This window comes from Celeribacter sp., assembly GCF_048266405.1.
Taxonomy (GTDB): domain Bacteria; phylum Pseudomonadota; class Alphaproteobacteria; order Rhodobacterales; family Rhodobacteraceae; genus Celeribacter.
Genome location: NZ_JBLWZO010000009.1, coordinates 1 through 57,040, shown reverse-complemented (window position 1 = coordinate 57,040; position 57,040 = coordinate 1). Strand labels below are relative to the sequence as shown.

Sequence of the window (57,040 nt, the reverse complement as noted above, 5' to 3'; positions counted from 1 at the left end):
TTGATGGGTCTGGTGATAGTGTGGTTTACACTTAGTTGTAATCGATCACTGCGGAGTCGACCACTGCGCCGCCAACGGACAGTTCGGCTTTTACTTCTTGCAGAACAACGGAGTTGGTTGGGACGCGAACGTCGGAGTTGTAACCTGCGTCGATGTTCACAGTGGAGATGAGTTTACCTTTTACGCCGCCAGTGTAATCGTAGAGGGCGAGAGTTGCAGGAGCGTCGGCAACGATTGTGCCGAATTCGACCTGTGCGCCCGAAGTGTCGATGTCAGAGGTGTAGATGGTGCTGGCGTTTGCTGCGCCCATTGCGCCTGCGACGAGAGCTGCGGATACTGCGAGTGTTTTAAGAGCGTTCATGTTTTTAGTCCTTGCTGGTAATGGCCACGACCACCGTGGCGTTCTGGGTAATAAACGTCGCAACTCGGGAATTCGTTCGGTCCAGATCGGTAAAGAGTTTGTGATTGGAATCTGGTATTTAGCCCCCTTGAAATGTCCGCGCTTTGACAGGAAACGCGTTCTCTCGCGCCGTGAGAGAGACATGGTGCAGGGATGCGCAGAAACGGCCGAATTTGGACGCAAAATCGCGCGTGACGGCACAAAATGAGCCGAAATCTTTTTTTGATTTTTTTGGGAACGGATTTGGGAACCGCGAAAAAATCTGCGACGGAACGCGCAAAATGTCGCAGATGACGCGTCAGGTGATCTCTTCGAGACGATCTTTCGAAATTTCACCGGGAACAAGTGTCATAGGAATGGGCAAAAAGCCGGCCTGTTTTGTCATCGCGGCGATGAGCGGACCGGGCCCGTGCTTTTCCGTGCCCGCGCCGAGGACCAAAACACCGATCCCTGGGTCTTCTTTTATCTGAGACAGGATTTCGTTAACTGCTTCGCCTTCGCGAATGACCAATTCAGGGTCGATGCCCTGACGGTCGCGCATCCATTTGGCAAAAACTTCAAAGTGAGCCACGATGCGATCTCGGGCTTCTTCACGCATTATATCGGCCACGCCAATCCAGTGATTGAACTCTTCGGGGGGGATGATCGACAAGATTGTCACGCCTGCACCCGTGTTGGCGGCGCGCATAGCGGCGAACCGCATGGCGTTCAGGCATTCGCGGCTGTCGTCTAGGATCACAAGAAATTTGCGCATCGGGCCCCTCCGTCAAGGCGCATCAGGGAATGTGCTGATGATGACCGAGACTGCGCGCGGGGGCAAGCGACGTCGAAAAAGAAATGCCCCCAACCCTTGGGGAGGGAGGGGGCAAGCGCTTATCGGGCGGGACACGCGATAAGATGTGGCGGCCGGTGCGTGCGGGACGCAGAGTTGACGAGCGGGGACATGCAACAAAACCCGATGCCACATAAGAGACACTAAAAGAGGTTTGAATCGGGAATGTGACAGGGGCGCGAAATATCAGGTGTCGAGTTCGGCCATGATGGCATCCAAATCTAAAGGCGCGTTGTTCATTGTGAGCGAGCCGTCCGGCTCAAGCGGCCAGTTTTCACGGGGCCGATCCCTGTATAGTTCGACGCCATTGCCATCGGGGTCACGTAGGTAGACGGCCTCGGAGACACCGTGATCGGCCGCTCCGTCCAAGGACAAGCCCGCGTTGTTCACGCGCTTGATTGCTTCGGCCAAGGCTTTGCGCGTGGGGTAGAGAATAGCGGTGTGGTAAAGGCCCGTGTGCTCACGGGGCGCGGGGGTGCCGCCTGCACTTTCCCATGTGTTGAGGCCGATATGATGGTGATAGCCGCCAGCACCAAGAAAGGCGGCTTGAGTTCCGTAGCGCAGGGTCAGTTCAAAGCCGATCACATCGCGATAAAACGCAATCGCGCGTTCGAGATCGCTTACGCGTAAATGGACGTGGCCGATCTGCATGGTGGGGACTGTGGGCTGATGTGTCATGTGTCTCTCCTTTGTCCCTAATCTAGCGGCAATGCAAAAAATAACAATTATGAACTATAATCCTGCATTGGTGCGATTATGAACATCATTCAAATATCTGCCGATCCCTATTTGCGTGGAGAATGGCGGAGTAATCTGACTGAAACGTGAATTGCGAATGCATTCCAAAAATGAAATATTTTGGCGGAACCAAGGCCATTTGGCCGTGATGACACCGTTACAAAGGATTTTCTCCCATGACCCGACTGACTCGACGCTCTGTCTTGGGCTTTTGCGCTGCATCGCCATTCATAGTCCGGAGTGCCGTGGCCCAAGAGGCTGATGCCCAAACCGCAGAGGCGGTACGCCGTAATATGTCCAGCTTTCGCACAGTGGACTGGCGCGACCATTTCGACTCTTTGGGAAAGGGCGCAATTGTGGCCGATACGGTCAGCCGTGCGCTGCACTTCTGGTCAAAGGATGGCGAGACTTACAAACTGTATCCCACTTCGGTGCCTATCTCCGAGGAACTGACCAAGCGCGGCTATACAGAAGTAATCAAAAAGGTCGAAGGCCCAACATGGACGCCAACGCCCTCGATGCGTGAACGTGACCCGTCTTTGCCAAAGGTCGTACCTGCTGGTCCTGACAACCCGCTCGGCACCCATGCGCTTTATCTGTCGTGGCAGTATTACCGCATCCACGGCACGCACGACACGCGCAAGATCGGGCGACGGTCCTCGGACGGTTGCATCGGTCTATATAATGAGATGATCGCGGATCTCTATCCACGTGTGGCCGTCGGCACCCGTGTGCGCCTGATCTAAGCGGCGCCGTTGCCAGTCTCAGGATATGAAAAGGGCGCCCCAATGGAGCGCCCTTTATAATGTAGTGTGAGTTGGTGTGAACTTAGCGAAGGGGCTTAGCGCACAAATCCCATAATCTCGAAGGTCTTGTTCAAAATCGGGTCCGCGATGGCGCGGGCTTTTTCGGCCCCGTGTGCCATGATGCGGTCAATCTCGGCAGGGTCGTCCATAAAGCGCTTCATTTCCGAGGAGATCGGCGCGAGTTTGTCCACGGCGAGATCGGCAAGAGCGGGCTTGAACTTACCCCAACCCTGACCGCCGAATTCCGCGAGAACAGCGTCGCCCGTTGTATCGGCGAGGGCGGCGTAGATGTTCACGAGGTTGCGGGCCTCGGGGCGATCCGCCAGACCCTCCATCTGTTCAGGCAACATATCTTGGTCACTGCGGGATTTTTTGAACTTCTTGGCGATGGCGTCGGCGTCATCAAGCATGTTGACCCGTTCCATATCGCTTTCACCCGACTTGGACATTTTCTTTGTGCCGTCCCGCAGGTTCATCACGCGCATGGCGGGGCCTTCGATCACGGGGACCGTTTCGGGGAAGAAGTCGACCTTGTAGTCATGGTTGAACTTCTTGGCGATGTCGCGGGTCAGCTCGACGTGTTGTTTCTGATCTTCGCCCACGGGCACATGTGTGGCGTGGTAGGTCAGGATGTCGGCCGCCATCAAGGAGGGGTAGGCGTAAAGCCCGAGCGAGACGTTTTCGGCATTCTTGCCCGCTTTGTCCTTGAACTGCGTCATACGGTTCATCCATCCGACGCGGGCGACACAGTTGAACAGCCAGCCAAGTTCGGCATGGGCGGAAACGCGCGATTGGTTGAACAAAATGGATTTGCTCGGATCAATGCCTGAGGCCAGATAGCCCGCAGCCACTTCGCGTGTGGCGGTGCGCAAATCTTCAGGATCCTGCCAGACGGTGATGGCGTGCATATCAACGACGCAATAGATGGTCTCGAAATCTCCGCCCTGCATGCCCACAAACCGCTTGATCGCGCCGAGGTAGTTGCCGAGCGTGAGGCCACCCGAAGGCTTGATCCCCGAAAATACGCGAGGGGTAAAATCAGCATCCGCCATGTGTTCTCTCCGTTCAACTGGATGTATGGTCTTGTCTGGCTTACTAAAGCGTTTTCCGACATTATTGAAGTCACAATAGCCGTGACAAAGCGCGCTCAACGTATTGATGTTGCGCCTGTTTCGAAATCAGGTAGGGGTCAATGTGATCTCCAAACGCTTTTGCGCACAAATAGGGTCAAGGAAACGCACCACATGTCCGATCAATCAGATGACTACGACTACACACCAGAGTCCCCGTTTAATGCCCTGCCGCCCGCTGTCATTCTCTTGGCGGTGGTGATTGGCGGCATCGAGTTGTTGTTCCAAGTTGGCTCCTACGGCATCGTTGGCGGGCCTGACGCGATCGGATGGCGGATCACCGCAATGGAGCAATTTGCTTTCTTTGACACGGTGTTTGACTCCATGCGCGACCAAGGTATCTGGCCGTTCGAGCATGTGCAGCGCTTTGTCACCTATGCCTTTGTCCACCATTCCTTCACCCATGCGGCGATGGTCGTGGTGTTCATTCTGGCCTTGGGCAAAATGGTTGGCGAAACCTTTGGCAATCTCGCGGTGCTGATTGTGTTCTTCACCTCTGTCATTGCGGGCGCGCTCGCCTATGGGTTTTTCCTTGATACATCGACGCCGCTCGTGGGAGCCTATTCGGGGGCGTATGGTCTGATCGGCTCTTACACCCTGATGCTGTGGATCGGGCTTGGTGCGATGAAACAAAACCAGATGCGGGCCTTTTCCCTGATCGGGTTTTTGCTTGCCATTCAGTTGATCTTCGGACTGCTTTTTGGGGCAACGCCTGACTGGCTCGCGGATATCGCAGGCTTCATCATGGGCTTTGCTGTTTCGATCCTGCTCGTTCCTGGAGCGCCACGGCGCATCATGGCGCGTATCCGCAAACGCTAACGGATCAGCCGCGTTTGACGGCGGCTTTGAGGTCCGAGAGCTTCATTGCCCCGATGGCGTAGGCGGCGGCGAAATAGACTGCGATGCCGCTTGCGACCATGATGAACACAGCCAAGCCGCGCGACAGATCGTAGACGGGCGCGAGCAAGATGTTCACGCCGTAGACGTAACCGCCCATGAGCGCGGAGGCGATCAGGATGCGCGGTGTGCGTGCGCGCAGGCGGGCATCGGCACTGACAGCCTCTCCCATACCCTTGGTCCCGCGCCACAACAGCCAGACCATTGTCCACGCCGCTAAGGTCGTGGCCACAGCGGCGGCCAGATAGCCGATGGCAAAGGACAGGCCAACGGCGACGACAGCGTTGATGACCATCGCCCAAAGGGCAAAGCGGAACGGCGTCTTGGTGTCTTCGCGGGCGAAATACAGCGGTTGCAGGACTTTCTGCATCACAAACGCGGGCAGGCCCATGCCGTAGATTGATACGGCGAGGGCGGTTTTATGCGCGTCCTCGATGGAGAACCGTCCGCGTTGAAACAGGAACGAGATGAGCGGCTCGGGCACAACCATCAGAGCCACGGCGGAGGGCACGGTGAGTAAAAGCGCAAATTCCATCGCGCGGTTGGACGCATCGCGTGCGCCCACTGCGTCATTGGCCTGAAGTCTGCGCGACAGGTCGGGGAGCAACACCACGCCAATGGCAATGGCGACCACACCAAGCGGCAGTTGATACAGGCGGTCGGCCAAGTTGAGGTATTGCAACGCGCCTGCCTCGCCAAAAGAGGCCACTTGGCGTCCGATCAGCAGGTTGATTTGCACCACACCTCCTGCGAGGGCGGCGGGGCCAGCTAGAATTAACAGGCTTTTGAGTTCGGGCGTCATGCGCGGCATGCGGGGCCGTAGATTAAACCCGATTTTGGCGGCGGCATGCCATACGACATAAAGCTGTGCAGCGCCCGCGACGGGCACGGACCAGATCAGCGCCTTTGATACGTCCCATCCCATCCATGCCGCTCCGAGCATTGCGCCCGACAGGATGATGTTGAGCATGACGGGAGCCGCAGCGGCGGCGGCGAATTTGCCCGACGCGTTCAGAATGCCTGCAAATAGGGCCGAGAGGGCGATGAAGAAAATATAAGGAAAGGCGATGCGCCCGAAGCCGACCGCGAGATCAAACCGTTCGTCACCGATAAACCCCGCCGCCATTGCCGAGACCAAAAACGGCATGGCCAAGGTCGCCACCAAAGTGAGCGCAATGAGGATGGAGGCGAGCATCGACAGGGTGTCTTCAGCGAATTCCTTGGCGTTCTCTTCCGCAGCGAGCTTTTTGGAAAACATCGGCACGAAAGCAACGTTGAGCGTGCCTTCGGCAAAGAAGCGGCGAAACATATTGGGCAATGAGAACGCCACGACGAAGGCTTCGGCGGCAGGGCCCGCGCCCAAGAAGGCAGCGATGAGTGCATCGCGTACAAAGCCCAAGATGCGACTCATCAAGGTCCAACCGCCAACGGTTACAAACCCTTTGATCAAGCGGATCGGTTTCATGAGTCTTTAGCCCGTTGTGCGCCTTGCGTGATGGCGTCACGTAATTTTCGCTCCAACGAGGCTTGTTTGCTCTCTGAATGGAGTTTCATCCCGAACATATCTTTGACGTAGAAACTATCGACGACTTGTTCGCCGTAGGTGGCGATTTGGGCCGTCGCAATAGAGATATGGTTGTCGGCCAGAGCGCGTGTCAGATCGTAAAGCAGCCCCGCACGGTCGCGGGTGTCCACCTCGATGATGGTGAAAATTTCCGAGCCGTCGTTATCAAAACTGATGGAGGTCGGAACGCGGAATTGGCTTTCGCGCTTTTTGATTTTGTCGCGCGAAACCAGAGCGTCACGGGCGACGACTTCACCCTTGAGGGTCTTTTCAATCATCTGGCGCAGACGTGGCAGGCGGCTTTGTTCAAATGGGTGGCCATCGTTGTCCTGAATCCAGAACACTGCCGTCGCGTAGCCGTCTTTGGTTGTGTAGGTGCGGGCATCTACAACATTCGCCCCGACAAGCGCCAAGGCCCCTGCAAGACGCGAAAAGATACCAGGGTGGTCGGCCAGAGCAAAGCAGGTGCGCGTGGCGTCGCGGTCCTCGTCGGGTGTGATGACGATGCTGATCTGATCGTTTTTGATCTCTTTGAGAAGAGAGGCAAAGATGACATGGGCCGAGGTGGGCAGGCCTTGCCAGTAGGGACCGTAATGGCGTTGAAGCTCGGCGCGAATGGCGGATTGTGTCCAATCGGTCAGCGCGGTGCGCAGCGCCTTTTTCGCCTCACCCTCGCGGGCTTCGCGGTTGACGGCTTCGAGCCCGTGTTCCAAGGCATGTGCCGTTTGGGCGTGCAGGTTACGCAGCAAGACGGCTTTCCAGTTGTTCCATACATTCGGGCCAACGCCGCGGATGTCGCACACCGTCAGGACCGTCAACAGGTCCAGACGTTCGCGGGTTTTGACGGCCTTGGCAAAGTCGCGCACCGTGCGTGGATCGGACAGGTCACGTTTTTGCGCCACGTCCGACATCAACAGGTGATAGCGGATCAGCCACTCGACCGTCTCGCATTCCGCAGGTTTCAGACCCAAGCGCGGGGCGACTTTGCGCGAGATTTGCGCGCCCAGGATCGAGTGATCTTCTTTGCGTCCCTTGCCAATGTCGTGCAGCAGCAAGGCGACATAAAGGACACGGCGGTTGACCCCGTTCTCAAGGATGTTCGAGGCAACGGGCAGTTCCTCTTCCAGCTCTCCGCGCTCGATCTGCGCGAGGTTGGAGATGACTTGGATGGTGTGCTCGTCCACGGTGTAGCTGTGATACATGTTGAACTGCATCATCGCGACGATCACTTGGAATTCGGGGATGAAGGCGCCAAGCACACCCAACTCGTTCATACGACGCAGAGCGCGTTCGGGATTGCCGTTCTTGAGCAAAAGGTCGAGGAAGATGCGCTGCGCCTCGGGGCTTTCGCGCATGGTGTTGTCGATCTTGTCGAGATTGGCCGAGATGCAGCGCATGGCATCGGGATGGATCAGATATCCCGTGCGCAAAGCTTGTTCGAATAGCCGCAGAATGTTGAGCGTGTCGCTGAGAAACTCTTCTTCACTCAAAAAGTTGAGCCGCCCGCGTTCCACATAAAACCCGTGTGCTACTTTGCGCTTCCGCTTGAAAAAGCGTTGCAGGGCAGGTTCTTGTTTGACGTGCATATCCTCAAGCGTGGTGATGAAAATACGGGTCAATTCGCCAACGCGGGTGGCGTGGCGGAAATAGGCCTGCATGAAATGCTCAACGGCGCGTCGGCCCGTATGGTCAATGAAGCCCAAAAACTCGGCGACTTCAACTTGAAGGTCAAAGGTGAGTTGATCCATTGCACGATCCGCGATGAGGTGCATCGCATTGCGGGTGGCGTGGAGAAAGGTTTCGGCCTCTTCGAACTGACGATATTCGTCGGCGGTAAAAACGCCTGCCTTCACCAGATCCGCTGTGCGTCTTACGCCATGCACATATTTCGCAATCCAGAACATCGATTGTAGATCGCGCAGCCCGCCTTTGCCCTCTTTGACGTTGGGCTCCACCATATAGCGTTGCCCGCCTTGCTTGCGGTGGCGCTCGGAACGTTCTTCGAGTTTGGCTTCGATAAATTCGCGCGCAGTGCCTTTGAACAACTCGTCACGCAGCTTGGCGTCCAACTCGTTCGCCAGATCTTCGTTGCCTGCAAGATAGCGGATTTCGAGCATGGAGGTGCGGATGGTGAAATCTTCGCGCCCTAAGCGGATACAATCCTTGATCGTGCGGGTGGCGTGACCGACTTTGAGGTGCATATCCCAAAAGATATACAACATGCTCTCGACAACGCTTTCGATCCAACCGTTGATTTTGAACGGGGCGAGGAACAGCAGATCGACGTCAGAGTAGGGTGACATTTCTCCGCGCCCGTATCCACCAACGGCAAGCACCGCGATCCGTTCGCCTTCGGAGGGGTGCGGGTTGGGGTGCAGTTTGGTCATGGCGGTGAACAACACCGATGTAACGAGGCAATCGGTGAGCCATGCGTATGACGCCACCGCAGGGCGGGCGTTGCTCGGTGCTTGTTTGATTGATGCCTCAATGACCGCGCGACCGTTGATGTTGGCCTCGTTCAATACGGCGACGGTTGCCGTGCGAATGGCCGCCGCATCCGACGCGTCGCTCCACGCATCGGATAGGGCCTGACTTACTGCTTCGACATCAAAGATCGCATGCGGGGCGCATATTGTGCTTCTTGGAGGGGCCGGAACGAATGAGGTGAGGGTCGGCTCAGAGGCCGAACCCTCCGAAGGCTCTTGGTGCAGGGTCAATCTCAACTACCTGATTGTTTTGAATGGTGGCGATGGACAGCCCACGCTCGTTGGTGCCGTTTGGCAAGAGGCGGAAGACGCCGTTGACGCCCGCAAATCCGGAGGAGCGTGTGAGGGCCTGTGCGGTCAAGGCATTTGCATCGCCCGATTTTACGAGAGCACCGACAGCCGCGATACCGTCATAAGCCAAGCCGGCAAGCGTGTGGGGCTGTTGGCCGTAAGTGGCGGCGTAGCGGCTTGAAAACGCCTGTGTGAGGGCGACATCGGGAATGGCGAACCAGCTGTTTTGCAAGCCGGGAAGGGACATGGCCGTTGGCGGGATGTTCCAACGTTGCAGGCCAATGAACTGCGGGTTCGGGCTCGAGATGCCGTTTTCGGGCAGCATCTGCGCCAAAAGTGGCATCGCACCATCGTTGCCAGACGTGAAGAAGATCGCATCCGCGCCGGTCGAGCGGGACGAGTTGGCGATTTTGGGGATGGCTTGGGTTACGCCGGCTTGGCTCAGTTCAAAGGAAGTCTGGCCCATCATCGACGCACCGTTGCGACCGATGGCAGACGCAATCGCATTGGCACCTGCATTTTCAGCGGGGCTATCGCCGTTCACGATAAGAATTTTGCGCTTGCCGTTTTTCACTGCATAGCGAACCAAGCGGTTTGCTGTGTTCTCAAATGTTGGCCCGAGGATAAAGACGTTTCCGCCTGCGACGTCGGGGTTGTTGGAGAACGACAGGACGTTAACGCCTGCATTCGCGGCAGGGATGCCTGCGAGTTTGGCCGATCCGCCGTAGACAGGGCCTAGGATGATTTTTGCCCCGTTGGCGACAGCTTGGCTCGCGGCGGCAGAGGCTCGTTCGGCTTGGCCGCCTGTTGGGTAGACTTTGAGGTCGATTGTCACCCCTTGCAGATCGGCCATCGCCATGCGTGTGGCGTTCTCGATCGATTGCGCCAAAGCAATGTCGGAGGCCTGCGCCGAATCATAGGGCACCAAAAGTGCTACAGGAACGGGTTTGGAGGTGTCGATCTTTGGGCCACCGCCGGGAAGCGGCACAGACGCCACGTCACAGGAGGCAAGTGCAACAAAAGAAAGCCCTGCAACAAGTTTAATAAGGGAGGTGCGAGCGGCGGAAAGACGAGCAAACATGGGAAAAATCACTCCTGACAAAGGGGGCATCTACGAGGGGTGTGTAAACGTGTGTTTTGACTTAGGGTCGCCTAGCAGACTAAGGCACTCAAGCCAATGAGTAAACGCCACATAACGGGACCCCTCCGCGTGACATATCAAATCAAGCCACTTACCGCCGGCCTCTACTTCGTCGCCACCCCTATCGGCAATGCCCGTGACATCACGTTGCGTGCGCTTGACGTGTTGGCCTCGGCGGACGTTCTTGCCGCCGAAGATACGCGAACCTTGCGCAAGCTGATGGAAATCCACGGCATCCCCCTCGAAGGGCGCCACATCATCGCCTACCACGATCAAAACGGGGCGAAGGCGCGCCCACGTCTTTTGGGGCTGTTGGCGGCGGGCAAGTCTGTGGCCTATGCCTCCGAAGCGGGCACGCCTCTTGTCGCTGATCCGGGGTTTGTGTTGTCGCGCGAGGCTTTGGCCGCCGGCTATGCGGTGACGTCCGCACCGGGTCCATCGGCGATGATTGCGGCGCTCACGATTGCGGGCCTGCCCTCTGACCGTTTTTTGTTTGCTGGGTTCCCGCCCGCTTCCAAAGGCGCACGGCGCACGTTTTTCACCGAATGGGGCGGCATCCACGCCACCCTCGGGTTTTATGAAAGCCCCAAGCGTATTTACCGAACATTAAGCGAACTTTGTGACATCTATGGCCCTAACCGTGTTGTGGCGGTCTGTCGCGAACTGACCAAACGATTCGAGGAAGTGATTTCCGGACCGCTTAGCGAGGTAATGGAAGCTCTTGAAGGGAGGACAATCAAAGGCGAAATCGTGCTGTTGGTGGATCGCCCGTCAAAGCTTTCGTCCGAGGACATCGACCTTGACGCAGAACTGGACAAGGCGCTCGCAACACTCTCGGTCAAAGATGCCGCTGCACAAATCGCCTCCGAGTTTGGCCTCAAAAAGCGAGAGGTGTATCAGCGGGCATTGGAACGCGGTCAGAAGGACGCACGCGACGAGGACGAGTAAGAGGATGCTAACTGCGCCATGACAGATCACGCCACGGAGCCAAGTACCCCTGATGCGGCACGTGTCCTGCGTGGGCAGCGTGCGTATCTATCGGGATTGAACGCCGAAGGGCGCGTGACGGATCACTACCTTGCCCTTGGCTATGAACGGCTTGAGGAACGGTGGCGCGGGGCGGCGGGGGAGATTGATCTGATTTTTTGGAAAGATGAAGTGTTTGTTTTTGTTGAGGTGAAAGCCTCCAAGCGGTTTGCGGGTGCGGCTGAGCATTTGCGGCCTGCACAAATGAAACGGATCATGCGGTCGGCAGAGGATTACATCGGGCGACAACCCAAGGGTCTGTTGTCGGATATGCGCATCGATGTGGCGCTCGTGGATGAGACAGGCGCGATTGAGGTCATCGAAAACGCGCTGATGTGATCTGAAACACGTAGATGTTCATTTGCGCAACGGACCTTTCTCATTGAAAGCACTCGGGTGGTGGTCCATCTATTGGGAAAGCCAATCGGAGTATTCTCATCGTGACCCACGCTTCTCTCAAAGTCGCCATCCAGATGGACCCCATCGGTCCTATTGATATCAACGCAGACAGTACCTTTCGCATTATGCTGGAGGCACAGGAGCGGGGGCATTCCCTGTTTTATTACACGCCTGACAAATTGGCCTTCCAAGAGGGGCGGCTGACCGCACGCGGTTGGCCCGTTGAGGTGCGCCGCGAAGTTGGCAATCACTATACGCTCGGCGAGGAACAAGAAGTCGATCTGTCCACATTTGATGTGGTGTGGCTGCGCCAAGACCCGCCGTTTGACATGGGCTATATCACGTCCACCCATTTGCTCGATATGATCCGTGACACCACGTTGGTGGTGAACGATCCGTTCTGGGTGCGCAACTACCCAGAGAAATTGCTCGTGCTGCAATTCCCTGACCTGACGCCGCCCACCACCATCGCCCGTGATCTCGAGACCATTCGGGCGTTCAAGGACAAGCACGGCGATATCATTCTCAAACCGCTTTACGGCAATGGCGGCGCGGGTGTGTTCCGCCTTGGCCCTGACGACAAAAACCTCTCTTCCCTGCACGAACTGTTCTCGGGCATCAACAACGAGCCGCTGATCGCGCAAAAGTTCCTCGCGGATGTGTCCAATGGCGACAAGCGGGTGATTTTGGTCGACGGCGAGCCTGTCGGTGCTATCAACCGCGTGCCGCAAAAGGGCGAAACACGTTCCAACATGCACGTCGGTGGTCGGCCCGAGAAAATCGGGCTGAGTGCGCGGGACCGCGAAATCTGTGATCGCATCGGGCCGCTATTGAAAGAAAAAGGTCAGGTCTTTGTCGGCATCGACGTGATCGGTGACTATCTGACCGAGATCAACGTGACCTCTCCCACGGGCATTCAAGAATTGGAACGGTTTGACGGCACCAACACGGCGGCGCTGTTGTGGGAGGCAATCGAGGCCAAGCGCGCATGAGTCTACGGATGCGGATCATCGGTGGCGCATTGCGGCCTGTGATCCGCGCCGCCTTGGCGCGGAAGGGCGACCCGATACAGCTGCGCCGTAAGCTCGAGCGCAGAATGAGGCACTATTTTCACGCGCCTCCATTCGCACGGTTTGATGAGGTCCATGTGGGCGGGCGTCGTGCCCTTTGGGTGTTGTGCGGACCTGCCCTGCGCCAACCCGCGACTGACAGCCGTGTGATCCTCTATCTGCATGGCGGTGGTTATATTGCGGGCAGTCCTGAGACCCATAAAAAGATGGTCGCACGGCTTTCCAAAATGACGGGGTTGCGGGTGTTCTTGCCAAGCTACCGGCTTGCACCTGAGTATCCATTGCCTGCTGCCTTGGACGATGTTCGCGCCGCATGGGATCACTTGATTGCGTTGGGCTATGCGCCCGCTGACATCATCCTTGGGGGAGATAGTGCGGGGGGCGGGTTGGCGTTCTCGTTACTGTCGCAGTTGTGCCAAGCTGGTACGCCGCCGCGTGCCGCCTTTGGCTGGTCGCCCTTTCTGGACCAGACGTTTTCGGGAGAGTCGGTGCAAGAGAACGCACAGCGCGATCATTTTTTCCCTGCATCCCGTCTGCATGATCTGACAGTGACGGTCCTTGGGGATATGGCCGCGTCCGACCCGTACGTCTCGCCTCTGTTCGCCGAGTTTCCTGATTGTCCGCCCGTGTTGCTTCAGGTCTCGGATTGCGAAATCCTGCGCGATGATTCCATGCGTATGGAGGCTAAACTACGGGCGCGCGGCGCAGAGGTGTTGCTTCAGACTTATGTTGGCGCACCGCATGCGTGGCAGCTTTTTGACGGATGGTTCCCTGAGGCGCGTGAGGCGATCGGGCTCACCGCTGACTTCATACAGGTTCACGCGACGCCACAACGCGGTAGCTGAGCGCCTCGGCCACATGCAAGCGATTGATCTCGTCGGCTCCTGCGAGATCAGCGATGGTGCGTGCTACGCGTAATACGCGATGATACCCACGCGCAGACAGTCCCAATTTGTCCGCTGCCATAGAGAGCAAGGCGCGTCCTTCGGCATCTGGTGTTGCGACTTGTTCAAGGGCGCGGCCTTCGACGTGTGCATTGGTGCGCGTGTTTGTGCCTTCATAACGGGCGGTTTGAATGGCGCGGGCGCGGGCAACCCGTTCGGCGATCATTGCCGATGACTCGCCCGTGGGCGCACGTTCCAGATCGGCCATGTCTACAGGCGGCACTTCGAGGCGCAAATCGAAGCGGTCCATGAGCGGGCCAGATATGCGGCCCAAATAATCCTCGCCACAGATGGGCACTTTGGAACAGGCCCGTGCGGGATCGGGCAGATAACCGCATTTGCACGGGTTGGCGGCGGCAACCAACATGAACCGCGTCGGGTAACGAGTGTGGGCATTGGCGCGCGCGATCATCACCTCGCCTGCTTCAATTGGTTGGCGCAGGCTATCAAGCACCGCGCGTGGAAATTCGGGCAACTCATCGAGAAGCAGGACGCCGTTGTGCGCGAGCGATATTTCTCCGGGTTGTGCCGCGCGTCCGCCGCCGACAATCGCCGCCCGCGAGGCCGTGTGGTGCGGTTCGCGAAACGGGCGGGCACGGCTAATACCGCCCGCATCCAACAGGCCCGCAAGTGAATGCACTACAGACGTTTCAAGCGCTTCTTGGGCCGACAACTCTGGCAAAATAGTTGGCAATCGCGCTGCGAGCATTGATTTTCCCGATCCGGGGGTACCGACCAGAAACATGTGGTGATGACCCGCCGCGGCGATTTCCAAGGCGCGTTTGGCTTTCTCCTGTCCCTTCACGTCGCTCATGTCGCGGGCGTGGTCGGGGCGGCGCACTTCACCCGGTTCCGAGGGGGTGAGGGGAGCGTCGCCTGTGGCGTGGCGGATGAGCTTGGCGAGGGTTTGGGGCGCGAACACGGGCGTGGCCCCGACCCAAGCCGCCTCTGGACCACAGGCTTCAGGGCAGATCAGATCGCAACCAAGTGCGCCCGCCGCAAGCGCCGAAGGCAAGGCCCCCGCAACACTAACCAGAGTGCCATCGAGCGATAGCTCCCCGATGGCGAGCATCTTTTCGGCTGCCTCCTCAGGGATCAACCCTGTCGCAGTCAGGAGAGCAATAGCGATGGGCAGATCAAAGTGTGAGCCTACTTTGGGCAGGTCGGCAGGGGACAGGTTGATGGTGATTTTCTTGGACGGCAATGCGATCTGCATCGCAGATAGTGCGGCACGAACCCGTTCGCGGGCCTCCGAGACGGCTTTGTCCGGCAGGCCCACAATGGTGAAGCTCGGCAGTCCGGGGGAGACGGCGCATTGGACATCAACGGGACGGGCTTCCACGCCCTCAAATGCGACCGTCCATGTGCGTGCAATCATGGGAACCTCCCGTTAAAGCGCCTTAACCTTTCTTACCCGCCTAAAGAGACTTGGTTAGAAAGTGGTTAACGGGAGGGCGCTGTCAGTCGGCCACGGGCCAGTTTTCTTTGGGGCCGTCAAAGCTGTAGGGAAGAGGGTCGTAGGTCACCTCCAACCCTGCGCGGCGCCATTTGCGGAACGCGGGATCATTGAGGTGGGCCATTGCATAGGTCCGCAAGCGGTCGGACACGGGTAGGTTATATCCGATAATCCGCGCGGCCACGGGGGCGTAGAACGCATCGGCTGCGCTGTAATCGCCAAATAGCCACGGTCCCTCACCGCCAAAGCGGTCCATCGCGCGACCTAGTAGGTCGTCGAGACGTTCAAGGTCGGCATTTACGGCGTCGCTTGGGGTGAACCCTGTCAGCACAAAGAGAAGCTGCATACTGCATTCATTGCGCAGTGCGCCAAAGCCTGCGTGCATTTCACCCACGAGCCACCGCGCGTAGCTGCGGGCTTCTGTGTCTTTAGGCCAAATGCCCGCTTCGGGATGGCGGTCGGCGAGGGTTTCGGCGATGGCTGTGGTTTCTCCTACGACCCAGCCTTCGGGCGTGCGCAGCGTTGGCACCAAACGGGCAGGGGCAAGAGCCGCCAACTCGGAGGCCATCGTGCCAGAATAGAGCCCGAGCATATGCTCGGTGTAGGGAAGGCCAAAGTTTTCCAACAACAGCCATCCGCGTAGGCTCCAACTCGAAAAAGATTTGTCGCCAATAAATAGATCGTAAGTCATGGGGCTCTCCTGCACGTTTAGGAACTACGTTAAGGAGCTTTCATAGGTCACGATACCGAATAATAGGAATGGGGGTCATTCGGGAAAGTGATTGATCGACAGGGCGTTCCATCCGCCCGATTTCCAGTCGGCGTTGCGTCGGATAACGGTCAGCGACAGCGGGGCGATCTCGTGGCCGAGCGCCTCGAACGGCGGGCAGTTCAAGGCCTTTTGCAATAGCGACATGATGACGCCCATATGCGCGACCACGATGACGTCACCCGTCAGCGCATCCACAGCACTTGCGACCCGCGCCGATAGGGTGTTCCAGCTTTCGCCTTCTGGCGGTGCAGTGTCCCCCGGGGTCTCGAACACCTTGCGAGCAAGCGCTCCGTCCTGTGCCTCGATCTGTGCCCATGTCAGCCCCTCCCATGCGCCAAAATACGTCTCGCGCAAACGCGGATCGTGCGGCAGGCGGGGTTTCGCCCCTTGGATCGCATCCGCTGTTTTGACGGCACGTGACAGGTCGGAGGAGATGATGGGCGCGTGGGGCAGTGCCGCTTCGAGCCGTGCGATTTTATCCGTCTCGGACAAATCGGCGGGAACATCCGTCCAACCGACGAAACTTTTGGCATGGGTTGGCCCGTGCCGGACGAGGTAGAGGTGATTCATGAGAGGGCCTCGGGTAGCGCCCCCTTCAGGGTAAAGGGCAGGCCCGCCATGACCCCCACAACCGTTTCGGCCTCTTGGGCCAACTGACGGTTGAGCGTGCCTTGGGCGATGCGAAACTGCCGTGACAGGGCGTTGTCGGGCACGATCCCTTGGCCGACCTCATTGGAGACAATGACGATCTGGGCGGGGGTTTCACGTAGCGCAGCGATGAGGTCTTTGGTCTGTGCGGTCACATCGTGTTCGGACAAAAGATGGTTGGTCAGCCAGAGCGTTGCGCAATCAAATAGTACGATCTGATCCGCCTGTGCGGCGCGGATCACCCGTGCTGCCTCGAACGGTTCTTCGATGGTCGTCCACTGCGTGCCGCGCTCTGTGCGGTGGCGATCAATCTTTGCGCGCATCTCGTCGTCGAATGCCTGTGCTGAGGCGAGATAGACGCGATCTAACGTGCTGTGAAAGCACAGTTTTTCCGCAATGCTTGATTTCCCCGATGAGGCTCCGCCGAGCACAAGTGTGAGGGTCGCGCACATGTTTGTGAAACTTTCTGTCATCCGGATGCGTTATCATTACGTAACAGGAGTATCCAATGCCCGCAATGAGACCTCCAAGAGTCGCGGCATAACCAATCTGGGAGTTTGTATTATGGCCCGCTATCTCACTGCGCCCGAACAAAATTTTTCTCGCCGCGCGATGAAGGCGGAGATGCTCGACGCGGACACGGAGCGCGACCTCGCGGTTGCATGGCGTGACCATCGTGACGAGGAGGCACTGCACCGCCTGATTAGCGCCTACATGCGGTTAGCTATTTCGCAGGCCGCAAAGTTCAAGCGCTACGGCGCGCCGATGAATGATCTCATCCAAGAAGCGGGTTTGGGTCTGATGAAGGCCGCCGAAAAATTTGATCCCGACCGAGGTGTGCGGTTCTCGACCTATGCGGTGTGGTGGATCAAGGCTTCGGTGCAGGAGTATGTAATGCGCAATTGGAGCCTTGTTCGCACGGGCTCCACCTCGTCGCAGAAATCGCTGTTCTTCAACATGCGCCGCGTTCAGGCTCGGTTCGAGCGCGAGGCGGCCGCACGAGGTGAGCGGCTTGACCGTGACCAGTTGCACCACAAAATTGCGACGGAATTGCGTGTTCCGCTGCGTGATGTCGATATGATGAATGGCCGGCTGTCCGGGTCTGATTTTTCGCTCAATGCGCAGCAATCAGGTGAGGATGAGGGGCGTGAGTGGATCGACACTCTCGCAGATGAGGGTGAGACCACGGCGGAGATGGTCGGTGAGGCGCATGACCAGATGCAGCTCAAGAAATGGATCGCTGACGCGATGAGTGGTTTGAGCGCACGTGAGAGGTTGATCCTGCGCGAGCGCAAATTGACCGATGATCCGCGCACCTTGGAAAGCCTTGGTGATGAGTTGTCGCTGTCCAAAGAACGGGTGCGCCAACTGGAAGTGGCAGCCTTTGGAAAGATGCGCAAGACCCTTGAACAGCACGGCGAGGCGCTGTCGTCCTTGCTCCACTAGATGATGCGAAGGGCGCGTGAGGCGATCTGCCAAGTCCTTGTTTTTCGGTGTTGGCCCGCTTAAACCTTTGTCTATTGGCCAAGGGGTTTCACCATGTTGCACGGCAAGACCATTCTGCTCATCATTGGCGGCGGGATCGCTGCGTTTAAGTCACTCGAACTGATCCGTCGGATGCGGGATGAAGGCGCGAGGGTCGTTCCTGTGTTGACCAAAGCCGCCGAAGAGTTTGTGACGCCCTTGTCAGTGTCAGCATTGTCGGCGGAAAAGACTTACCGTGATTTGTTCGATCTCACCGATGAGGCAGAGATGGGGCATATCGAATTGTCGCGTGCGGCTGACCTCATTGTTGTTGCACCTGCCACGGCCGATCTGATTGGAAAAATGGCTAATGGTTTGGCCAATGATCTGGCTTCCACTCTTTTGATGGCGACAGATAAACGTGTGTTGATCGCGCCGTCGATGAATGTGCGGATGTGGCATCACCCTGCCTGTCAGCGCAACGTCGCCACGCTCAAATCCGATGGGGTTTTGTGTGTCGGGCCTGACGAGGGCAATATGGCCTGTGGCGAGTTTGGCCTTGGCCGTATGGCCGAGGTACCTGATATCATCGCTGCGACCTCTGCCGCGCTTTCTGATGGGCCGCTCAAGGGCAAGCATGTGCTTGTGACCTCTGGACCAACGCACGAACCGATTGATCCTGTGCGCTACATCGCTAATCGGTCTTCAGGGGCGCAAGGCACGGCGATTGCCAGCGCTCTGCGCGCCCTTGGGGCTGATGTGACTTTTGTCACGGGCCCCGCCGATGTGCCTCCGCCTGCGGGCGTCACGGTCGTTGCCGTTGAGACAGCCCGTGAGATGAAAGAGGCCGTTGAGGCGGCTTTGCCCGCGGATGCGGCGGTGTTTGCGGCTGCGGTTGCCGATTGGCGTGTGGCCTCGCAAAGCGGGTCGAAAATCAAGAAGAAGGATGGCGCTCTGCCTGTGTTGGAGTTCGCGGAAAACCCTGACATCCTCGCGAGCGTGAGCCAGATGAAAGCGGGTCGGCCTCCGCTCGTCGTGGGTTTTGCCGCCGAGACGGATCAGGTGTTGGAACACGCCACAGCCAAGCGTCTGCGCAAGGGCTGCGACTGGATCGTGGCCAATGATGTGAGCCCCGAAACAGGCATCATGGGGGGCGCGGAGAATGCAGTCACTTTGATTTCTGAGGATGGCGCAGAGGTCTGGAAACGGATGGGCAAAACCGATGTTGCCCAAAAACTGGCTCTGCGGATCGCGGATGAAATCGCCTGAGAGCATTCTGTCAGGCACAAAGAAAGAGGGCGGTGGCATGAGCGTTCCGATCAAAATCCAATGGATAGATGAGGCAGACCGTGCGGTGGCCCTTCCGGCCTATGAGACGGCGCAGGCGGCGGGAGCGGACCTGCGTGCGAACCTGCCCGAGGCGGTGCGTGACGCGGGGATTGTGATCGCGGCAGGGGCACGAGCCCTGATCCCGACGGGGGTGAAAATGGAAATCCCCGCAGGGTTCGAGGTCCAGATCCGTCCCCGTTCAGGGTTGGCGCTTAAACACGGCATCACGCTTGCCAATGCGCCCGGCACGATTGACGCGGACTACCGTGGCCCCGTGGGTGTTATTATGATCAATCTCGGAGCCGAGCCTTTCACCGTGGCGCATGGCGACCGCATCGCCCAAATGGTCGTCGCTCCCGTGGTGCAGGCGACGTTTGATGTGGTGGATGATCTGAGTGCGACAGAGCGCGGCGACGGGGGTTTTGGCTCCACGGGCCGCAGGTAACGTCCGGCATGGTGGTTTTCCTCCTACTCGTCGCCTGTCTTTGGGGCATCGGGGCACTCACGGGAGCGCCGTCCCGTGCCCGTTGGGCGATGATTGGCGTGCTTTATGTTGCAGTGCTCCTCGCGGTGATGATTTCCCCTGAGAACAACCCGTTCGGAGGAACGGTTGGCGAATGGGCCTTGCTTGGTGGGGGAGCCACACTTGTCGTTGCCTATCGGTTTGGCCTGTCCCGATTGCGGGCGCGGGTGGCGGTGAATGCACCTGAAACACCTGAGGCGGGGCCGTTTCGCGATGCCGAATTAGAGCGCTATATGCGGCATATCATTTTGCGTGACATTGGCGGGGTGGGTCAGAGAAAACTCAAAGAAGCCAAGGTTTTGGTCGTTGGTGCAGGGGGGCTTGGTTCCCCTGTGTTGCAATACCTCGCGGCCAGCGGTGTCGGTACGATTGGGGTGGTGGACGACGATGTGGTTGAGGCCTCCAACCTGCAACGCCAAGTAATCCACACCGATGAACGCCTCGGTATGCCGAAGGTATTTTCCGCCGAAATGGCAATGACCGCACAAAACCCGTTTGTCGAGGTGCGTCCCTATAACAGGCGTCTGGATGAGAGCTGCGGAGAATTGATCGCCGAATATGATCTTGTCCTCGACGGGACGGACAATTTTGCCACGCGCTATCTTGTGAACCGTCTGTGTGTTGAAAACCAGACGCCGTTGATCGCTGCGGCGATTACCCAATGGGAAGGCCAGATCAGCACCTATAACAGCGACGCCACAGCGCCCTGTTTTCAGTGCGTATTCCCCCAAGCGCCCGCTGCCGATATGGTGCCGAGTTGTTCCGAGGCGGGGGTGGCTGCGCCCTTGCCGGGGGTGCTTGGCACCATGATGGCAATGGAAGCGATTAAGCATATCACAGGAGCGGGGCAGGGCTTGTCGGGGCGCTTGGTGATCCATGACGCGCTTTACGCCGAGACACGGACAATTTCGGTGAAAAAGCGGGCCGATTGTCCGATTTGTGGCGGCTAACACTTTTCCTTTGCCTGCTCGGGACATAGCTTGTCTCTCAAAGGAGATACCTATGACCAACCCGCTTCTCGCCCATTGGGACACGCCGTTTGAACTGCCCCCGTTCGCGCAGATTGACGATGCCCATTTCCAACCTGCATTCGAGACTGCTCTTGCCGAGGGCCGTGCAGCGATTGCTGCGATTGCCGATAATCCTGAACCGCCCACCTTCGCCAACACGATTGAGGCGATGGAGCAGGCAGAGGATGCTTTGGGCCGTGTGCTTGGTGTCTTCTACAATCTTGCGGGTGCAGACAGCAATGACGCCCGCCAAGAGTTGCAGCGCGTTTTTTCCCCCGCTTTGGCCGAATACTCCACACAGATCACACAGAATGCCGCGCTGTTCGCACGTATCGAAAGTCTCTGGGAAGCGCGTGAGACGCTTGATCTCAACGACGAACAGGCCCGTGTTTTGATGCTCACACGCCGTTCGTTCGTGCGGTCAGGCGCCAAACTCGAAGGCGCGGACAAGACCCGTATGGCGGAGATATCTTCGCGTCTTGCCACTCTGGGGACCGAGTTCACTCAACGCCTTTTGGCGGATGAGGCCGATTGGTTTCTGGAACTATCAGAGGAGGATCTGGAGGGGTTGCCCGCCTTTGTTGTCGATGCAGCGCGGTCTGCGGGTGAGGAAAAGGGTCTGTCAGGGCCATGTCTGACCACGTCGCGCTCATTGATCTCGCCGTTTTTGCAATTCTCGCCGCGCCGTGATTTGCGGGAAAAGGCGTTTCATGCGTGGTCCTCACGCGGAGCGCGCGGGGGAAAGAATGACACCCGTGCGATTGCCGCTGAGACGTTGAAGCTGCGCGAGGAACGCGCCAAGCTTTTGGGCTATGACAGCTTTGCCGCGTTCAAGCTCGAAACCGAAATGGCCAAAACACCCGATGCGGTGCGCGGGTTGTTGATGCAGGTTTGGGAGCCTGCGAAACGGGCCGCTGAGCGCGATGCCAAAATTCTTGAGACGATGTTGCATGACGACGGGTTCGAGGGGCCATTGGAGCCTTGGGACTGGCGCTATTACTCCGCCAAACGGCGCAAGATCGAGCATGATCTCGACGAAGCGGAATTGAAGCCTTATCTGCAACTTGATCGGATGATTGAGGCGGCGTTTACCTGTGCGACCCGTCTGTTCGGGTTGGAGTTCGAGGCGCTTGATGTGCCGCTTTATCACGCCGATGCGCGGGCGTGGAATGTGACGCGTAACGGTGAACATATCGCAGTGTTCATTGGTGACTATTTCGCTCGTGGGTCAAAGCGCTCGGGGGCATGGTGTTCGGCCATGCGTAGCCAGAAAAAGCTCGGGAAACCTGTCGCGCCGATTGTTGTAAATGTGTGCAATTTTGCCAAAGCGCCCAAAGGACAGCCGAATTTACTGTCCTATGATGATGCGCGGACATTGTTCCACGAGTTCGGTCATGCTCTGCACCAAATGCTGTCCGATGTGACCTATGAGTCGATTTCGGGCACCTCGGTGGCGCGTGATTTCGTCGAACTGCCCTCGCAGCTTTACGAGCATTGGTTGGAAGTGCCCGCCGTCCTCGAAGAGTTCGCAACTCATGCCGAAACCGGCGAGCCGATGCCCGCCGATATGTTGGAGCGTCTCTTGGCGGCTCAGACCTACGATCAGGGCTTTGCGACGGTCGAATATGTCTCGTCAGCGCTTGTCGATCTTGATTTCCATGACGGGGATGCACCTGCCGATCCGATGCAGGCGCAGGCCGAAACATTGGAACGGATCGGGATGCCGCACGCGATCACCATGCGCCATGCCACGCCGCATTTTGCTCATGTGTTTTCGGGGGATGGTTATGCCTCTGGCTACTATAGTTACATGTGGTCAGAGGTCATGGATGCCGATGCCTTTGAGGCCTTTGATGAGAACGGCGCATTTGATCCTGCGACGGCCAAAAGCCTTGAGGACAACATCCTGTCGCGTGGCGGGTCAAGCGATCCTGTCGAGCTTTACACCGCATTTCGCGGGCGGATGCCGGGTGTCGGCGCGCTGCTCAAAGGGCGCGGTCTGGTCGAGGACTAAGTCGTAAACACAGGGCGAGGCGGATCAATCGGCCTCGCCTGTCACATCCTTATGGATGATGACATCGGCGCGCGGGTAGGCGTCGAGAATGGCACGTTTGAGACCTGCGGAGATAGCATGGGCTTCGCGCAGGGTTTGATCTCCGTTTACTTCGATATGGACGTGGACAAAGGGTTTTGACCCCGCCATGCGAGTCTTGAGGTCATGGAAGTCGTCAACACCTTCAAAGTTGCGAGTGATCTGTTCGAGGTCCTCTACGATCTCTTGAGGGGCGGAGCGGTCCATAAGGGCATCCCACGCGCCCTTGCCGATCCGTAACGCTCCCAGTGCAAGCATTCCTGCCGCGCCCAAGGCGACCACGCTGTCGATCATGGTGAGGCCGAATGCGGCTGAGGCCATGAGGGCAATAATCGCGCCGACGTTGGGCACGAGATCGCCGAGATAGTGTAAACTGTCAGCGGCGACGACCTTGGACCCTGTGGCTCGCGCAACGCGGCGTTGCCATAGGACAAGGCCTGCTGTGAGGGCGATTGAGAACACCATCACCGCGATGCCTTCGGCCTCTTGTCCGACCCGCACAGGGGCAGGGGAGAGGAGGCGGCGCAGGGCGGAGACGGCGATGACGCCGCTCGACATCAAAATAAAAACAGATTGCCCGAGGGCGGCGAGGTCTTCGGCAGAGGTATGTCCGAACCGGTGGTCGTCATCGGGTGGTCGGGCAGCGTAATAGATGGCCATTAATCCGCCGAGCGCCATCATTAGGTCCATCGCGCTGTCGGCAAGAGACGCTCCGATAGACAACGCACCCGTTTGGGACAGCGCCCAAAGTTTGGCAGCGACCAGGATCGCGGCGACACACACAGAGGCGATGCCCGCGGAGAGGTTCAATCTATTGTCTGTCATCATCAGTAGTGTCGCGCCCTTTGAGCGGTCAGATCAACATCAATTTGTCGCGGACACGCGCCCACGCCCGTGTGGCGAAGTCGTCTTTGGCGGGCTCTAAGCAGTTGCGGGCAAGGAACCAGTGGAAATAGCCCGCATAGTCGAAATCTCTCATGGTCTCGGCGCCGTGGGATAAGGCGGCGGTAAGGTCGGATTCGGTGCGCGGCGTCAGGGTGGCGTGCCAATAGTCGGATTTGGCGCAGGTGGCGACGGGTTTGCGTTGCATCAGTGCTTCGAACCCTGTCGACGAGTTTTGGGTGATCACCATGTCGGAGGCCGCAATCAGATCGTGCACGGAGGCATCTATGATTTCGACATTGGGCAGGGCTGCGGCAATGTCCATCACCCGAAGTCGTGCTTGTTTTGACTGAAGTGGGTGCGGTTTCACATAGACGCGGGCGGACGGGTCATAGGCGGACGCCGTGCGGATCATTTGCTCGGTGCCGAGATAATGCCTGCGCGGGGTTCGGTGTTCGATCCCTTGGCAAAAGATCACCGCCAACGCGGGGGCGAGAGAGGAAGAAAAACGTGGTTCCTGCCACAGCTTCGAGACGTTTTGTTCAAGCATGTAACTGCTGACGCCATTGTAGAAATAGTCAGCCTGTTCACGGTCCACATCTGCGGGGCAGAATTTGGCGAAGCGCAACGAGCTTTCCCAGCCGAAGCCAAGTTCATCCAGATACCAAAACCCCCAGATGTAGGAGGGGTGTGCATGGAGGATGGTCGGCCCGAACATTGCGGGGCCGCCCACAATGATGTGTAAATGCGGGCTTTGCAGAAGCGCTTGGCTTGTGCGGCTATTGCCCTCAACAAGGTGAACACGCATGGAGCGCTCTTCCAGTTGAGCGGAAAGTTTGACAAAGAAATCATGCTTTTGCTGCTTGATTGCTTCAAGCCAGCTGCCGTAAGCGTGGATCACAACCGACTTCAGCCCTGCGGGAATATTGCGGGCGGCGAGGGGGGAGATGAGGAGCTCTGTCATTGCTCTGTTACTCTAGGATTTCGTCGTCGTAGACGCCCCAGATGCCCGACTTGAGAAGCCATCCTTTATATCCGCCAGCGCTGGCCTCACACCATGAGATGTTGCATTCAAGGAGCTTGAGAATTGCGCCTTTTTCAGCCTGTGCGGACAGGCGGCTTGCGGTGTCGGGTTTGCGGTAAAGATCGACCATAGAATCGGTCACAACGGCGGTTCGCACGCCCGAAATCAACGTGTAGTGAATCCATCCCGTAGCGCCTTCGTTGTCGCGCACGCGACGCCAGTGGCCATATTCGGCGATCACCTCGAACGGGTAGCCGCGTTGTGTGAACACCCAGTCGATGCGATGGCTCAGCGATGGACCACGACGCAGGTTGGCTTTGTTGGCTTTGAGCGAGACAAAGCGGGGCAGGGGGAGATTCGTGACCGACCCGCGATCTGATTGGGGTGTGGCGGGGGCGGGCGTAATTTCGGTCTCGGTTGAAGTGGTGGCTTGATCTTGCGAGGCGTCTTGGGCGGAGGCCTGTCCTGTGAGTACCAAGGCGACCAAGGCGGCAAGCAATGCCACGCATCCTTTGACACGTCGCCCTGTCCGTCGCACAGATTGTGGATGTGGTGCGCTCTTTTTCAAGAACGCTTTCTTCAACACCTGCATGTCCACCCTCATGACCTCAAAAAGCACTTATAACGTTTGCGTATTACACTAAAGGATACGCGCCCGTTGGCCGAGCGTCTTATCGTCACGGTGTTATCGGATACCCCTTGCCCAGATGCAATGCTGTTTGCACAATGGGGGCACGCAACGGCGCCCGAATTGACGCCACGAAGGAGCACATATGCCCGACAAACGTCCCAAGGTTATCGTCACGCGCCGTCTTCCCGAGGTGGTTGAGACGCGGATGCGTGAACTTTTCGATGTGCGGTTGAACGAGACGGACGAGATTTTGTCGCGTGAGGCTCTAATAGAGGCGATGCGCGATGCGGATGTGATTGTGCCCTGCGTGACCGACCGGATCGACGCGCAGATGCTTGATGCGGCGGGCGGACGCGTGAAACTCATTGCCAACTATGGTGCGGGGGTCGATCATATTGATGTGGTGGGGGCTCATGCCCGTGGTGTGCTTGTCTCCAATACGCCTGGTGTGATGACCGAAGATACGGCGGATATGGCGTTGGGGCTGATTTTGGCGGTGACACGGCGGATGCCTGAGGGGGCTAAATTCATGCAGTCGGAGGACTGGCGTGGATGGGCGCCGACGGCCTTTATGGGGCAGCGCATTGGTGGAAAATCTTTGGGGATTCTCGGCATGGGGCGTATCGGGCGGGCCTTGGCACGGCGCGCGACTGCGTTTGGCATGTCGGTTCACTACCACAACCGCACACGTCTGCACCCGACGATAGAAGCCGACTATAAGGCGCAGTGGTGGGACAGTCTTGATCAGATGTTGGCGCGGGTTGACGTGTTGTCGATCAACTGCCCGCACACACCCGCTACGTTCCATTTGATTAATGAGCGGCGTCTCAAGTTGATGAAGCCATCTGCTGTGATTGTGAACACGTCGCGTGGTGAAGTCATCGACGAGAACGCGCTTACCCGTGCGCTGCGGCGAGGCGAGATTGCAGGGGCGGGTCTTGATGTGTTCGAGCATGGCCACAAAGTTAATCCGCGTTTGCGCGCATTGCCCAATGCTGTGTTGTTGCCTCATATGGGGTCGGCCACCGTCGAGGGACGCGTTGAAATGGGGGAAAAGGTGCTGCTCAACATCTACACTTTTGCCGATGGCCACCGCCCGCCTGATATGGTCGTGCCCGATATGATTTGAGGTTTTTGGGAACCTTTGGGGTGCTCTGATGCGTTGTCTTTGTAGATTGGAAACGCAACCTACACGAAAGGACGGCCCACATGTCTTGGGACATCATCGAAGGAAAGTGGAAACAATTCAAAGGCAAAGCCCGCGAAGAATGGGGCGAATTGACCGACGACGAGTTGGATCAGGTGTCGGGTGAACGTCAACAGCTCGAAGGCCTGTTGCAAGAGAAATACGGCAAGACCAAAGCCGAAGCGAAAGAGGCGGTGGACAGTTTCGCAGCCCGTGTCCACAATATGTAACCCAACGTGGCGCAAGATAAAAAGCGGAGCCAAATGGCTCCGCTTTTGACTGTTTGGGGCGCAGTTAGTCGCGCTGATCTTTGATAAAGGTGCCGTTGTTGAGGTCTTGCATCGCTTGGTGCAACTCGGCGCGGGTGTTCATCACAATGGGGCCGTGCCACGCCACTGGTTCTTTGATCGGCTGACCAGAGATGAGCAGGAAGCGCACGCCCTCAGGGCCAGCGCGGACCACAACTTCGTCACCCGTGTCAAAGTTGACCAAAGTGCGGTTGCCCGACATATCGCGGATGTTGATCTCTTCACCCGCGACCTCTTTTTCGACCCGCACGCCGTAAGGATTAGAGGCGTCACGGAAACTACCCGCACCGGCAAACACATAGGCAAAGGTATTGGCATAGGTGTCGACAGGCAGGCGTTTGGTGGTGTTGGGGGGCACGCTCACGTCGAGGTACAGCGGATCAGCGGCGATGCCGTCCACGGGGCCACGTTTGCCCCAAAAATTGCCCGTGACGATTTTCACGCGGGTGCCGTCATCGTCAATGATTTCAGGAATGTCGTGACCTTGGATGTCTTGATAGCGTGGGGCGGTCATCTTGAGCGAAGAGGGCAGGTTGGCCCACAGCTGGAACCCGTGCATCTGCCCCTGCGCGTTTCCGCGTGGCATCTCTTGGTGCATGATGCCTGAGCCTGCGGTCATCCATTGCACGGAGCCCGCGCCCAACACGCCGCGATTGCCAAGACTGTCGCCGTGTTCCACCTCGCCATCAAGCACGTAAGTGATTGTCTCGATGCCGCGATGCGGATGCCACGGAAAGCCCTTTTCGAACTTCGCGGGATCATCGTTGCGAAAGTCGTCGAACAGTAAAAACGGATCAAATTCGCGCGGCTTGTGAAAGCCGAACGCGCGGTACAGATGAACGCCAGCGCCCTCTAAGGTCGCTTCGGCGAGGCTTTCGGATTTAACGGGGCGAAATGACATAACGGGCCTCCTTTTCTTCTCCCTATATGGGAGTGTGTGGTGGCGCGCGTAAATACCGTTTGGCGGAGGGCCTTTGTGCATAATCGCGCAAAGGCCGCTCCGTTCTATTTCTTGTTGTTGTAGACGTTCTCTGGCCCCGGGAAGGCGCGGGATTTCACTTCGTCGGCGTATTGCGCCACGGCGTCCTCGATGGCGGGGCCAAGCGCGCCATATTTTTTGACGAACTTTGGCACCCACGGGTTGAGTCCAAGCATGTCTTCGAGCACCAAGATCTGCCCGTCGCAATTCTTGGAGGCCCCGATGCCGATGGTTGGAATATCAATCGCCGCGGTGATTTGATCGGCCAGTGGCTCCATAACCCCCTCGACCACCACGGCAAAGGCACCCGCCTCTGCGACGGCCTTGGCATCGGCGATGTGCATGTTCCATGTTTCTTCGTCACGGCCTTGGGTTTTGAACCCGCCCATGACGTTGGTGGATTGCGGGGTGAGGCCAATGTGGGCCATCACGGGAATGCCGCGTTCCACAAGGAATTTGATGGTTTCGGCCATGCGAGCGCCGCCCTCAAGTTTCACCGCTTGGCATTGGGTTTCTTTCATGATCTTAGCCGCATTGCGGAACGCCATGTTGGGGCTTTCCTCATAGGTGCCAAAGGGCATGTCGACGACGATCAGCGCCCGTTTTGTGCCGCGCACCACCGCTTGACCGTGCACAATCATCAATTCAATAGGCACACCAACTGTGCTTTGCATGCCGTGCATCACCATGCCAAGGCTGTCGCCCACAAGGATGAAGTCGGCGTGTTGATCGACAATGGCCGCCGTGTGCGCGTGATAGGAGGTGAGCGAGACAATCGGCTCGCCGCCCTTGCGGTCACGAATTTGCGGGACGGTGATGCGGCGGATCATTTCGTTTTGGACTGACATAGGTGGCTCCTTAGCTCGGGTCGGCGACGCGTTGGTCAATGAGTAGCACATCACCGAAACGCACAGCGAGAAGAATGACGGCAGGGGCGGAAATCTGGCCTTCGATCGGCTCTAACGTTGCGGCATCACGCACATCAACGGATTCGATTTTGGCGCGGGGTTCTTTCTCGATAAAGGCGCGGATGGAGGCTTCAAGTTCGGCGGCGGTGCGCCCGTCCGATGCTTCGTAATCGCCGTAGGCCAAGGCCTTGTTAAGGATCAGAGCGGCTTGGCGGTTCTCGGCACTCAGGCGCACATTGCGGCTCGACATGGCCAATCCGTCCACCTCGCGCACAGTTGGCACGCCGTTGATTTCTATGGGGATATCCAGATCGCGGACCATCGTGCGGATGACCAGAAGCTGTTGGTAGTCCTTCTCACCAAAGAAGGCCTCATCGGCACCGACGATATTGAACAGCTTGGTGACGACGGTGCACACGCCTTTGTAGTGATCGGGACGCAACGCGCCCATCAACATGTGTTCCAAGCGCTCGGTTACAACGGTGGTTTGTTTGAGTGGGTGATACATTTCATCCACGTCAGGGCAGAACACCGCGTCCACGCCCTCGGCCTCAAGCAAGGCAAAGTCGCGGGCCTCGTCGCGCGGATAGGCGTCGAGATCGGAGCTATCGCCAAATTGGGTGGGGTTCACAAAGATCGTCGCAACAACGCGGTCGCACTTGGCTTTGGCGGCTCGTACAAGCGTCAAATGTCCTTCGTGCAGGTAGCCCATTGTTGGCACCAGACCAACAGTGGCCCCCGCAGATTTGAAATCTTTGACGGCGTCACGGACCTGAGCCTTTGTGCGGCAAATTTTCATGTGGATGGCTCCCTCACTCATTCGGCGGGCAGGTTAGTGTGTATGCGGCAGCGCGGCAAGACGCATAGAAACCCGTCTTTGACCCATGCGGGCCAAGAAACACCACTGGCATTTCAAACTTTTGCCCGAATTCGCGGTGAGTAAGAATGCAAAGAAATGTTCAACGCTTGGGTGGTCTTATGGCGTCATTGAGTAAGGTATTTGCGGTTTCCGTTTTGGTTGTCGGATTGGGAGCCATCGGGTTTGTCGGGTATCAATACTATCAGATGTCTGGCGATCTGGTATCGACCGAGAGTGCCGCATTAAGTGAGGCTACGGATGTGGTCGATGCGGCGAGCGCAGTTGTTGTCGCTGACGCAAAGCCGAAGAAGAAAAGCTTTTTCGACCGGTTCAAATCCAAAGACACCGAGGTTGCGGACGTCCCACCCGAAGAGGTTCTCACCATGGAGTGCAATCAACGTGGCGCGCGCAAAAGCTGTAGCGTGGTGCGGGAGGCCGAGGAGGAATGACGAGCCTGTTGCGATACGGGTTCGTCGCCTAGAGACACGCTCCTCACAGTTTGAAAACGCGCGACCTGCTTTGCAGCGGCGCGTTTTGACGTTGACAGGCATGGCGCGATCAGGCCGCTAATTCGTCCCATGCTTCCAAGGCCTTAGCGGCATACATCAAAACAGGTCCGCCGCCCATCTGGACGCACATGGCGAGCATCTCGGCCAGTTCCTCGCGGGTTGCGCCTTGTTTGGCCAAGGCCTCGACGTGGAAGCCGACACAGGGCTCGCAGCGTACACCAATGGCGATGGACAGGGCCACCATTTCTTTGGTCTTGGCGTCCAGAAGATCGCCTTCCATTGCGGCCTGTGACATTGCGCCGAACCCTTTGGGGATGTTGCGGTTGGCTTTGTTGAGACTGCGCAGCGCGTTGCGCATGCTTTCGTTCTTTTCGGTCCAGCTCATCGGGGAAACTCCTTTGTCCGCGTCTGTTGTTTGCGCCACCATGCGCAGGAAAGTCGGGCGGAAGCCTTGATCCGTATCAAGGTATTCGGAGGTATGAATGAGTTTAGCGATAAGGGCGGCGTTTGGGCGCATGTCCGTCGTCGTAGCGCGATTTGGACGCATAGTGACAGGCTCCGCCTTGTGGCACGGCGAGGCGTTCGAGAGCTTTCATCAGACGGGTCCAAAAGGCCATGGGTGAGTCTCCTATGCGGTCACTCTAATAGAAAAGGGCCCGTCGATAAACGGGCCCAATTCCAGTGTCGGATTGCTGTCGGACATCTGTCGGACCTTTGTCGGGCCGCGACAGAGATCCGGCTTATTGTGGAATGTCGCCTGTGAGGCCTTCAACGTAGAAGTTCATGCCAGCAAGCGTGCCGTCGTCGGCCACTTCGCCTTCAGCCAACCAAGGTGTGCCGTCCTGCTTGTTCAGCGGGCCGGTGAAGGGGTGGTATTCGCCGGACGCGATTTTGTCTTTGATCTCCAAAGCAGCAGCTTTCACGTCTTCGGGAACCGCGTCGGTGATTTCACCAATGCCGACCATGCCTGCGCCAATGCCATCCCATGTGTTATCGCTTTCCCAAGTGCCATCCATGACCGCCTGAACACGATCGATGTAGTAAGGTGCCCAGTTGTCGATGATCGAAGACACGCGTGGGAATGGTGCATATTCCGCCATGTCAGAGGCCTGACCGAAGGTGATGACATTGCCCGCCTTTTGCGCGGCAGCGTGTGGCGCGGTGGAGTCGGTGTGTTGCAAGATCACGTCTGCGCCTTGGTCGATGAGCGCTTGTGCGGCATCGGCTTCTTTCGCAGGGTCGAACCATGTGTAGGCCCAAACGACGGAGAACTCGACGTCAGGGTTCACTTTCTTGGCGTGGATATACGCGGCGTTGATGCCGCGGATCACTTCGGGGATCGGGAAGGATCCGATGTAGCCAACTTTGTTGGTCTTGGTCATCATGCCCGCGATGGTGCCCTGAACGGCGCGACCTTCGTAGAAACGTGCGGAATAGACACCTACGTTGTCGGCGGTTTTATAGCCCGTGGCGTGTTCAAATTTCACGTCGGGGAATTTCGCCGCGACGTTGATGGTCGGGTCCATGTAGCCGAAAGAGGTGGTGAAGATGATGTCGGAACCTGACAGCGCCATCTGTGTGATCGCGCGTTCGGCGTCTGCGCCTTCGGGGACGCTTTCTTGGAAGACGGTTTCGACTTTATCGCCGAAATGCTCTTCGACTTTGAGACGGGCTTGGTCGTGCTCATAGGTCCAACCCCCGTCGCCCACTGGGCCAACATAAATGAAACCGACCTTGGTTGGATCGTCGGCCATCGCGGCGCTTGTGAGGCCAACAACCAAAGCGGTTGTGGTCATAATTTTTTTGAACATAGCAGTCTCCCGGTTCGTTTGGGGGCGCGTCCCCCATTTGAGTTTGGCCCTAATGGGCTTCAAAAATCCGGCCCAACATCGCGGGACCATTCATGGCGCCTTTGGTGCGAGCGGAAATGATGACAAGAACCACGATTGTGGCCAAGAATGGCGACATGGACAAAAGCTCCACCGGAACCTTTGCGCCCGCCGCCTGTAGATTGAGTTGCAGCACGGTGATGCCGCCAAAGAGGTATGCGCCGATGAGGACGCGCGGGGCGCGCCAACTTGCGAATACGACAATCGCAAGCGCGATCCAACCAATACCTGCGGTAATCCCGTCGGTCCACTGTGGGACGCGCACGAGGCTGATATACGCGCCGCCGAGACCCGCCATCGCGCCACCAAAGCCGATGGCCAAGACGCGGACAAGGCGGACCTTGTAGCCGAGCGCATGTGCGGCGGTGTGGTTTTCTCCGACCGCGCGCAAGATCAAGCCTGCGCGGGTGTATTTGAGGACAGCCCAGACCAATACAACCGCCAAGAGGCTCAGGTAGACCATTGCGTCATGCTGAAAAAGCACCTGACCGAAAAACGGGATGTGTTCGAGCAGGGGAATGTGCAGATCGGAGACTGAAGGCGGCTTGATGCCCACGTAGTTTTGACCCAAGAGAGACGCCAAGCCGATCCCGCCGAGCGTTAAGGCCAAGCCGCTTGGAACCTGACTTGCGAGGAAGACTTGCGTCAGGAGGGCAAACAGCATCGACAGGAGCGCGCCCCCGAGGGCGGCGGCGATGAAGCCGAGTGTGGGGCTGCCTGTTTCGACGGCGACGATGAAGCCACAGACTGCGCCTGTGATCATCATGCCCTCGACGCCGAGGTTCAACACGCCGGAGCGCTCGACCACGGTTTCGCCCAGAGCGGCCAGAAGGATCGGCGTGGAGGCGACCATCAAGGAGGCCAGCAAGACGGCGATATCAATGGATCCAAACATCATTGTGCGCGCTCCTTTTTAGAGGTCCAGACGACGCGGTAATTGACCAAGATGTCCATCGCCAGAAGCGTCATCAGCAACATGCCTTGGAACACCTGAATTGACGCAGAGGGCAGGCCGAGCATGAATTGCGCCAGTTCGCCACCGATAAAGGTGAGTGCCAAAAGCAGCCCTGCGAGCAGGATTCCGACGGGATGGAGGCGGCCCAGAAAGGCGACGATGATGGCGGTAAACCCGTAGCCCGAATTGAAGTCGATGGAGATTTGACCCGCGGGGCCTGTGACTTCGAAAATGCCCGCGAGACCTGCGAGGGCACCTGCTGTGCCGAGACAGAACAGGACGAGGCGTTTGGCGTTGACGCCTGCGAACCCTGCGGCGCGGGGGCTTTCGCCCGAGAGACGGATTTGAAAGCCGAGCATGTGTTTGTTGATCAGTACATAGGCGGCGACCACGGCGGCGAAAGCGGCAATGACGCCCCAGTGTGCGCCTGTGCCCGCGATCAGTTCCGGATTGGACATGGAGTCGATGCGGCTGAGGTTGCGCGATCCGGGAAAGCCGTTGCCATCGGGGTCACGCAGCCATCCCAGAGCGGCGGAGGCGAGCAGTTGTTCGGCCACGTAGACGAGCATCAGAGAGACGAGAATTTCGTTGGTGTTGAACCGCGTTTTCAGAATGGCGGGGATCATGGCCCAGAGCGTCCCGCCTATGGCTCCTGCGATGACCATGAGCGGGAAGATGAACCATGCGTCCATCGGGTAGAGCGCGAGGCCTACGGAGGCTCCTGCGAGCGCGCCCATGATGTATTGGCCTTCCGCACCGATGTTCCAGATGCCCGCTTTGAAGCCGAGGCTCAAACCAATGGCGATCAGGATAAGCGGGGCGGCTTTGACCAGGAGTTGCGGACGCGAATAGGACGCGAATTGTTCATGGAACAGCGGGTCCCAGAAAATCGTGCGAATGGCTTCCAACGGGTCTTTGCCCATCAGCGCGAACAATATCCCGCCAAGCACCATCGTGATCAGCACCGCCAAGAGCGGTGTTACAATGGTCCATAGTTTCGACGGCTGTGGCCGTTTAACGAACGCGATCATATCTCGGCCACCTCCATGTCGTGTGCCCCGCCCATCATCAGGCCGATTTCCTCAACCGTGAGGCCTTTTGCCACCCGTGGCGGGCTGAGACGTCCCTCGTTTAGAGCGGCGAAGTGGTCGGAAATTTCCATAAGTTCATCAAGGTCTTGGCTGATGCACACCACCGCAGCGCCCTTGGCTGCGAGATCCAGAAGGGACTGCCGGATTTGTGCGGCGGCGGAGGCATCAACGCCCCATGTGGGCTGGTTGACGACAAAGACCTTCGGGTCTTGAAGTACTTCGCGACCGATGACGAATTTCTGCAAATTCCCGCCTGACAAGGACCGCGCCGCTGAGGCCGCGCTAGGCGTGCGCACGTCAAAGGCTTTGATAACCTCTTGGGCGAAGCCTTCGGTCTTTTTCCAGTTGATGAAGCTGTTTTGCGACAGGTTCTTGCGCGAATTCGCGGTTAAAAGCGCGTTTTCGGTCAGGCTCATGTTGGGGGCCGCTGCGTGGCCGAGGCGTTCCTCGGGCGCGGCCAGAAGGCCAAGGGTGCGGCGTGTATTCGCCCCTGTGTCGCTGATGTCCTGCCCGTCGAAAATCACACTGCCTGTGGCTGTTCTGGCCTCGCCCGAAAGGACGGAGAGCAGTTCATCCTGCCCGTTGCCCGCAACACCGCCGATGCCGAGAACCTCGCCTGCACGCACTTCCATCGTCACGTTTTTGAGGCGTGTGCCAAAGGGGTTGGCGGGAGCGAAATCGAGGCCGCGCACTTCGAGAAGGATCTCGCCCGCCTCGCCGCCTTCGCGGGTTGGGGTGTGCAGGGTTGCGCCGACCATCAGTTCGGCCATTTCGCGGGCCGTGGTGGCCTTTGGGTCGCATTCGCCGACGACCTTGCCGAGGCGCAAAATCGTGGCCTCATCGCACAGGGCGCGAATTTCTTCGAGCTTGTGCGAGATATAGAGGATCGAGGTGCCCTCGGACTGCAACTTGCGCAGGGTCGTGAACAAAATCTCGACCTCTTGCGGTGTCAGAACCGAGGTGGGTTCATCCATGATCAGCAATTTGGGGTCTTGCAGCAGGCACCGGATAATCTCGACGCGTTGACGTTCCCCCGCCGACAGATCGCCCACGATCCGGTCGGGGTCGAGCGGCAGGCCGTAGGTTTCCGAAACCTCGCGGATCGAGCGGGCCAGCTCGCTCATCTTGGGCGGGTTTTCCATGCCCAAGGCAACGTTTTCGGCCACGTTCAGCGCCTCGAACAGCGAGAAGTGTTGAAAGACCATCGCCACGCCAGAGGCGCGGGCGTCTTTGGGATTGGTGGGGGTAAAGGGGGCGCCGCGCATGTGCATCGTCCCGCTATCGGGTTTGACCAACCCGTAAATCATTTTGACGAGCGTGGACTTGCCCGCTCCGTTTTCACCAAGCAAAGCGTGGACTTCGCCCGTGCCAATGGTGAAGGACACGGAGTCGTTGGCCACGACGCCTGGATAGGCTTTGGTCAGCCCGTTGATCTTGAGAAGCTCATTCACCCCGTGCGTACCTCACTCGTGTTGTGCGCGATAGAATCCCGTTGTCCCGCCAAAGATAGTAGGCGGGCCGCGACCCCAATCGCAATGGCCTGAGGATGTTTTCCAAGCTCAGGTTGCCCAATTGGGCAGCAAATGCGTGTAATTTCGGCGTTTGAGTGCCCTAAGCTGCGCAGTTTGCTGCGAAAACGGGCCCATTTTGTTTTGGACCCGATCAGGCCGAGGGCGGCAAAATCATAGTCCAAAAGGCGGTGGCACAGCTCCAGATCGAGCGCGTGCGAATAGGTGAGGATCAAATGCTCGGCGGTCTGTGGCGCGTGGCGCACGACGTCGGCGGGATTTGTGGCCACGAGGGGCGAGACGCCGTCGGGAATGTCCTCGGGGAAACGGTCGGCATGGGTGTCGACCCATGTGATGTCGAAGGTGGGCAGAGGGGCCAGAGTGGCGACAATCGCGCGCCCAACGTGGCCTGCGCCCCAAACCCAAAGGGGACGCGCGGCGGGGCGCACGGGCTCAACCATCCACCCGTCGATCAGGCGCGGTTCAAGCGTTCCTGTGGCGCGGGCCTCGGCAAGGGCGCGGGTGACGCCAAAGGGCATGTCGCCTTCGCCCCGTGCGAAAACATCCTCCGCAATGTGGTCGGTGCTGTCGAACACTTCGGTGAGCAATGTCACCGCCCCGCCGCAGCATTGGCCCATCGCGGGGCCAAGCGGGATGCGGGACAGGCGCGGGGCCGTGAAGGCGGATTTTACGGCCTCATATTCCAAGGCGCCGCCGCCAATGGTGCCCGATTGCGCGGGGCCGTTTTCGTCGCGCCATACCAACATGGAGGCACCGACCTCGCGTGGAACAGAGCCATGCGTTTCGGCAACGACGATGCGTGCAACTGGCCCGTGTGCTGCGATAGCGCGGGCGAGGGCGTCCCGATCAAAGCTCACGCGCTTTTCTTCCCTATCGCGCGGGCGATGGCGGCGAGCAATTCCTCGGGGGTGGCAGGGGCGTTGAGGGCGGGATAGTTCGGCCCGCAACTTGCTACGGCGTCCGACAGTGCGAGGAAGGTGGAGATGCCAAGCATAAATGGCGGCTCGCCTACGGCCTTCGAGCGGAAGATGGTGTCCTCGCGGTTGGGCGCGTCCCAAAGTGCGACGTTGAAAATGTCGGGCGCGTCCGAGGCGGTGGGGATTTTGTAGGTTGAGGGTGCGTGCGTGCGCAGGTGGCCCTTATCGTCCCAGACAAGCTCCTCGGTGGTCAGCCATCCCGCCCCTTGGATAAATCCGCCTTCGACCTGACCGATGTCGAGCGCAGGGTTCAAGGACGCGCCTGCGTCGTGCAGGATGTCCGTGCGCAGCATCCGGTTTTCACCCGTCAGCGTGTCGAGGACCACTTCGGTCAGGGCGATCCCGTGGGCGAAATACAGGAAGGGACGGCCGTGACCCTTGATCCGGTCCCATTCGATTTTGGGCGTTTTGTAAAATCCCGTGGCCGAGAGGCTGATGCGGTTTTGATAGGCCAGAGAGGCGACCTCCTCGAAGGTCATCTCTTGCGTCCCGAAGGTCACTTTGCCGTCCTGCCATGTGAATGAACTCGCACCAAAGTGCTCGCTCAGGAAGGTTTCCAAACGGGTGCGCAGCGTGTCGCAGGCAGCTTTGACGGCCATGCCGTTGAGGTCCGAGCCGCTTGAGGCGGCGGTGGCCGATGTATTGGGCACTTTGGCTGTGTCGGTGGCGGTGATTTTGACACGCGAGGCGTCAACACCAAACGAGGAGGCGGCGACTTGGGCGACCTTCTGGAACAGGCCTTGTCCCATTTCGGTGCCGCCGTGGTTCATGCGTATGGAGCCGTCTTGGTAGATATGCACCAAGGCGCCCGCTTGGTTGAGGTGGGTCAGCGTAAAGGAGATGCCGAATTTGACAGGGCTGATCCCGAGGCCTTTTTTCAGGGTCGGGTTGGCTGCGTTCCATGCGTCCACCGCGGCGCGGCGGGCTTTGTAGTTGGTGCTGTCCAACAGTTTCGCCGTCATCGCGCCAAGGATGAAATCCTCGACCTCTTGGCCGTAGGGCGTGGTTTGGATCGCTGGGGTGGCGACGTCTGGCGTGCCCATGTCGGCGTAGTAGTTGCGGCGACGGATATCGGCGGGGTCGGCGTTAAGCTCGTGCGCGATGTGGTCGATCACCCGTTCGATGCCGATCACGCCCTGAGGACCGCCAAATCCGCGATAGGCGGTGGCGCTTTGGGTGTTGGTGCGCAAACGGTGGCTTTCAATGCGCACGTTGCGCAGGTGATAGGCGTTGTCGGCGTGCAGCATGGCGCGGTCGGCCACGGGCAGGCTGAGATCCTGCGCCCAGCCGCAGCGGGACATTTGCACAAACTCGATCCCCGTGATCGTGCCGTCATCGTCAAAGCCGCAGGTGTAATCAATGCGGAACTCGTGACGCTTGCCCGTGATGGTCATGTCGTCATCGCGGTCGTAGCGCATTTTGCACGGACGCCCCAGACGGGCGGCGGCGACAGCACAGGCGATGGCGAGGGCGTTGCCTTGGCTTTCCTTGCCGCCAAATCCGCCACCCATGCGGCGTGTCTCTACCCGCACGGCGCTCATGGGCAGGTGCAGGGCGTGGGCCACTTTGTGTTGGATTTCGGTGGGGTGCTGCGTCGAGGAATGTACCACCATATCGCCGTTGTCGTCAGGGACCACGAGGGCGGCTTGGCTCTCCAGATAGAAGTGTTCCTGTCCGCCAACCTCTAACGAGCCCTCAATGCGATGGGGGGCGTCGGCGATGGCGGAGGCCGCGTCGCCTTTGCTGTAGATGCGCGGGCCCTCTTCAAAGCGGGTATCGGCGGCCAATGCGTCCTCATAGGACAGGATCGCAGGTTTAGCCGCATAGGTGATGTCGGCAAGGCGCGCGGCCTTGCGGGCGATCAGATGCGATGTGGCCACGACCATGAAAACGGGTTGGCCGACGTAGTGAACGGTGCCTGTGGCCAGAAGCGGCTCGTCCTCTGCCGAGGGCGAACAGTCGGGCATTTCGTTGAAATCATCGGCGGACAGAACGGCGACGACACCCTCAAGGGCGCGGACCTTGTCGAGGTTGATCTCGGTGATGTCGGCGTGTGCCTCGGTCGAGAGGCCAAAGGCCAGATGCAGCGCGTTCGCGGGTGTGGGAATGTCATCGACATAACGCGCAGCACCCGTGACGTGGAGACGGGCGGCATCATGCGGGAGGGGTTTACCGACACTCATGGCTGCACCTCCAGAACGGATGTGGGCGCGTCGCCTGTTGTGCGCTCCAAAAGATAGCGCACCAACATGTTTTGCGCGGTTGTCAGACGGTAGTCGGCGGAGGCGCGCATGTCGGAGAGCGGTTGATAATCCTGCGCGAAGGCGGGCAGGGCCGCGTCGATCGTGGCGCGGGTAAAGGGCTGTCCGATGAGAGCGGCCTCAACCGCACTGGCGCGTTTCGGGGTCGCGGCCATACCGCCAAAGGCGATGCGGGCGGCGGTGATGGTGTCGCCTTCAACCGTGAGATTGAACGCGCCGCAGACGGCGGAAATGTCTTGGTCGAACCGCTTGGACAATTTGTAAACGCGCAGATCGGTAAGGCTCGCTTTGGGCACGGTGATGCTCTCGACAAATTCGGACGGTTGGCGGTCCTGTTTGCCGTAAGCGATGAAGAAATCCTCAAGCGCGATGGTGCGACGGGTGTCGCCACGGCGCAGGGTGAGCGTTGCATTGGCCGCGATGAGGGGCGGCGGGCTGTCCCCGATGGGGGAGCCGTTGGCGATGTTGCCGCCAAGGGTTGCCGCCGAGCGGACTTGGACCGAAGCGAAGCGGCGGAACATCTCCGCAAGGGAGGGGCTTTGCGCACCGAAGGCGGGGGCGAGATCTGCGATGGGGGTCATCGCGCCGATGGTGAAATCGGTGTCTGTCTCGGTAATGCCTACGAGGTCTTTGACCCCGCCGAGGAAAATGACCTCCTCAAGCGCCATGAGGCGTTTTGTGACCCAAAGGCCGACATCCGTTGCGCCTGCGATGAGCGTGGCGTCGGGACGCAGAGCATAGAGCGCGGCCAGTTCGTCGGCGGATTCGGGGCGCTCGATGAGGGCCGGAATGTCGAGCGGCGCGAACTCGGGACGAGGGGCGGGCTGTGCGGCGGCTTTCGCGGCGGCGCGCAGTATTGGTGCATAGCCTGTGCAGCGGCACAGGTTGCCGGCCAAGATGTCTTCGTGGTTTGTCTCGCCCTTGGCGTGGGCGGTGGCCAGTGACATGACAATGCCCGGCGTGCAAAAGCCACACTGGCTGCCGTGTTCCTGAATCATGGCCTCTTGGACGGGGTGAAGCGTGTCGCCCTGTGCCAATCCTTCGACCGTGGTGACGGATTTGCCGTGAAGTTGCGGCATGAAGAGGATGCAGGCGTTGAGCGCATGGGTGCCGCGTTCATCTTGCACCATGACGGTGCAGGCGCCGCAATCGCCCTCGTTGCAGCCTTCTTTGGTTCCTGTCAGTCCGCGTGTTTCACGTAGGTGATCAAGCAGAGTGTTCGTGTGGGTTGTGTCGGTTCGGACAACCTCACCATTGAGGCGGAATGTAATTTCCATCGGTCGGACCTGCCGCTGTCTTTTATAGGGAGTCGCGCCCGATGCGGCGGAAAGCGCGGTCCATTTCAGTCAGGAAACCACTCAAAGGGCCGAGTTGGCAAGTGTTAGTGTGACAAAAAGTCCCATTTTTTGCCCAACAGGTCAAATTTTGGGCGCTTTGTGGGCAGCGCACCGCGGGGCAGGGCGGTGGCGGCGGGATGCCAATGTGATCGGTTCGGGCGCTTTTTGGGTTGGCCCGCCCCGTGTGCTTGGGATAGCGTGCGCCCAATGAGTAGCCCCAGTTTCATCCACCTTCGGGTCCACACCGAATATTCCCTCCTTGAAGGCGCCATGCGTCTCAAGAAATTGAGCGGGATGGTTGCGGATGCGGGGATGCCTGCGGTGGCTGTGACCGACACCAACAATCTCTTTTGCGCCTTGGAGTTTTCCGAATACGCCAGCGGGGCGGGGGTGCAGCCCATCATCGGGTGCCAGATTGATGTGGCCTATGATGTTGCGGCGACGGGTGAGCGGCCACGCGGGCCTGCGCCTGTGGTTCTGCTCGCGCAGACCGAGCGCGGCTATGAGCATCTGATGAAGCTCAATTCGTGTCTCTACGTCGATAAGCACGACGGCATTCCGCAGGTCACGATTGAGGAATTGGAGCGGTATAGTGAGGGATTGATTTGTCTCTCGGGCGGATCAAACGGTCCCGTGGGCAAGCTGATCCAAGCGCAACAGATGCCCAAAGCACGGGCGTTGTTGGAGCGGCTCAAGGCGATCTACCCCAACCGTCTCTATGTCGAGTTGCAACGTCACCGTGGCGAAGACGGTCTGACGACAGAGGCCGAGCGCCTCACCGAGCGTCCCTTTGTGGAATGGGCCTATGATCTGGGTCTGCCGCTAGTGGCGACCAATGATGTCTATTTCCCTGATGCGGATATGTATGAGGCGCATGACGCGCTGATCTGTATCGCCGAAGGGGCCTATGTCGATCAATCCGAGCCGCGCCGCCGTTTGACGCCTGAGCACTATTTCAAGACGCCCGCCGAGATGGCCGCGCTTTTTGCCGATCTGCCCGAGGCGATTGAAAACACAGTGGAGATCGCCAAGCGGTGCGCGTTCAAGGCCTACAAGCGTGATCCAATCCTGCCGAAGTTTGCCGATGACGAGGTTGAGGAATTGCGCCGTCAGGCGTGGGAAGGTCTGGACAAACGTCTGGCCGTGATCGAACCCGCCGCGCCACGTGAAGAATACGAGGAACGGCTCAAGTTCGAGCTGGGCATCATCGAGCAGATGGGCTTCCCCGGTTACTTCCTGATCGTGGCCGACTTCATTAAGTGGTCGAAGGACAACAACATTCCCGTCGGTCCGGGTCGGGGGTCGGGGGCGGGCTCCCTTGTGGCCTATGTGTTGACCATCACCGATCTGGACCCGCTGCGCTATTCGCTGCTGTTCGAGCGGTTCCTGAACCCCGAACGTGTGTCCATGCCCGACTTCGATATCGACTTCTGCATGGATCGCCGCGAGGAAACGATCCGCTACGTGCAGGAGAAATATGGCCGCGACAAGGTGGGGCAAATCATCACCTTTGGTGCGCTTTTGTCCAAGGCCGCCGTGCGCGATATCGGGCGGGTGTTGCAGATGCCATACGGGCAGGTGGATCGGCTGTCGAAGTTGATCCCTGTCGAGGGCGTCAAACCCGTCTCGATCCATCAGGCGCTCCAAGACGAGCCGCGCCTGCGCGAAGAGGCCCGCAACGAGGAGGTCGTCGACCGCCTGTTGCAACACGGCCAAAAGGTCGAGGGGCTGCTCAGGAACGCCTCAACCCACGCGGCGGGTGTGGTGATCGGGGATCGCCCGATTGACGAGCTTGTGCCGCTCTACCAAGACCCCCGTTCCGATATGCCCGCGACCCAGTTCAACATGAAGTGGGTGGAGCCTGCGGGCCTTGTGAAATTCGACTTTCTGGGTCTGAAGACGCTGACGGTGATCCAGTCGGCGATGGACCTGATCTTCAAATCGGGCCGTCCGTTGCATATCGCCGCTGACGGGACGCAGCTTTACGAGCCGCCCGAAGGCGGGGAGAACCAGATCAACCTCATCCCGTTGGATGACGAGAAAACCTACAAGCTCTATTCGGACGCGAAAACGGTTGCGGTGTTTCAGGTGGAAAGCTCGGGCATGATGTCCGCGCTGCGCCAGATGAAGCCGACCTGTATCGAGGACATCGTGGCGCTCGTGGCGCTCTACCGTCCGGGTCCGATGGAAAACATCCCGACCTATTGCGACGTGAAGCACGGGCGCAAGGAATTGGAGTCGGTTCACCCGACGATTGACCACATTCTCGAAGAGACCCAAGGCATCATCGTTTACCAAGAGCAGGTGATGCAGATCGCGCAGGTCATGGCGGGCTATAGCCTTGGCGGCGCTGACCTGTTGCGTCGCGCGATGGGGAAAAAGATCAAAGAGGCGATGGACGCCGAACGTCCGAAATTTGAAGCCGGTGCGGCCAAGAATGGCGTGTCGGCGAAAAAGGCCTCCGAGGTCTTCGACCTGTTGGAGAAATTCGCCAACTACGGTTTCAACAAATCCCACGCGGCGGCCTATGCGGTGGTGTCCTACCAAACGGGGTGGCTCAAAGCGAACCACCCTGTCGAGTTCATGGCTGGCGTTATGAACTGCGATATCCACCTTACGGATAAACTGTCGGTCTATGCCGAAGAGGTGCGTCGCGGTCTTGATATCGAGATCATTCCGCCCTGTGTGAACAGGTCTTTGGCGACCTTCGATGTGGTGGACCAAAAACTGGTCTATGCGCTCGGTGCGCTCAAAAACGTGGGCGGTGAGGCGATGCAACTGATCGTCAATGCCCGCGAAGAGGGCGGCAAAGAGTTCGTGACGCTGTTCGATTTTGCCCGTCGCGTCGATCTGAAACGTGTGGGCAAACGCCCGCTTGAAATGCTCGCCCGCGCGGGTGCGTTTGATCTGTTGGATAGCAACCGCCGCCGCGTATTCGAGAGCCTTGATGCGCTTGTGCAATATTCCGCCGCGATCCATGAGCAAAAGGCCTCCAATCAGGTTTCGCTCTTTGGCGATGCGGGCGAGGATTTGCCCGAGCCGCGTCTGTCGCCTGTGAGCGACTGGGTTGCCTCCGAGCGCTTGATGGAAGAGCAAAAGGCCATCGGGTTCTTCCTGTCCGGCCATCCGCTCGACGACTATGCCGCCGCACTCAAGCGCAAGAAGGTCGGCACGCTTGCAAGCGCACAGGCCAAGGCCGAGGCCGAAGGCTCCGCCGTGATGAAAGTCGGCGTCATGGTCTCGGGCTTTCGCGAGATGAAATCGTCCAAGGGCAACCGCTATTTCCGTATGAACATCTCCGACAGCACAGGGCAGCTTGCAGGGATCGCGATGTTTGCCCGCAAGCCCGAAGACCTCGATGCGGCGCGGGCCGTGTTCGAGAGCACGGACAAAGTCGTGGTAACGCTCGAAGGGCGGTTCAACGACGGGCAGTTCGACCCGACTATCCGCGCCGTGGCGCCGATGGATACGGTGGTGGCCGATGCGGGGGCAGCAGGGCTCAAGGTGTTCTGCGACGATGCGTCGGCGATTATTAATGTGAGTGAATTGTTGACGCGCGTGACGCGTGAGGCCAAACAGCCGCCCAAAGGCGTGTTGTCGTTTTGCCTGATGGCTCCCGACCTTCCAGGTGAGGTCGATATAGAAATAGACCGCCCATTCGTGATTTCGCCCGAAGTAAAAGGCGCGATCAAATCTATGGATGGCGTTGTGATGGTGGAAGACGACTGATGCGCATTTTGGCAGGCTTACTGACGATGACGGTCTTGGGGGGATGCCAGATGGCCGTGCCCGCCTTTAATGCGGCACCGGCCTCAACCGATGATGCCGCAGTGGCCGCGATGGTGTCGGATGCCACGGGGTCTGAGGTCGTGGTTGATGGCGAGAGCGACACGTCACAAGCGCAAGAGCTCGCAGACGCTTTCGAGGAAGCAGCGACACCTGCGCCCGAGCCAAAGGGGCTGTTCGCGTTCTTGAAGCCCGCGCCGCAGCCTTCGCCGCTTGAGGGCACGGATATTGAAGTGATTGAGAGCGCCGAGGCGCAAGAGGCCGAGACTACTGCAACGCAAAAGGGCAACGGTGGCATCTTTGCTTTTCTCAAGCCGAAAACGCAGACGCCTGCTGCGCCTGTAGCGCCGCAGAGCGATGCGCCCTCTGAGTCTGCAAGCGATGTTGAGACTGCCGCCCTTGCGCCTGATGCTCTAGAGGCGGAGGACGCAGCCGAACCCGCTCCCGTTGAGGCAGCCGCAGCACCTGCGAAAAAGGGTCTGTTCGGCGGCTTGTTTGCGGGAGGCGGTGCCGCAGGCGGGCCCAAGACGCTATCTACCGTTCAGCCTGGTGAGGTTCTTCCCTTTGGGACGGTTGGCATTGCCTGTGAGGTGAAGCCCACAAAGCAGGCCAAACTCGTCGATCAGTTCCCCCGCGAAGGCCGCGCTGTTTGGAAGCTCTACGATACCGATCCGTCCTCAACCAGTGCGCGGACCCAGTTCATCACGGGGTTCAAGGATAATTGCCCGCGTCAGGTGACGGCCTCTTTGGTGATGTTCGGTTCTGCCGCATTGCATGAGGTTCACCGCTATTCCAAGGACCGTGAGCAAGAGGCATGGTCGCAGGCTGATAAGGCCTATGAAAAGATCAAAGCCAAATCGTGCAGTGTGCGAAAAGGTGTGGGTTGCCCTGCCGAGAAGTTGCCAAAACTGGAAAGCCACATGGCGTTTGTCTCGGTCTACAAGACCTTTGGCGGTGCGGGCAACTGGTTGGAATTGCTGCTCGCAGACGGGAAACTGGTCACTGAGGAAGTGCGCTGATCCGACCCGCGTTACGGGGCTGTACGTCCTACCAGTGGGGCGGGCGTTGATCGGCAAGGGCGATCGACCCTTCTCCATCCGATTGGCGTGAGGCTTCGGCCTCGATCAGCATCCCGAGGCGACGCTGTATGATGTCGAGGTCTTTTTCCTGACGCGCGATGATATCGGACAGGTCATCCACGGTTTTCGTCAGGTGCGAAATTTGCTCTTCCAAGGCTGTGATGCGGTCGTTGTCTGACATATCTTCACTCTCCATTCGTCTCTTTACGGCTCATCCGCTTGCCCCAAGCGCCCCCTTGGGCTATGCCGCGAGCGACAAAGCGTCAAGGAACCAACCCGATGGCCAAGCCCAAAAAAACTCCGCGCCCCAAGGCAATCGCGCCGAAAGGCTTCCGTGATTATTTCGGTACTGAAGTGACCGAACGCAAGGCTATGCTTGATCGCATTGCCGAAGTCTATCATCTTTACGGCTTTGAGGCCTTGGAAACGTCGGCTGTTGAAACCGTCGAGGCGCTTGGAAAATTCCTGCCCGATGTGGACCGCCCCAACGAGGGTGTCTTTGCATGGCAGGAAGATGATTCCGATTGGGTGGCCCTGCGTTATGACATGACCGCGCCGCTGGCGCGTGTGGCGGCGCAATACCGTCAGGATTTGCCATCGCCCTACCGCCGTTTTGCGATGGGGCCGGTGTGGCGTAATGAGAAACCTGGCCCGGGACGTTTCCGCCAGTTCTACCAATGCGATGCCGACACCGTGGGCGCGCCCTCTGTGGCTGCCGATGCGGAGATTTGCGCGATGCTGTCCGATACGCTTGAGGCCGTTGGCATCGAGCGCGGGGATTACATCATCCGCGTGAACAACCGCAAAGTTCTCGACGGGGTTCTGGAGGCCGCGGGCCTGCCCGACACCGAAGAGTTCGCCCATGTGCGCGGCATCGTTCTGCGCACCATCGACAAGCATGACAAATTCGGCGATGCGGGTGTGACTGCCTTGCTCGGTGAGGGCCGCAAAGACGAGAGCGGCGATTTCACCGATGGGGCAGGGCTTGCGCCTGCGCAGATCGATTTGATCCTTGGGTTCGTTAACGGACGCCAAGCCGATAACGCCGCCACACTCGCTCGTTTGGGCGAGTTGGTGGGTGATGTGCAAACCGGGGTCGAGGGTGTGAACGAGCTGCGCGAGATCGCTGATTTGCTCGCGGGGCAGGGCTACGGCCCCGATCGCATCGTTATCGACCCCGCCGTTGTGCGCGGGCTTGGCTACTACACTGGTCCTGTCTACGAGGCGGAGTTGACCTTTGAAGTCACCGACGAAAAAGGCCGCGTGCGCGAGTTCGGCTCGGTCGCGGGCGGCGGTCGCTATGATGATCTGGTCAAACGCTTCACCGGTCAGGCTGTGCCTGCGACGGGCATGTCGATTGGCGTTGACCGTCTCTTGGCCGCTTTGCGGGCGACGAAGCGCATCGGGTCCGAGGAAGCGGGGCCTGTGGTCGTGACCGTCATGGATAAGGCGCGTATGGGTGATTACATGCAGATGGTCACGGAACTGCGCCAAGCGGGCATCCGTGCCGAGGTCTATCTGGGCAATCCCAAGAATTTCGGCAATCAGCTCAAATACGCAGACAAACGCAACTCCCCCGTGGCCGTGATCCAAGGCGGCGACGAGTGTGAAAAGGGCGTGGTGCAGATCAAGGATTTGATCCTTGGGTCGAAACTGGCGGAGAATGCCTCCCTTGAGGAATGGAAAGACCGCCCGAACCAATTCGAAGTGCCGCGGGATCAGTTGGTCGCCAAGGTGCGTGAGATCATTGAGAGCTATGCCTGATGAGCAAAACAACCTCTGAAAAACACCTCGTGCGCGCCGAGGCCGAAGCGCTGTGCAACCGGTTTGTTGCGGGCGGTGCGGAGCGGTTCGAGACGGATATTTTGCTGCCTGCCGAGGTGTTGCTTGATCTCTACGGTGAGGACATTCGCGCACGGGCCTATGTGACCTCCGATCCCGAGCGCGGCGAAATGGTGCTGCGCCCCGATTTTACGGTGCCAGTCGTGCAATGCCATATGGCGGGCGACGGGCATCCTGCGAGCTATACCTATCTGGGCGAAGTGTTTCGTAAGCAAGACGATCACCCGCAGCGCAGCAGCGAATATATGCAGGTGGGCTATGAGGTCTTTGGGGCCACGGATGCCGCCGATGCGGATGCGGACGTGTTCGCGAATTTCTCCGCGCAGTTGAAGGATTACGATCTGCGGGCGGCAACGGGCGATATTGGCATTCTGGTGGATGCGGTGCGCGGGTTGAACACGACCGAAGGACGGCGCGGGGCTTTGTTGCGTCACATCTGGAGGCCACGTCGTTTCCGCGCCTTGCTGAACAGGTATTCCGCGGGCGGCACGGAGCAGCGTGAGGCCAATCTCGAACGTGTGCGGGCCAATATGAGCAAGGATACGGAACCCTTTACGGGGCTTCGGACCCAACACGAAATTGATATGCGTATCAAAGAGCTCGAAGAGGACGCCGCACAGCCACCGATCTCCGAGGGGGAAGTCGAACTGCTCGACGATATTTTGTCGCTCAAAGAGACCGTGCCGAATGTGTTGTCGCAATTGCGCGATATTGCCGTGGATATGCCCGCCATTTCGGGCGCGGTGACACGACTGGATCGGCGCAGCGAAGCGCTGTCCAAGCGCGGGGTCGATGTGGACCACCTCGATTTCGAGGCCTCCTACGGGCGCACCTCGATGGAATATTACGACGGATTCGTCTTCGGATTTTACGCCGAGGCGCGTCCCGATTTGCCGCCTGTGGCCACGGGCGGGCGCTATGATGCGCTGACGGCTGTGCTTGGCCAAGGGGCAGGGGTGCCCGCTGTGGGCGGCGTGATACGTCCCGATCTGATGCTTGCCCTGAAGGGAGCCGTGTAATGACGATCAAACTTGGCGTGCCCTCCAAGGGGCGGTTGATGGATAAGACGTTTGAATGGTTCGCGAACCACGGCATTACACTGCGCCAGACGGGCGCGGAGCGCGAATACTCCGGCGCGGTGGATGGCATTGACGGTGTCGAGTTGGTGCTGTTGTCGGCGTCTGAAATCCCGCGCGAACTGGCAGCGGGGCGCATTCACCTTGGCGTCACGGGGTCTGACCTAGTGCGTGACAAGTTGAACCAATGGGACGCAAAAGTGGTCGAAGTCGCCCCGATGGGCTTCGGTCATGCCGACCTGATCATCGCCGTGCCAAAGGCATGGGTTGATGTCGATACGCTGGATGATCTTGATGCGGCGGCTGCGGCCTTTCGGGCGCACCACGGGTTCCGCCTGCGGATCGCGACCAAATATCACCACCTCGTGCGCGAATTTCTCAAGGCGCATGGCGTCGCGGATTATCAGCTCGTCGATAGCCAAGGGGCCACCGAAGGCACCGTGAAAAACCTCACGGCCGAGGCTGTGGCGGATATTACCTCGACGGGGGAAACCTTGCGGGCGAACCACCTCAAGATTCTGAACTGCGAGCCCGTGCATAAATCGCAAGCGACGCTCTTCAAAAGCCGCACGGCGGATTGGTCCGACGCTGACCGCGCGGCGATGTCGGTGTTCAAAAACATGCTGCAAGTGGGCGATTGAGTGACGACTGCGGTGCTGCGCTAAGGTTTTCGCGCGGGCAATGTCAGAGCAGGCCGATGTCTGCGAGGGTTTGCGCCAGATCGGCGGGCAGTTCGGATTCGTTTTCGCGGCCTTTCGGCAGATCGGCGGGGGCGTCCTCGGGTTTGAGGTACCGCCACCCTTGGAACGGGCGCCGTTGCACGTTTGTTGTGCGGATCAATTCGGCATCGAGCATGATCGCGCAACGGCGCACTCCATCGGTGCCGTGATATTCTTCTAACGAAACAATGCGTTGTCGTGCCTGAATGACGCCTTTTATGACCCAATATAGCGAGCCGCCTGCGAGCAGAGCGTCCTCTTGTTTGGGCCACATACGGGTGACATGGGAGGTTGTGCGCCCGCCACGCAAGGCGATACGCGCAGCCAAATCCTCGACGCTATCGACGCCGACGCAAAGCTTCACAAGATTGACGTGATCTGCCACAATACTCTCCTCAGGTCGAGCGTGACAGAATATGGCAATTGACCCCGAGTTCAAGTTGCCTTTCCATTCCAAGCGCGCTAAATCCCGCTGCCCACTCCTCATGATGTCAAAAGATCGGACTTGCTCAATGACCCGTTTCGCCGCCCCTATCGCTGAACAAATCTGGGATATGAAATACCGTTTCAAAGAATCGAGTGGTGCGCCGCTTGATGTCACTGTTGAAGACAGTTGGCGACGTGTGGCGCGATCTCTGGCCTCGGTCGAGACGGACGCGGCGGCATGGGAAGACAAGTTCTATTCCGCGCTCGAAGATTTCAAATTCCTGCCTGCGGGCCGCATTCTGGCGGGGGCGGGGACCGAGCGTTCGGTGACGCTGTTCAACTGCTTCGTCATGGGCACGATCCCTGACAGCATGGGCGGTATTTTTGACATGCTCAAAGAAGCGGCCCTGACCATGCAGCAAGGCGGCGGCATCGGTTATGACTTCTCCACCATTCGCCCCAAAGGGTCGGATGTGATGGGGGTGGCGGCGGACGCCTCTGGCCCGCTGTCCTTTATGGATGTGTGGGATTCGATGTGCCGCACGATCATGTCGGCGGGCTCGCGTCGCGGCGCGATGATGGCGACGATGCGCTGCGATCACCCCGATATCGAGGATTTCATTTCCGCCAAACAGGACGCCGCACGCTTGCGGATGTTCAACCTCTCCGTTCTTGTCACTGATCCGTTTATGGAAGCGGTCAAGGCGGACGCCTCGTGGGATTTGGTCTTTGGCGGCAAGGTCTATCACACCGTGCAGGCTCGTGATCTATGGAACAAGATCATGAAGGGCACCTATGATTACGCCGAACCTGGTGTGATTTTCATCGACCGGATCAACAAGCTCAACAACCTCAATTACGTCGAACAGATCGCTGCGACCAACCCCTGCGGCGAGCAGCCCTTGCCGCCCTATGGGGCCTGTTTGCTCGGCTCCATCAACCTTGCGCGACTGGTTGAGGCTCCGTTTGAGGATGGTGCCCGCCTCGATATCGACAAGCTCACCGATCTGGTGGCGACAGCCGTGCGGATGATGGACAATGTGGTGGATGCTTCGCGCTTCCCATTGGAGCAACAACGCCAAGAGGCACAGGCCAAGCGCCGCATCGGTCTGGGCGTGACGGGGCTGGCTGACGCGCTTTTGATGGTCGGACAGCGTTATGGCTCCGAAGAGGCCGCCGCTACGACCGAGGCTTGGCTCAAAGCCATCGCACGCGCCTCCTATCTCGCCTCCAGCGATCTGGCCAAGGAGAAGGGGGCCTTCCCGCTGTTCGACGCGGACAAATACCTCGCCAGCGGCTCGCTCACCCATATGGACCAAGACGTCAAAGACGCGATTGCCACCAACGGCATTCGCAACGCTCTGTTGACCTCCATTGCGCCCACGGGGACGATCTCGCTCTATGCGGGCAACGTCTCCTCGGGCATCGAACCTGTGTTTGCCTACGCCTATACCCGCAAGGTGCTGCAAAAAGACGGCTCGCGCACGGAAGAGGAAGTGGTGGACTACGCCGTGAAACTCTACCGCGACAAATTCGGCGCGGACGTCGAGTTGCCCGACTATTTCGTCAACGCACAAACCCTCGCCCCGCTCGACCACGTGCGGATGCAGGCGGCGGCACAGAAATGGGTCGACAGCTCGATTTCCAAAACCATCAACTGTCCCGAAGACATCAGTTTTGAGGACTTCAAAGAGGTCTACATGGAGGCATGGGATTCGGGCTGCAAAGGCTGCACGACATACCGTCCGAACGATGTGACGGGTAGCGTGTTGTCGGTGAGCGAGTCCTCCGATGACGTGCCCGAGATCGAAGAGGGCGCAGATGTGGTCTATCTCTCCGAGCCGTTGGAGCGTCCACAGACCCTTGAGGGTGCAACCTATAAGGTCAAATGGCCTGACAGCGAGCACGCGATTTACATCACCATCAACGACACCGTGCATGGCGGTCATCGCCGTCCGTTCGAGATTTTCATCAACTCCAAGAACATGGAGCATTTCGCGTGGACCGTGGCGCTCACGCGGATGATCTCGGCGGTGTTCCGTCGCGGTGGGGATGTGTCCTTTGTTGTCGAAGAACTCAAAGCCGTGTTCGACCCGCGTGGCGGCGCATGGATGCAGGGCAAATATATCCCCTCCATTCTGGCAGCGATTGGCGGCGTGATCGAACGCCACCTGATCGAGACGGGCTTCATCGAGGGCGAGGGCATGGGCCTCAAAACCGACCCCCAAGCACAGGTGGCCGTCATGGGTGAAAAACCCCGTGGCAAGGCCTGCCCATCCTGCGGCCAATACGACCTACGCATGGTTGAGGGCTGCATGACCTGCGGGGCGTGCGGTCACTCGAAGTGTGGGTGATGTTGGGTGGTGGGTGTGTTTGTGAATTACCCCAACCGATTTCCGTGAATCACCGCAACAGATTTCCAGAATGGGCATTTGACTTGGCCCAATGTTAACGAAGAAGGGTGGCGCAATAGCGCCGCCCTTTCTTATTTTGATTTATTGTCAGTGGGTTATTGGAATGTGGCGTCGACGTGTTTGCGTTCGTAGACGCTGCCGTAGTCCTCACCGTCCGGAGAGAAGGCCTTGATGCCGGCTACACGCAAGGTTGCAGTCATGGATTGCCAGCTCTTGCCGTAGGCCTGTGCCATTGTTCGCGGTGTGTAGAAGCGTTTATGGAACGCATCAGCGTCATCAGGGGTGATGAAGAGCTGATCTTTCTTGAGCTTCGGGTGCATCATCCATGTTGCAGGCGTGTGCCCATTCAAGACCAGACGCCGCATACGAACAGGTTGCCCGATACCGACTGTTTTCGCGAACATCTCAATGCTCTGGTTAAATGAGGGCTCCGGAGACAATATCGAGCAGACTTCGTCGTGATAGACGTAGAGGGCGGCATAGCCGTCAAAGTCGGCGTGGTTTCCGATCCTGACGATACGCTTTTCCTGGATGGCGCCGATGATGACCTCTGGGCCAACCATCAGGCGCGCGGCCGACTTCGAGATGTGCTCCCAACCGTGCTGGGCCTGGCGGAGCGGAGATGCACCAAGGAAGACACTGTCGAGAAAGCGGACACCATCAGCCGGGTCCCAGATTGCCTTGGTCCCAGCCTCACGAACAGAGGGCAGGCGCGGCGTTAGCACGCCTCCTTCGACCAGTAGATCAAATTGCGAGCGGGTCGCGCCGATCCCTTCGGCGAAGTCCTTGGCTGTGACCAATGTGCTTGCAGCTTTTAGTATCGAGCCCGCGCGCTTTGCGTTGAAGACTGTCCACGCGTCTGGCAAGCCGTCTTCTGGAACGACACCTTCGGCAGCGAGGATTTTTCTCAGACGTCTTTGATCTATGCCCGTGGCCCGTGCCGCGGTTCGCACCGAGTGGAGACGCCTCTCGACAACGGGCTCGCCAAGTAATTCGTCTCCGACATTCAGGGGCCAGGTCTCGACCATGTGCGTCCGCAGGATATGCCGAAAGGCCTCGTAATCGGGGTCATCGATGTAATCGTAGGCAAGACGGTCATACATCTTCGGGAAGATCTTTCGAGGACCGTCATGCGGTCCGCCTGGCAATCCCTGCAAGTCGTTCAAAGCCTTTCTGATCTCTTCCTCACCATGACGCGCGACCATAAATCCCAGGTCATAGATAAACCACTTCTCTTCGTCAGGGACCGCAGATGGAGCAGAGGTAAAGTGCCGCAGCAACGACGTCCCGAGCATCAGGCAATAGTTGCAGGCGGCATGGAGACTAAACTGATCGAGCCAAGTGCCAGTATCGCGACCTTCAAGACGATCATCCAGCCATGTCTCAAAGCCCGTTGGCTCACGTGACTCACGGGTCAGCTTTCCCGCCATGATGTCAGGAGCCAAAGAGGCGAGGTGAGGCGCTGAATCAAAGCGGAGTAAGGGCTTGCTCTCTTTCCAGAGCGGCACAATGGGATGATGATGCTCAAGGCACAAGGTGACATGCGGCACCAACCAGTGTCCGCGCATCGCCATGCTTGTTTTAGGGTCTGCGTGATCTTCAAGGTCGCGCAGAAGGCACTCCGGGCATCCGCGCATTTCGGAGAGTTGCAATACTTTTGACGGGAATATGTGTCCACGGAACAGGCGTTGGCGCCCTGTCACTCCGTCAGATGATGGGGACCATTCAACAACGTCAGACGGAATGTGGCAGTTGAAATCCTTCAAAGCATCAACCGCCTTTGAAGACCCCGCGATCAGCGCTTGAAAAGACGCCTCCTTGTCGGATGCAAACGTGGCGGCATCGACATGGGACGCCGCCGCGGTTCTCGAGACGAACGACGCGATGGTTTCACGGCGCCTTGGGGGGATTGAGCTTGGCATGAAATTAAGATGTTTTCCGCTGCCAACGGTGGGTCGGTGGGTCGGCCAGTCTCATTCTTTTCCTTTTGCAGATGAAGTTCTCGCGGGGCGAGAGGACACAGCATTCGGCACTCTCTCTTGTTTAGGATTATCTTGTGCCGTTTCGGCGTAAAGCGCAACTCTGGCTCTGGCTGTCCGGATTTTGGTCGACCTCGCAGAGGTGATCCTCCTCAACGTGTGCATCCGAATCGAAACGAGAGGAGCGCCCACAAAAACCACTGCTTTTGCAATATTGGAGGCTGTGGAAGAGGGTGGCTTTGGGTGAATCCGAAAAAACTTTCCCAAAATGGGCTTGCGAAAAACGACTCGAAAGATCGGCATTTCCCACTCCTGTCTGGGAAAGCCTGTGTGCGAAAAATAAGCTCGGAAATTTCGGGCTGCCAAACAAGTGTTGACCTCCAGCTTCTGAACTCAAATGTTCCCTTTGCGTTCTGATTTTGTGTGGCGATGTCCAGCCCTTGCAGCACTGATCATCAGTCGCGGGCACTGAGGTGACTCTCTGCTCTTCCGCTTAGCCCTTAATCACACAATTCGACACATTGGAGTTTGCCTACCATGAACAATAGAGACGCCTGGGTTCAAAAAATACGTTCCGCCGCCAATGCTGCCGATGTTGGGCCCACGGACACCGACCTCGCCGCAGCGCCAGTTTTGAACTACTGGCGACCCTATATTTCTTTTCAAGGCGCGCCCATTCTGTGGGGGATTGCTTCGGGGCACCCGAAAATAAAGGAAGGCTGGGTTTCGACCTCCCAGCTCGTCGCGATTGACCCCGACAAGGGATGGGCGCGCACGGTGTCGCGTTGGTATGCTCTGGGCAATCCATTTTCAGATTATGAGGCAATCATAGCCAAAGACCTCAGAATAGAAAAAGCAACTCCTGGGTTTGTGCAGTTCGACGTGCCTGGGTATCGGCCATTTGATGATATGTCACTTCTTGGCGAGCTATTGGCGGCTTGGCGGGAACGTATGGAGTGTGACGGCGGGGGCAAGGACTGAAATGTCGGAGAAAGAAGGCTAGAGGTGTTGCGGTTTCAAAAATGCGTCCGCGGAAGTAGCCAGCCAACGGGTGGGTAAAAAGGCTTACCCCCCTTTGGTGCCGTTTGCATGAAATGGCCCGTTGCGGTCATTTGCAGCAGTGATTGAATACCGCGAACTTAGAGTCCGTAGCGGATCTTCCGTCCAGAAACGATCGAATCTAGCGTGCCCGCATTTTCATTGCAGACCCGCTGAAAGCGTCAAATATCCGGCGTCCAACTGCGTAGTCCAATGCTTCATGAGTTTCGAGCCAGATCAACCCGCTGGCCTCGCAGTGTTTCGAACCGCAGACCAAGGCGCTCTCTGGATGGCCAACCGGCTCAACAGCGCGTTGGTAAGTCCGTGTCCTACCTTTCGGGGGGTGGTCTTTGCACCGAATGATTGCCAATGCTGCCTCCATTGGTAAGTGGCTTGGGGATTTTGCATCTATGCAATCTGAACTCGTCGAAGATGTCGAGGCTCTTTATCGCGTGCTTGCGCAGCTGCCATCCCAACGATTGCGCTAGTGCGGTGTGCTGTGGGCTTGAGAAGTGATAGTGGAGCGGGGTGCTAACGGCCCAGACCGGCCATTCACAACAATGTCAGGCGCTGCGTTGCAGCTTCCCCAGACCAGACATTCGCGCATCCTGCAACATTTCGATGGGAGAATTACAACTCTGCATCTCGTGCCGCTAAACATAGGCAAGCTGTCGAACACGTTTTCGTGCATTGACGAAAACAGTTTGGTTCTGCGTTTAGCTACGCTGGGGCCAAAAGAGCTGCCTCATGACGCCGTGCCACCTTGCGCGCTATGAGCTCTCGGTCGACACGAGCTTTCAACTCCGGGAAAAGCTCGAATATTTCTGCAACCGAGGGGCTGGGTAAAGTCTTTAGGCTTTGGGTTCCAATGTAGAGGCTTTCTGACAGGGCACCATCGGTTTCAACAATCTCATGGTGGTCAAAGAGCATATGCACATAGCGGACGCGTCCTCCGACAACACGTCTAACTTTCCCCTCGGAGAGAAGATGACAGGCAGGCACCAAGACCTGATCGGCTCCACAGACCAATTCAGCCCGCCAACCCCGCACGAGTACGCGATGCTGCGGTGAAACCCTCAGGTAGTTATGGTTTCCAATTGTACCGGGGGCAAATTCGATTGGGGCCTGATGACCAGACGCATCCACCTCAACGCACCCAATCCATCGCACCGTTTGCAAGCCGTGGTCATAGGTCCATACCTCGTCACCAATTTTAATAGCCTCAACGGGTTTAGTTCCAAATCTGGTTGTGACTGCTGTGCCGGCGACAAAGCAAGGCACACCAGGAAACTGTACGATCGCGGTTTCATCCAGATCTGATACTTGGAGTTTGGTGTTCCCCTTTTGCAAATTGGGATAGTCTGGATCTCCGGGTTGACCAGACAGATCGATGGCAAAGGTCTGCCCAACTGTTAGTGGAGAACCCGAGGGCGACGACGTAATTCGAATGAAGGCCGCCGGTTGGCTCGCATTCCCCCGCACATCACCTGCGCCGAGATAGTCGTAGGAGTAGGTAAAGCCACCAATTGTGACACTGTCGTTGAACAGAACAGTGCTAAGGGAAACTGAGCCTGACGGTTCATTAAACACCGCGCCAGTCGTGGTGCCGGTGGTGATGTTGATATTTCCTCCAGATATGCTTGGATCCCCGTTCACATTCTGAAGAGTCAATGAGACCGTAGTCATCTGCCTGTGTGCCTCTTATGCTCGCTAACCCGTGTTTATTGTCGCCCATTCATATTATTAGTTATTAGTAAGGGCGCAAAAGTCGAACGTTTAAACCTGTTCAGAGCTACAGTCCGATTATGGCAGGATTTAGGCGGCGAGGTAATGTTGGGAATGGACTATATGGCAAAGACAATTGTTACACTGGAGGTTCTGCAGACTGGCAGGCAAGTGTCGTTTTTGCTACGAATGTTTGCTTATCGCCTATGGTGTTGGTCGATGTGAACGGCCCAAAACCGACCTTGTCCGAAGGCAATGATGCCGCGTTGCGGCTTCCCCAAAATAATCTGGATGCTGACCTAATATGTTGGAGGACAACGACTGCTTCGGGCTGGGACCGGTCATCTGGTTGGCCGTACTGAAGCCTGCAAGGTCAAGATTTTCGTGTCGCACCACCACAAGTCCGCTTGGAGCCCATGTTGACATCTTTTTGCTTTGCGGCAATGTTCCGCGGCAGTCAAATTGGATGGACACAACGCATTGAATATCAAAAAGCGAACATTTGGTGTCGTTGGTCTGGGCAACTTCGGAAGTTCTGTTGCAAAGGAACTGCAGCGGTTCGGCAACCACGTAATCGGCATCGACATCTCCGAGGCGCGTGTCGCCAACCTTG

Annotated in this window: 52 protein-coding genes; 22 read left to right on the top strand and 30 right to left on the bottom strand. The window is 58.3% G+C overall.

Going from position 1 to position 57,040, the window contains the following annotated elements; genetic code table 11:
- Positions 1-31: 31 nt before the first annotated feature.
- From ACN0TS_RS14645 to ACN0TS_RS14635, 3 genes are all read right to left on the bottom strand, one after another.
- Entirely contained in the window at positions 32-361 is a 330-nt protein-coding gene (locus ACN0TS_RS14645) for a hypothetical protein (protein ID WP_417260111.1), read from the bottom strand.
- Between the two features lie 337 nt (positions 362-698).
- Positions 699-1,154 (bottom strand): universal stress protein, encoded by a 456-nt coding sequence (locus ACN0TS_RS14640; RefSeq protein WP_417260110.1) that lies wholly within the window; start codon positions 1,152-1,154, stop codon positions 699-701.
- Positions 1,155-1,418: 264 nt separating this feature from the next.
- Positions 1,419-1,910 (bottom strand): VOC family protein, encoded by a 492-nt coding sequence (locus tag ACN0TS_RS14635; RefSeq protein WP_417260109.1) that lies wholly within the window; start codon positions 1,908-1,910, stop codon positions 1,419-1,421.
- Between the two features lie 236 nt (positions 1,911-2,146).
- On the opposite strand from ACN0TS_RS14635, the gene ACN0TS_RS14630 reads away from it, so the two are divergent.
- On the top strand, positions 2,147-2,716 hold the full coding sequence (locus ACN0TS_RS14630; protein WP_417260108.1) for a L,D-transpeptidase: 570 nt from the start codon (positions 2,147-2,149) through the stop codon (positions 2,714-2,716).
- A gap of 95 nt (positions 2,717-2,811) precedes the next feature.
- Here the strand turns inward: ACN0TS_RS14630 and trpS are convergent, their stop codons facing one another.
- A complete protein-coding gene (gene trpS, locus ACN0TS_RS14625; protein WP_417260107.1) occupies positions 2,812-3,828 on the bottom strand; it encodes a tryptophan--tRNA ligase in 1,017 nt (338 codons plus the stop codon).
- 192 nt (positions 3,829-4,020) lie between these two features.
- On the opposite strand from trpS, the gene ACN0TS_RS14620 reads away from it, so the two are divergent.
- Entirely contained in the window at positions 4,021-4,725 is a 705-nt protein-coding gene (locus tag ACN0TS_RS14620) for a rhomboid family intramembrane serine protease (protein ID WP_417260106.1), read from the top strand.
- A gap of 4 nt (positions 4,726-4,729) precedes the next feature.
- Here ACN0TS_RS14620 and murJ read toward each other — a convergent pair whose 3' ends face one another.
- The 3 genes from murJ to ACN0TS_RS14605 are packed head-to-tail and all read right to left on the bottom strand — an operon-like array spanning position 4,730 to position 10,225.
- A complete protein-coding gene (gene murJ, locus ACN0TS_RS14615; protein WP_417260105.1) occupies positions 4,730-6,268 on the bottom strand; it encodes a murein biosynthesis integral membrane protein MurJ in 1,539 nt (512 codons plus the stop codon).
- The gene (locus tag ACN0TS_RS14610) at positions 6,265-9,084 is read right to left on the bottom strand and encodes a [protein-PII] uridylyltransferase (protein ID WP_417260104.1); all 2,820 of its coding nucleotides are present in this window, start codon (positions 9,082-9,084) and stop codon (positions 6,265-6,267) included. The genes murJ and ACN0TS_RS14610 overlap by 4 nt, the downstream gene beginning before the upstream one ends.
- The gene (locus tag ACN0TS_RS14605; RefSeq protein ID WP_417260103.1) at positions 9,044-10,225 is read right to left on the bottom strand and encodes a penicillin-binding protein activator; all 1,182 of its coding nucleotides are present in this window, start codon (positions 10,223-10,225) and stop codon (positions 9,044-9,046) included. The genes ACN0TS_RS14610 and ACN0TS_RS14605 overlap by 41 nt, the downstream gene beginning before the upstream one ends.
- A 129-nt stretch (positions 10,226-10,354) precedes the next feature.
- Here ACN0TS_RS14605 and rsmI point away from each other — a divergent pair, with 129 nt between their 5' ends.
- From rsmI to ACN0TS_RS14585, 4 genes are all read left to right on the top strand, one after another.
- Entirely contained in the window at positions 10,355-11,233 is an 879-nt protein-coding gene (gene rsmI / locus ACN0TS_RS14600) for a 16S rRNA (cytidine(1402)-2'-O)-methyltransferase (protein ID WP_417260102.1), read from the top strand.
- A gap of 18 nt (positions 11,234-11,251) precedes the next feature.
- Complete coding sequence (locus ACN0TS_RS14595) at positions 11,252-11,650, top strand: YraN family protein (RefSeq protein ID WP_417260101.1); 399 nt, start codon at positions 11,252-11,254, stop codon at positions 11,648-11,650.
- Between the two features lie 101 nt (positions 11,651-11,751).
- Complete coding sequence (gshB, locus tag ACN0TS_RS14590) at positions 11,752-12,702, top strand: glutathione synthase (RefSeq protein WP_417260100.1); 951 nt, start codon at positions 11,752-11,754, stop codon at positions 12,700-12,702.
- Positions 12,699-13,625 (top strand): alpha/beta hydrolase, encoded by a 927-nt coding sequence (locus ACN0TS_RS14585; RefSeq protein WP_417260099.1) that lies wholly within the window; start codon positions 12,699-12,701, stop codon positions 13,623-13,625. Before gshB ends, ACN0TS_RS14585 begins: the two co-directional genes overlap by 4 nt.
- Here the strand turns inward: ACN0TS_RS14585 and ACN0TS_RS14580 are convergent.
- The 4 genes from ACN0TS_RS14580 to cobU form a co-directional block, all read right to left on the bottom strand.
- Positions 13,588-15,102 (bottom strand): YifB family Mg chelatase-like AAA ATPase, encoded by a 1,515-nt coding sequence (locus tag ACN0TS_RS14580; protein ID WP_417260098.1) that lies wholly within the window; start codon positions 15,100-15,102, stop codon positions 13,588-13,590. The two genes, ACN0TS_RS14585 and ACN0TS_RS14580, sit on opposite strands and share 38 nt — an antisense overlap.
- An 82-nt stretch (positions 15,103-15,184) precedes the next feature.
- On the bottom strand, positions 15,185-15,871 hold the full coding sequence (locus tag ACN0TS_RS14575; protein ID WP_417260097.1) for a glutathione S-transferase: 687 nt from the start codon (positions 15,869-15,871) through the stop codon (positions 15,185-15,187).
- A 75-nt stretch (positions 15,872-15,946) separates the two neighbouring features.
- The gene (locus tag ACN0TS_RS14570; protein ID WP_417260096.1) at positions 15,947-16,522 is read right to left on the bottom strand and encodes a histidine phosphatase family protein; all 576 of its coding nucleotides are present in this window, start codon (positions 16,520-16,522) and stop codon (positions 15,947-15,949) included.
- On the bottom strand, positions 16,519-17,052 hold the full coding sequence (cobU, locus tag ACN0TS_RS14565) for a bifunctional adenosylcobinamide kinase/adenosylcobinamide-phosphate guanylyltransferase (protein ID WP_417260095.1): 534 nt from the start codon (positions 17,050-17,052) through the stop codon (positions 16,519-16,521). Before cobU ends, ACN0TS_RS14570 begins: the two co-directional genes overlap by 4 nt.
- A gap of 112 nt (positions 17,053-17,164) precedes the next feature.
- Here cobU and ACN0TS_RS14560 point away from each other — a divergent pair, with 112 nt between their 5' ends.
- The 5 genes from ACN0TS_RS14560 to ACN0TS_RS14540 all read left to right on the top strand — a co-directional run bounded on the left by ACN0TS_RS14560 (position 17,165) and on the right by ACN0TS_RS14540 (position 22,940).
- Entirely contained in the window at positions 17,165-18,046 is an 882-nt protein-coding gene (locus ACN0TS_RS14560; protein ID WP_417260094.1) for an RNA polymerase factor sigma-32, read from the top strand.
- 93 nt (positions 18,047-18,139) lie between these two features.
- Entirely contained in the window at positions 18,140-19,333 is a 1,194-nt protein-coding gene (gene coaBC, locus ACN0TS_RS14555) for a bifunctional phosphopantothenoylcysteine decarboxylase/phosphopantothenate--cysteine ligase CoaBC (protein WP_417260093.1), read from the top strand.
- Between the two features lie 37 nt (positions 19,334-19,370).
- Positions 19,371-19,838, top strand: a complete 468-nt coding sequence (gene dut, locus ACN0TS_RS14550; RefSeq protein WP_417260092.1) for a dUTP diphosphatase — start codon at positions 19,371-19,373, stop codon at positions 19,836-19,838.
- An 8-nt stretch (positions 19,839-19,846) separates the two neighbouring features.
- Positions 19,847-20,866: a HesA/MoeB/ThiF family protein gene (locus tag ACN0TS_RS14545; protein ID WP_417260091.1), complete on the top strand. Its 1,020-nt coding sequence runs from the start codon at positions 19,847-19,849 to the stop codon at positions 20,864-20,866.
- Between the two features lie 52 nt (positions 20,867-20,918).
- On the top strand, positions 20,919-22,940 hold the full coding sequence (locus ACN0TS_RS14540; RefSeq protein ID WP_417260090.1) for a M3 family metallopeptidase: 2,022 nt from the start codon (positions 20,919-20,921) through the stop codon (positions 22,938-22,940).
- A 24-nt stretch (positions 22,941-22,964) separates the two neighbouring features.
- On the opposite strand, the gene ACN0TS_RS14535 is transcribed toward ACN0TS_RS14540, so the two are convergent.
- From ACN0TS_RS14535 to ACN0TS_RS14525, 3 genes are read right to left on the bottom strand one after another with little or no spacing between them, the layout of a single operon-like run.
- Entirely contained in the window at positions 22,965-23,843 is an 879-nt protein-coding gene (locus ACN0TS_RS14535) for a cation diffusion facilitator family transporter (protein ID WP_417260170.1), read from the bottom strand.
- 28 nt (positions 23,844-23,871) lie between these two features.
- Positions 23,872-24,864, bottom strand: a complete 993-nt coding sequence (locus ACN0TS_RS14530; RefSeq protein WP_417260089.1) for a hypothetical protein — start codon at positions 24,862-24,864, stop codon at positions 23,872-23,874.
- A gap of 7 nt (positions 24,865-24,871) precedes the next feature.
- Positions 24,872-25,429 carry an SH3 domain-containing protein gene (locus tag ACN0TS_RS14525; RefSeq protein WP_417260088.1) on the bottom strand — a complete coding sequence of 186 codons (558 nt, stop codon included), beginning with the start codon at positions 25,427-25,429 and terminating at the stop codon, positions 24,872-24,874.
- 268 nt (positions 25,430-25,697) lie between these two features.
- Between ACN0TS_RS14525 and ACN0TS_RS14520 the strand changes: the two genes are divergently transcribed.
- Positions 25,698-26,684: a 2-hydroxyacid dehydrogenase gene (locus tag ACN0TS_RS14520; RefSeq protein ID WP_417260087.1), complete on the top strand. Its 987-nt coding sequence runs from the start codon at positions 25,698-25,700 to the stop codon at positions 26,682-26,684.
- A gap of 80 nt (positions 26,685-26,764) precedes the next feature.
- Positions 26,765-26,971, top strand: a complete 207-nt coding sequence (locus ACN0TS_RS14515; protein ID WP_417260086.1) for a CsbD family protein — start codon at positions 26,765-26,767, stop codon at positions 26,969-26,971.
- 64 nt (positions 26,972-27,035) lie between these two features.
- Here the strand turns inward: ACN0TS_RS14515 and ACN0TS_RS14510 are convergent, their stop codons facing one another.
- The 3 genes from ACN0TS_RS14510 to panC all read right to left on the bottom strand — a co-directional run bounded on the left by ACN0TS_RS14510 (position 27,036) and on the right by panC (position 29,735).
- Positions 27,036-27,950 (bottom strand): pirin family protein, encoded by a 915-nt coding sequence (locus ACN0TS_RS14510; protein WP_417260085.1) that lies wholly within the window; start codon positions 27,948-27,950, stop codon positions 27,036-27,038.
- A 104-nt stretch (positions 27,951-28,054) separates the two neighbouring features.
- The gene (gene panB, locus ACN0TS_RS14505) at positions 28,055-28,876 is read right to left on the bottom strand and encodes a 3-methyl-2-oxobutanoate hydroxymethyltransferase (protein WP_417260084.1); all 822 of its coding nucleotides are present in this window, start codon (positions 28,874-28,876) and stop codon (positions 28,055-28,057) included.
- A 10-nt stretch (positions 28,877-28,886) separates the two neighbouring features.
- The gene (gene panC / locus ACN0TS_RS14500; RefSeq protein WP_417260083.1) at positions 28,887-29,735 is read right to left on the bottom strand and encodes a pantoate--beta-alanine ligase; all 849 of its coding nucleotides are present in this window, start codon (positions 29,733-29,735) and stop codon (positions 28,887-28,889) included.
- Between the two features lie 179 nt (positions 29,736-29,914).
- Between panC and ACN0TS_RS14495 the strand changes: the two genes are divergently transcribed.
- A complete protein-coding gene (locus ACN0TS_RS14495; RefSeq protein ID WP_417260082.1) occupies positions 29,915-30,244 on the top strand; it encodes a hypothetical protein in 330 nt (109 codons plus the stop codon).
- A gap of 109 nt (positions 30,245-30,353) precedes the next feature.
- Here the strand turns inward: ACN0TS_RS14495 and ACN0TS_RS14490 are convergent, their stop codons facing one another.
- From ACN0TS_RS14490 to ACN0TS_RS14450, 9 genes are all read right to left on the bottom strand, one after another.
- Positions 30,354-30,689 carry a carboxymuconolactone decarboxylase family protein gene (locus ACN0TS_RS14490; RefSeq protein WP_417260081.1) on the bottom strand — a complete coding sequence of 112 codons (336 nt, stop codon included), beginning with the start codon at positions 30,687-30,689 and terminating at the stop codon, positions 30,354-30,356.
- 103 nt (positions 30,690-30,792) lie between these two features.
- Complete coding sequence (locus ACN0TS_RS14485; protein WP_417260080.1) at positions 30,793-30,921, bottom strand: hypothetical protein; 129 nt, start codon at positions 30,919-30,921, stop codon at positions 30,793-30,795.
- A gap of 123 nt (positions 30,922-31,044) precedes the next feature.
- Positions 31,045-32,115, bottom strand: coding sequence for a BMP family ABC transporter substrate-binding protein (locus ACN0TS_RS14480; RefSeq protein WP_417260079.1), 1,071 nt, complete (start codon positions 32,113-32,115; stop codon positions 31,045-31,047).
- 49 nt (positions 32,116-32,164) lie between these two features.
- Entirely contained in the window at positions 32,165-33,091 is a 927-nt protein-coding gene (locus ACN0TS_RS14475; protein WP_417260078.1) for an ABC transporter permease, read from the bottom strand.
- Positions 33,088-34,179 (bottom strand): ABC transporter permease, encoded by a 1,092-nt coding sequence (locus ACN0TS_RS14470; RefSeq protein WP_417260077.1) that lies wholly within the window; start codon positions 34,177-34,179, stop codon positions 33,088-33,090. The genes ACN0TS_RS14475 and ACN0TS_RS14470 overlap by 4 nt, the downstream gene beginning before the upstream one ends.
- Complete coding sequence (locus ACN0TS_RS14465) at positions 34,176-35,690, bottom strand: ABC transporter ATP-binding protein (RefSeq protein ID WP_417260076.1); 1,515 nt, start codon at positions 35,688-35,690, stop codon at positions 34,176-34,178. Before ACN0TS_RS14465 ends, ACN0TS_RS14470 begins: the two co-directional genes overlap by 4 nt.
- Positions 35,687-36,625: a xanthine dehydrogenase accessory protein XdhC gene (xdhC, locus tag ACN0TS_RS14460; RefSeq protein WP_417260075.1), complete on the bottom strand. Its 939-nt coding sequence runs from the start codon at positions 36,623-36,625 to the stop codon at positions 35,687-35,689. Before xdhC ends, ACN0TS_RS14465 begins: the two co-directional genes overlap by 4 nt.
- Positions 36,622-38,928: a xanthine dehydrogenase molybdopterin binding subunit gene (gene xdhB, locus ACN0TS_RS14455; RefSeq protein WP_417260074.1), complete on the bottom strand. Its 2,307-nt coding sequence runs from the start codon at positions 38,926-38,928 to the stop codon at positions 36,622-36,624. Before xdhB ends, xdhC begins: the two co-directional genes overlap by 4 nt.
- Positions 38,925-40,283: a xanthine dehydrogenase small subunit gene (locus tag ACN0TS_RS14450; protein ID WP_417260073.1), complete on the bottom strand. Its 1,359-nt coding sequence runs from the start codon at positions 40,281-40,283 to the stop codon at positions 38,925-38,927. The genes xdhB and ACN0TS_RS14450 overlap by 4 nt, the downstream gene beginning before the upstream one ends.
- A 267-nt stretch (positions 40,284-40,550) precedes the next feature.
- Between ACN0TS_RS14450 and dnaE the strand changes: the two genes are divergently transcribed.
- Both dnaE and ACN0TS_RS14440 read left to right on the top strand, forming a co-directional pair.
- Complete coding sequence (gene dnaE, locus ACN0TS_RS14445) at positions 40,551-44,072, top strand: DNA polymerase III subunit alpha (protein ID WP_417260072.1); 3,522 nt, start codon at positions 40,551-40,553, stop codon at positions 44,070-44,072.
- Positions 44,072-45,148 (top strand): hypothetical protein, encoded by a 1,077-nt coding sequence (locus tag ACN0TS_RS14440; protein ID WP_417260071.1) that lies wholly within the window; start codon positions 44,072-44,074, stop codon positions 45,146-45,148. Before dnaE ends, ACN0TS_RS14440 begins: the two co-directional genes overlap by 1 nt.
- Before the next feature lie 28 nt (positions 45,149-45,176).
- Here ACN0TS_RS14440 and ACN0TS_RS14435 read toward each other — a convergent pair whose 3' ends face one another.
- A complete protein-coding gene (locus ACN0TS_RS14435; RefSeq protein WP_417260070.1) occupies positions 45,177-45,389 on the bottom strand; it encodes a SlyX family protein in 213 nt (70 codons plus the stop codon).
- Positions 45,390-45,487: 98 nt separating this feature from the next.
- On the opposite strand from ACN0TS_RS14435, the gene hisS reads away from it, so the two are divergent.
- From hisS to hisG, 3 genes are read left to right on the top strand one after another with little or no spacing between them, the layout of a single operon-like run.
- Entirely contained in the window at positions 45,488-46,972 is a 1,485-nt protein-coding gene (gene hisS, locus ACN0TS_RS14430; protein WP_417260069.1) for a histidine--tRNA ligase, read from the top strand.
- On the top strand, positions 46,972-48,069 hold the full coding sequence (locus tag ACN0TS_RS14425) for an ATP phosphoribosyltransferase regulatory subunit (protein ID WP_417260068.1): 1,098 nt from the start codon (positions 46,972-46,974) through the stop codon (positions 48,067-48,069). The genes hisS and ACN0TS_RS14425 overlap by 1 nt, the downstream gene beginning before the upstream one ends.
- On the top strand, positions 48,069-48,767 hold the full coding sequence (gene hisG / locus ACN0TS_RS14420) for an ATP phosphoribosyltransferase (protein WP_417260067.1): 699 nt from the start codon (positions 48,069-48,071) through the stop codon (positions 48,765-48,767). Before ACN0TS_RS14425 ends, hisG begins: the two co-directional genes overlap by 1 nt.
- 43 nt (positions 48,768-48,810) lie before the next feature.
- Here hisG and ACN0TS_RS14415 read toward each other — a convergent pair whose 3' ends face one another.
- Positions 48,811-49,230, bottom strand: a complete 420-nt coding sequence (locus ACN0TS_RS14415; RefSeq protein ID WP_417260066.1) for a DUF1489 family protein — start codon at positions 49,228-49,230, stop codon at positions 48,811-48,813.
- Between the two features lie 127 nt (positions 49,231-49,357).
- On the opposite strand from ACN0TS_RS14415, the gene ACN0TS_RS14410 reads away from it, so the two are divergent.
- Positions 49,358-51,625 (top strand): adenosylcobalamin-dependent ribonucleoside-diphosphate reductase, encoded by a 2,268-nt coding sequence (locus ACN0TS_RS14410; protein WP_417260065.1) that lies wholly within the window; start codon positions 49,358-49,360, stop codon positions 51,623-51,625.
- A 155-nt stretch (positions 51,626-51,780) separates the two neighbouring features.
- Here the strand turns inward: ACN0TS_RS14410 and ACN0TS_RS14405 are convergent, their stop codons facing one another.
- Positions 51,781-53,607 (bottom strand): TniQ family protein, encoded by a 1,827-nt coding sequence (locus tag ACN0TS_RS14405; protein ID WP_417260064.1) that lies wholly within the window; start codon positions 53,605-53,607, stop codon positions 51,781-51,783.
- 594 nt (positions 53,608-54,201) lie between these two features.
- Here ACN0TS_RS14405 and ACN0TS_RS14400 point away from each other — a divergent pair.
- Positions 54,202-54,645, top strand: coding sequence for a DUF6634 family protein (locus ACN0TS_RS14400; RefSeq protein WP_417249540.1), 444 nt, complete (start codon positions 54,202-54,204; stop codon positions 54,643-54,645).
- Positions 54,646-55,422: 777 nt separating this feature from the next.
- Here the strand turns inward: ACN0TS_RS14400 and ACN0TS_RS14395 are convergent.
- On the bottom strand, positions 55,423-56,388 hold the full coding sequence (locus tag ACN0TS_RS14395) for a Hint domain-containing protein (protein ID WP_417260063.1): 966 nt from the start codon (positions 56,386-56,388) through the stop codon (positions 55,423-55,425).
- A gap of 474 nt (positions 56,389-56,862) precedes the next feature.
- Here ACN0TS_RS14395 and ACN0TS_RS14390 point away from each other — a divergent pair.
- A partial coding sequence (locus tag ACN0TS_RS14390) for an NAD-binding protein (RefSeq protein WP_417260169.1) occupies positions 56,863-57,040 on the top strand: 178 nt, incomplete at its 3' end.

Coding starts and splice junctions, on each gene's coding strand:
- dnaE (WP_417260072.1), top strand. CDS start 40,551: ATGAGTAGCCCCAGTTTCATCCACCTTCGGGTCCACACCGAATATTCC.
- ACN0TS_RS14635 (WP_417260109.1), bottom strand. CDS start 1,910: ATGACACATCAGCCCACAGTCCCCACCATGCAGATCGGCCACGTCCAT.
- ACN0TS_RS14645 (WP_417260111.1), bottom strand. CDS start 361: ATGAACGCTCTTAAAACACTCGCAGTATCCGCAGCTCTCGTCGCAGGC.
- murJ (WP_417260105.1), bottom strand. CDS start 6,268: ATGAAACCGATCCGCTTGATCAAAGGGTTTGTAACCGTTGGCGGTTGG.
- ACN0TS_RS14405 (WP_417260064.1), bottom strand. CDS start 53,607: ATGCCAAGCTCAATCCCCCCAAGGCGCCGTGAAACCATCGCGTCGTTC.
- ACN0TS_RS14515 (WP_417260086.1), top strand. CDS start 26,765: ATGTCTTGGGACATCATCGAAGGAAAGTGGAAACAATTCAAAGGCAAA.
- xdhB (WP_417260074.1), bottom strand. CDS start 38,928: ATGAGTGTCGGTAAACCCCTCCCGCATGATGCCGCCCGTCTCCACGTC.
- ACN0TS_RS14605 (WP_417260103.1), bottom strand. CDS start 10,225: ATGTTTGCTCGTCTTTCCGCCGCTCGCACCTCCCTTATTAAACTTGTT.
- ACN0TS_RS14580 (WP_417260098.1), bottom strand. CDS start 15,102: ATGATTGCACGCACATGGACGGTCGCATTTGAGGGCGTGGAAGCCCGT.
- ACN0TS_RS14475 (WP_417260078.1), bottom strand. CDS start 33,091: ATGATGTTTGGATCCATTGATATCGCCGTCTTGCTGGCCTCCTTGATG.
- panB (WP_417260084.1), bottom strand. CDS start 28,876: ATGTCAGTCCAAAACGAAATGATCCGCCGCATCACCGTCCCGCAAATT.
- ACN0TS_RS14530 (WP_417260089.1), bottom strand. CDS start 24,864: ATGACAGAGCTCCTCATCTCCCCCCTCGCCGCCCGCAATATTCCCGCA.
- ACN0TS_RS14400 (WP_417249540.1), top strand. CDS start 54,202: ATGAACAATAGAGACGCCTGGGTTCAAAAAATACGTTCCGCCGCCAAT.
- ACN0TS_RS14495 (WP_417260082.1), top strand. CDS start 29,915: ATGGCGTCATTGAGTAAGGTATTTGCGGTTTCCGTTTTGGTTGTCGGA.
- ACN0TS_RS14595 (WP_417260101.1), top strand. CDS start 11,252: ATGACAGATCACGCCACGGAGCCAAGTACCCCTGATGCGGCACGTGTC.
- ACN0TS_RS14395 (WP_417260063.1), bottom strand. CDS start 56,388: ATGACTACGGTCTCATTGACTCTTCAGAATGTGAACGGGGATCCAAGC.
- ACN0TS_RS14510 (WP_417260085.1), bottom strand. CDS start 27,950: ATGTCATTTCGCCCCGTTAAATCCGAAAGCCTCGCCGAAGCGACCTTA.
- ACN0TS_RS14450 (WP_417260073.1), bottom strand. CDS start 40,283: ATGGAAATTACATTCCGCCTCAATGGTGAGGTTGTCCGAACCGACACA.
- ACN0TS_RS14410 (WP_417260065.1), top strand. CDS start 49,358: ATGACCCGTTTCGCCGCCCCTATCGCTGAACAAATCTGGGATATGAAA.
- ACN0TS_RS14490 (WP_417260081.1), bottom strand. CDS start 30,689: ATGAGCTGGACCGAAAAGAACGAAAGCATGCGCAACGCGCTGCGCAGT.
- dut (WP_417260092.1), top strand. CDS start 19,371: ATGAGCGTTCCGATCAAAATCCAATGGATAGATGAGGCAGACCGTGCG.
- ACN0TS_RS14440 (WP_417260071.1), top strand. CDS start 44,072: ATGCGCATTTTGGCAGGCTTACTGACGATGACGGTCTTGGGGGGATGC.
- ACN0TS_RS14425 (WP_417260068.1), top strand. CDS start 46,972: ATGAGCAAAACAACCTCTGAAAAACACCTCGTGCGCGCCGAGGCCGAA.
- ACN0TS_RS14535 (WP_417260170.1), bottom strand. CDS start 23,843: ATGACAGACAATAGATTGAACCTCTCCGCGGGCATCGCCTCTGTGTGT.
- ACN0TS_RS14570 (WP_417260096.1), bottom strand. CDS start 16,522: ATGAATCACCTCTACCTCGTCCGGCACGGGCCAACCCATGCCAAAAGT.
- ACN0TS_RS14540 (WP_417260090.1), top strand. CDS start 20,919: ATGACCAACCCGCTTCTCGCCCATTGGGACACGCCGTTTGAACTGCCC.
- ACN0TS_RS14520 (WP_417260087.1), top strand. CDS start 25,698: ATGCCCGACAAACGTCCCAAGGTTATCGTCACGCGCCGTCTTCCCGAG.
- ACN0TS_RS14560 (WP_417260094.1), top strand. CDS start 17,165: ATGGCCCGCTATCTCACTGCGCCCGAACAAAATTTTTCTCGCCGCGCG.
- ACN0TS_RS14545 (WP_417260091.1), top strand. CDS start 19,847: ATGGTGGTTTTCCTCCTACTCGTCGCCTGTCTTTGGGGCATCGGGGCA.
- trpS (WP_417260107.1), bottom strand. CDS start 3,828: ATGGCGGATGCTGATTTTACCCCTCGCGTATTTTCGGGGATCAAGCCT.
- ACN0TS_RS14620 (WP_417260106.1), top strand. CDS start 4,021: ATGTCCGATCAATCAGATGACTACGACTACACACCAGAGTCCCCGTTT.
- hisG (WP_417260067.1), top strand. CDS start 48,069: ATGACGATCAAACTTGGCGTGCCCTCCAAGGGGCGGTTGATGGATAAG.
- ACN0TS_RS14480 (WP_417260079.1), bottom strand. CDS start 32,115: ATGTTCAAAAAAATTATGACCACAACCGCTTTGGTTGTTGGCCTCACA.
- hisS (WP_417260069.1), top strand. CDS start 45,488: ATGGCCAAGCCCAAAAAAACTCCGCGCCCCAAGGCAATCGCGCCGAAA.
- ACN0TS_RS14470 (WP_417260077.1), bottom strand. CDS start 34,179: ATGATCGCGTTCGTTAAACGGCCACAGCCGTCGAAACTATGGACCATT.
- ACN0TS_RS14630 (WP_417260108.1), top strand. CDS start 2,147: ATGACCCGACTGACTCGACGCTCTGTCTTGGGCTTTTGCGCTGCATCG.
- ACN0TS_RS14575 (WP_417260097.1), bottom strand. CDS start 15,871: ATGACTTACGATCTATTTATTGGCGACAAATCTTTTTCGAGTTGGAGC.
- panC (WP_417260083.1), bottom strand. CDS start 29,735: ATGAAAATTTGCCGCACAAAGGCTCAGGTCCGTGACGCCGTCAAAGAT.
- coaBC (WP_417260093.1), top strand. CDS start 18,140: ATGTTGCACGGCAAGACCATTCTGCTCATCATTGGCGGCGGGATCGCT.
- ACN0TS_RS14585 (WP_417260099.1), top strand. CDS start 12,699: ATGAGTCTACGGATGCGGATCATCGGTGGCGCATTGCGGCCTGTGATC.
- ACN0TS_RS14435 (WP_417260070.1), bottom strand. CDS start 45,389: ATGTCAGACAACGACCGCATCACAGCCTTGGAAGAGCAAATTTCGCAC.
- cobU (WP_417260095.1), bottom strand. CDS start 17,052: ATGTGCGCGACCCTCACACTTGTGCTCGGCGGAGCCTCATCGGGGAAA.
- ACN0TS_RS14485 (WP_417260080.1), bottom strand. CDS start 30,921: ATGGCCTTTTGGACCCGTCTGATGAAAGCTCTCGAACGCCTCGCCGTG.
- ACN0TS_RS14640 (WP_417260110.1), bottom strand. CDS start 1,154: ATGCGCAAATTTCTTGTGATCCTAGACGACAGCCGCGAATGCCTGAAC.